This window comes from Streptomyces sp. NPDC006365, assembly GCF_042870755.1.
Taxonomy (GTDB): Bacteria; Actinomycetota; Actinomycetes; order Streptomycetales; family Streptomycetaceae; genus Streptomyces; species Streptomyces xiangluensis.
This window is the reverse complement of record NZ_JBIAHS010000005.1, coordinates 309,650-364,573: the sequence shown is the minus strand read 5'-3', so window position 1 is coordinate 364,573 and position 54,924 is coordinate 309,650. Positions and strand designations below refer to the sequence as shown.

Here is a 54,924-nt window from a genome sequence, read left to right as displayed (position 1 = left end):
CACGCGGCTCCGACCTGCGCATCCGTACCACCGTGCCCGTGATCCGCACCGCCACGGACGGCTCCTCGCGCAGGTAGCGGGCACCGGCCTCGCGCAGCGCGGGCAGGTCGCCGGGTGAGAACTCGACGGGCTCGGCGGGTGTCGCGCAGCCCTCGGGGACTCCGGCGGCGGGCGCCCACTCGACGGCGATCCGGGCGCCCTCGGTGCCCTTCACGAGGGCTACGAGAGCCTCCGTGAGCTCATGGCTGACGCCCGCCTCGACGGCGCCGTCGAAGGCGTCCATGCCGCCGGTGGCGCGTCGGTAGTCGATGGCCTCGCGGGCCGCGTACACCGCCTGGTGGAGCCGGACGGCGAGCGGCCGGCCGGTGGCGACGGGCAGTAGGGCGGTCAGTTGCCGGCCGCCGGGTGCGGCGGAGACGAGCACGTCCTCCAGGGACGCGGCGGCGGGCCTGCGGTGGCGGGCGCCGTAGTAGCCCGCACGCGCGCGTACGGCGAGGGCGCCCGCTAGGAGCATCTGGCGGGCTGCCTTGCGCAGTTGCTCCTCGACGGCCCAGGCCGTGGCGCCAACGGGCCCGGTGGGCACATCGCGCGACCAGTGAATCTCGTCGCTGGGCACGGCGAGGCCGACCAGGACGTCGCGCGCGGAGGGCAAGCCGCTGCGCGACAGCGCGACGAGGGCCTCGCCGAGGAGGTCCTCGCTGTCGGGGAAGGCCCGGCTCTCCGGCACGAGCAGGCTGGTGCCGGCGCCGCCGGGGCCGGGCGGGGTCCAGCGGCCGTACCGTCCGGCGGCTCCGCCGCGGCGCTGCCAGCCGTGCCGATGCAGCAGCGCGCTGAGGACGGCGGGGTCGACCTGGTCGGGCCTGGGCGGCCGGTCCCACTGGCCCGGCGGCTCCACCGGGTGGGGCCTGGCTGGTCGTGCCGGTTCGTCAGTCGGGCGGTGCGTCACGGTCTGCCTCCGGTTCCGACCCGCGTCATGATCTCGCAGAGCGCCCGGTCGTCGAAGATGCGCGAGGTCGGTATCCGCACGGTGGTCCTGCGCCGGCCGGTGATGCGATGTCCGGCGAGGTTGGTCCAGTAGCAGCAGTGCCGCAGATCGAGCCGGTCGTGGCTGGCGCGCAGCCAGTCGTCCTGGGATCTGGGTACGAGCATCACGACCAGGATCTTGTGCACCGAGACCGGGCTGCGGGCGAGCTTCTCCAGGTGGGCGTTGTCGAGCGTGAAGGAGAAGGCCGGGCCCGGAGGGTTCGGCGGGATCTGGTACGTGCACTTGAGCTGCACCTTGATGGTGACTTCGTCGTCGACCGTGTGCCCGGGGGCGCTGTGGCTGACGTGCCAGTCGATGCCGTTGTCCGGAAAGGGCTGGGACAGGGAGCAGCCCGCGGCTGCCGCGACTGCGTGCAGATAGCCGACCTGCAGTGTCTCCATGCAGGCAGTGGTGGCGAGTGTGCCGCGATGCGGTGGTGTCCGCTGAGGCAGCAGCCCGCCCTGTTCGGGCTGCGCGATGGCCATTTCCAACAGCCTTCCGAAACCGGTGAATTCCCGCGACGGGCCGCTGAACTGCAAAGACCCGTATCTCTGTTGTCTCCTTCCGGCGTACGGCGCAAACAGCGCGGGTATCACCGAATCGGGCAGAGGGCGGCGCGGACGGCGCGTCAACTGCTGAGGGCGAACGAGGAGTTGCGTGCGCATGACGTGCTGGTACGAAGGTCCACTGGCCGCGTTCGACACCGAGACGACGGGTGTGGACGTGGAGACCGACCGGATCGTGTCGGCCGCCGTCGTCGTCCAGGACGCTTCCGGAAGCCGGCCGCGGGTGAGCCGCTGGCTGGTCAATCCGGGCGTTCCGGTGCCCGAAGGGGCAACGGCGGTACACGGTCTGACGGAGGATCACCTGCAGCGCAACGGCCGATGGCCGTCGCCGGTGATGGACGAGATAGTCAGGGAGCTGGCCGAGCAGAGCGCGGCGGGACGCCCGCTCGTGGTGATGAACGCGCCGTTCGATCTGACGCTGCTCGACCGGGAGTTGCGCCGGCATCGGGCGTCTTCCCTGGACCACTGGTTCGAGACCGTGCCGCTGCGCGTGCTCGATCCGCGGGTCCTCGACAAACACCTGGACCGCTACCGCAAGGGCCGCCGCACGCTGACCGATCTGTGCGCGCACTACGGTGTGGAGCTGGCGGGCGCCCATGACGCGGCGGCCGACGCGCAGGCCGCGATGGATGTCGTACGCGCGGTGGGGCGGCGTTTCGCGGCCCGCCTGGAGCGGCTCTCGCCGGCCGAACTGCACACGTTGCAGGCGGTGTGGCACGCGGCACAGGCCCGCGGCCTGGAGGCGTGGTTCGCACGCAGCGGCACGGAGGAGGCGGTCGATCCGGCATGGCCTCTGCGTCCGGAGCTCCCGGCGGCGGCGTAAGACGTGGAGCAGGTCCCGCGACACAAGCCCTGACATGCGAAAAACCGGTCCGTCTGTGACGGACCGGCTGTCTCCGGGTGGGCGATACTGGGTTCGAACCAGTGACCTCTTCGGTGTGAACGAAGCGCTCTCCCACTGAGCTAATCGCCCGGGAACGCACTGAACCATACAGGTCGAGCGGGGTTCTCATCAAACCTGTTGATGGCTACCGCCCAGGTACGCGGCCAGCCCACGCCGCCCGGCCCGCATCATCAGCGCGTGGTTGGCGCGGAACGCCGGCCGTCCGGGCAAGGAGAGGCGCCGGAGCAGGGGCTTGGTCACGTGGACTTCCTGGTCGTAGCGGGCGCGCGTGCCCGGCCCCTCCGAGGTGAGCGTCCAGCGTGCCCAGCCGTTCAGGTCGCCCGTCATCGCGATCTCCAGGACTCCGGCCGCCCGGTCGCGGCGTACCTCCCGGGCGGTGAACACCAGGTCGTACGGGAGCAGTGAGCGGATACGGATGATCCCGCTGCGGTCGTCGATCCGCGTCACCTCACGCACCTGTGGCCACCACCGGGGGTAGTTCTCGGCGTCGGCCAGCACGTCGTAGACGTCGTCGGCCGATGCGCCGAGAACCCACAGGCTGCGGAAGCGGTAGTGCGTCCAGTCCATGGCCCGAGTCTGCCCACTGACCCGGTGGTTGCCTCCCGCACTCGCCGGTCGTTGCGCGCGGCGAGTGCGGGAGGAGCTGGGGAGGTTGCGTCAGGCGACCGTCATGACGGGATCTTGTCGCCGACCAGCGCCAGGTTCTGGATCGCCGCCAGCCCGTACAGCGCCGTCGCGTTGGTGGACACCCACGCCGCCTCGCTGCCGGGCACCAGGGCGGTCGGACCCTCGATCTTCTTCGTGGACCAGTCGGTGGACTCCTTGTAGTCCCAGGTGTCCCGGCTGTTGTAGAACTGCTGCCACGCCCGCGCGGCCAGCCTGTCGTCGCCCAACTGGACAGCGGCGTACGCGTCCTGCCGTGAGTGGCCCTGGAAGAGCAGCAGGGAGCCGAAGTCGGAGCCGTAACGGGCCTTCTGCTCGGCCTTCGTGGCGTTGAAGTAGCGGCAGTAGTCCAGCCACGCCTCCTTGAACTTCGGCATGTCGATCTGATCGATGAGCTCGGCGGTCAGCTCGACCAGGCCGAACATCGCCGACAGGTGCGAGACGCTGACCTTGGCTTCCTTGGCGACGGCGAACTTCCCGGTGTCCAGGTCGTACAGCGCGTTGCCCTGGACGAAGCCGTTGGGCTGGGCGGCGATGGTCTCCATCGTGGACAGGACGCGGGCCTTGGCCTTCTCCCACTTGGGGCCGCGCCGCTCCCACTCGGTCAGCCAAGCCGACACCAGCCCCGACCAGTCCGTGCCGAAACCGATCGACAGCGCGTTGCGGTCGGGCGTGTACGGCTCGGTGCGGATCTTGCGGATGGGGTCGAGGACGAGGAACGTCTCGTCGGAGTCGACATTGGCGTGCATGAGGTCGCCGACGCGTTCGTCCGCGGTGAGGAAGTAGTAGTAGCGACGGTAGGTGGTGTTGGCGATGCGCTGCTGCTTGGCGCTGTCGGCGTAGTGCTGGACGCCGTGGCGGGTGCCGAGGCCCGCCCACCTGCCGAGGTGGTAGACGTCTACCTCGCCGGTGTGCCGGGTCATCGCCTCGGCGAAGCGGAAGATGTCGGCGCGGCCGGAGCGCATGTACGCGAACCAGAGCCACAGGTCGGGCGAGAGCTCGGAGTTGTCCCAGGCGTAGCCTCCGACGTCGTAACACCACTGGTGACGGCTCGGGTCGTAGCTGTGCATGATGTCGCCGTAGTCCCAGAAGCCGTACCAACGGCGCATCTCCACCTGATCCTTGTAGTAGGTGAAGAGGAAGTCGAGATGATCCTCGATCTTCGCCTTGGCGCCGGTCGAGCGGTCCGGCTCGGCGAACAGCTTGCCGAAGACGCCCGCCTTGACGAGCTGCCCCGGCGGGGCGACAAGCTGCGGCGGAGTGCGTACGACCTCGACCTGCTGGGCCATCGCCTCGGCACTCGGTGTGGACTCGTGGGCCCAGAAGAGGAGTTCGCTGGTGCGGGCGATGCCGTAGGGCGTGCCGAAGCCGGGCTCGTAGTCCTCGTAGGTGATGTTGAGGCCCTCGAGCTGTTCGGGGTAAGTGTCCTGGCCCATGCCGTCGTGGTAGAAGCGCAGGTCCATGGGCTGTGCCTCGGGCGACCAGAGCCAGAGCGTGACCTCGGCCTCGTCGGTCTGGGCGTCGCGGATGTCGAGTTGGGCGGGGAACTTCTCCCAGAAGTCCCTGAGGCCGAAGGCGAATCCACCGCTCGCGCCGCCGACGTACCCGAAGCCGCTGGCCCGACGGCCGCCGCCTGCGGGGATCCAGCCGTGGCCCTTCTTGGTGCGCTTGCGGACACCGAAGCCGTCGGCCGAGAGCTGCGAGAGGGTGTAGTCGCCCCACTCGGGGATGTATTGCAGCCGGGTGGTCACCCGCTGGTCCCAGGTGGACGGGTCGGGCAGCTTCTTGCCCTCGAACTGGGCCGTCCGCACGGCCGCCCCCGGGTCGCGCCGCAGCCCGGTGATGCCCTTGACCGCCTCGCGCAGCAGACCGGTGCCCTCCCCGCCGATGCGAATGTGCCGGTCGTACGCGGCGTCCCGCATCGGCACCTTGAAGCGCACACCTATGCCGCGGATGAAGTCGCCGCTCGCCTTGCCGGGCTCCTGCTTCCCGTCGAACGTGATCGTGTGCACCATGCGGAACGACTCGGCGCCCGCGTAGAAGTAGAGCCGGATCGAGAACGGCATCCAACTCCGGCCGCCCTTACGGTGCTTGCCGTCGATACGGACCACGGCACGTACCGGCCCGTCCTGCTCGACCTCCACCTCGCCGATGACGCTCTCGAACCGCTCGTACTTCTCCGCGCCCTGGTCGCCGTCCTCGATCTCGGGCTGGCGCAGCAGCACGAGCCGGCCGTCCTTGGCGATCTCGGTGGAGCCGCGGGTGACGGACTTGATGAGCGTGGAGCCGTTTTTGCCGATCTTCGCGGTGATGACACCGGTCGATATGTCGATCGTGCCGCCGCTCTTGTCGACGGTGACCTTCTTCTCGGACGCGGCCGGCGCACCGGCGGCGAGCGTCAGCTTCCCGGCGCCGACTCCGGCGGCGACCGCGTGCGCGGTCCACTTCAGCGAGCCGTCGGGCCAGTAGCCGATGGGCCAGGACTGGACCGGCACCTCCTTGCCGTCGGCGTCCTTCAGCGCGAACGTCTGGTCCTTCTCGTACGCGCCCTTCGGCCAGGGCACGCCCACAGTGGAGCCGGGGGCGGCGCCCAGGCCGCCCTCCTCCAGCCAGTCCAGGGTCACCGGGTCGGCATCGCCCGGCTCGGCTCTGGGCGCGGCCTGCGCGCCCTGGGTGCCCAAGGCCCAGCTGAACTGGGCGGCGGCGCCGGCGACTGCGGCGGCCTTCAGGAGGGACCTGCGGGGGATGGGAGACATGGCCTTTCCTTTCCGTGCGGGGAAGTCAGGGGCATGACAGAGAGAGGTGCGACGCCGAGGGCGCCGACCTTGCTTGGGGCGCGACCGCTCAGCGGCGTCGGCCGCGCGCCTCCACGGCGAGAGCCGCCGCGGCGACGGCCCCCAGGACGGGGACCGCCAGTGGCACGACGAACCAGGCGGAGCAGGCCACCACGACCAGTCCGCCGACGAGCAGAAAGGACCCGGCGGGATCGAGGACCGTACGGCGCCCGGCGGCCCCGAGCAGCACGCGCCACGACGCATCGGGCTCCCAGACCGCCGCCGCACGCATTCCGGCGACGACCAGTCCGATCAGGGCGAACAGCCCGACGGCGCCGACGAGCGGCCCGCCGGGGATCCCGGCCCGTACGGCCTGCACATCCACCCAGACCGCGACGGCCGCGACCCAGCCGGCGACGCCGACGACCCACCCGCGGCGCGCGGCCGCCCGGAAGTCGGCGACGAACTCCCGCCAGCCGCCGCCCTGGTGCTCCGTACGCCGCCGCAGATGCCGCGCCCCCGCGGCGAACGCGGCAGGGTAGGTGACCAGGGGCAACGAGGCCAGTGCGATCCACACTCCGGTGAGCAGACACTCGGCGAAGAGGCCGAACCGCTCGGCGAACACGGACTCCCGCGGCGGACCGCTTGTCTTGACCGGTGCCTGGCTCATATGGCGCCTCAGCCCTTCAGACCCGATGTCGCCATGCCGTCGATCAAGTAGCGCTGGAAGGCCATGAAGAAGGCGAGCACCGGCAGCAGGGCGACCAGCGACATGGCGATCATGCCGCCGTAGTCGGCCAGTCCCTCCTGGTCGACGAACATCTTCAGGCCGAGTGAGACCGTGTACTTGTCGGGCTCGTTGAGGTAGATGAGCGGGCCCATGAAGTCGTTCCAGGAGTTGATGAAGGTGAAGATCGCGCTGGTGATCAGGGCCGGACGGCACAGCGGCAGAACGATCGACCAGTAGATGCGGAAGTGCCCGCAGCCGTCGATACGGGCCGCCTCGTCGAGTTCCTTGGGCAGGTTGCGCATGAACTGCACCATCAGGAAGACGAAGAACGCCTCGATGGCGAGGTACTTGCCGAGCAGGAGCGGGGTGTACGTGTTGATCATGTTCATGTTGCGGAACAGCACGTACTGCGGAATGAGCAGCACGTGGTACGGCAGCAGGAGCGTGCCGATCATCAGCGTGAACATGAGATTGCGGCCCGCGAACTTGATCTTCGCGAAGGCGTACGCGGTCAGCGAGCACGAGATCAAGATCCCGATCACCGAACCGACCGCGAGGAACAGCGAGTTGAAGAAGAACGTGGAGATCGAGATGTCCGCGATGCCCTCGGTCAGGCGCGTGTAGTTGGACGTGATCGGGTCGGTCGGGAAGAGGTCCAGGCTGCCGACGATGTCCTCGCTCTTCTTGAGCGAGCCGCCGATGACCCAGACCACCGGATAGAGGATGACCGCGAGGATCGCCAGGGACCCGATGTGCCAGGCGAGCGAACCGGGCAGCCTGCGCCGGAAGTTGCCCGCCTTCGTCGACTGGCCCTGTGTCGACGGACCTTGCGTCGGCGTGATCTCTGTGGCCTGCGCGCTCATCAGGCGCCCTCCTCGTAGTGCACCCAGCGCTTCTGGGACCAGAACAGCACCGCCGTCACCAGGGCGACCGCGACCAGCAGCATCCAGGCCATGGCGGAGGCCAGACCCATCCGGCTGTTCTCGAAGCCCTGGACGTAGAGGTAGCAGGTGTAAACCATCGAACCGTCCGCGGGGCCACAGGAGTTGCCTCCGGCGCCGCCGCCGACGATGTACGCGGAGCTGAAGATCTGGAAGGAGTGGATGGTCTCCAGGAGGACGTTGAAGAAGAGGACCGGGGAGATCATCGGCAGTGTGATGTTCCAGAACCGCCGCAGCTTGCCCGCTCCGTCGACCTCGGCCGCCTCGTACAACTCGCGCGGCACCTGCTTGAGGCCGGCGAGGAAGATGACCATGGGGGCGCCGAACTGCCAGACGGTGAGCGCCACCAGGCTGTAGATGATCATGTCCGGGTCGCCGGTCCAGCCGCCGACGTTCACGCCGAAGATCTTCTGCGTACGGTCGACGATCGCGTCGTCCGAGAAGATCGCCTTCCAGACGATGGCGATGGAGACGCTCGCCCCGATCAGCGACGGCGCATAGAAGGCGGCCCGGTAGAAGGCCTGTCCGCGCCGCTTCTGGGCCAGGAGCAGGGCCACACCGAGGGCGGCGAGCAGCTTGAGCGGCGTACCGACGATGACGTACCAGATCGTCACCTGCACCGAGTGACGCCAGCGCGGGTCGCCGAACATCTCGGAGAAGTTGTCGAGGCCGATCCACTTGGGCGAGTCGAACAGGTTGTAGTCGGTGAACGCGAAATAGAGCGAGGCGACCATCGGGCCCGCTGTGAGCAGCAGGAATCCGGCGATCCAGGGGGACATGAAGAGATAGCCGGCCAGGTTCTCCCGGCGGCCCCGCCGCTTGAGTTCAGCGGGGCGCGGGGATTTCACCGGACCGTGCCGCGGCTCGGAGTCCTTGGACAGGCCCTCCATCGCAGGGGCGTGTGTCACGGTGGTTCCCATCAGCTGCTGAGAGCCGTCTTCGACTCGGTGAAGAACTGCTTGACGGCCTCGTCCACCGACCGCTTGCCCAGGCCGAGTTCCTCACCGAGGCGCAGGAACGCCGCCTCACAGACGTCCGCGCCGCTCGGGTGTGGGGTGATGGGCTCCAGGACCCCCGCCTTGACCAGGGACTCCTCGTAGGCGGCTATCTCCATGTTGACCGGGTCGGTCGGCTTGAAGGCGTCGTACTGAGCCTGCGTCGCGGGCACACCTCGGTCGTAGCCCATGATCTTGGCGACCTCCGGGTCGTGCACCATGAAGTCGATGAACTGGGCGACTTCCTTGGGGTGCTGGGTGCGCTTGGAGGCGCTGAGCATGAGAGAGCCGAGGTACTGGCCGGTCTTCTTGCCGTCCGTGGTCGGGATGGGAGCCAGGCCGTACTCGCTCTTGCCCTCGGAGGTGTAGCGGACGGTGAAGTTGTCCCAGGTGAACTCACCACCGGAGAGTTCCGCGGCGACCGCCGACTTGGGCTTGATCTGGGCGACCTTCTTCTGGTCGGCGTAGACGCCTTCCTCGACGGCCTTCTTGGCCTTCGTCCACCATTCCTTCAGGTCCGCCTCGGTGAACCCGAGCCCGTCCTCGGTGAAGAACGCCTTGCCGTTCTGGCGGAGGTAAAGGTCGTAGAGGTACATGACGTTGTACGGGCCGGTGTCCCCGGCCCTCCCCGCCTTGTCGCGGATCTTCTTCATCGCCGCGTCGAAGTCGTCCCAAGTCCAGCCCTGCTCCGGATTCACGCCGGCCTTGGTGTAGACGGGTTTGTCGATGACCAGGGCCATCGAGTTGGAGCCGACCGGAACACCGAGCAGCTTGCCGTCGATCTCGCCGAACTTGTCCAGGCCTGCGCGGAAACCGTCCATGGAGAGGTTGCCCGCCTCGACCTGCTCGCTGAGATCGAGCAGCACATTCTTCGCGTCGTATTTACGCAGGAACCCGATGGCGTTCTGGAAGACATCGGGCGGATTGCCGCCGGAAGCCTGGGTATTGAATTTCTTCCAGAAGTCCGTGTAAACCTGGAAGTCCGTTTTCACCTTGATCTTCGGGTACTTCTTTTCGAAGAGCTTGACGGTCTCGTTGATCCGCTTGGCTCGGTCTTCAGCACCCCACCATGCGTAACGGATCGTCACCGTCCCGTCCCCGGCGCCACTGCCTCCCCCACACGCCGTCGCCGTGGTCCCCAGCCCCAGCGCGGCCAGTGAGGCTCCCCCCGCCTTGAGGATCGTTCGCCTCTCAACTTTTCTGTTCTGCTGCATGGTTGAGCCTCCCCGCGACGATGCGTCCGCCTCATGAATCGTTTCAAGTAAGCGCTTGCCGCCACAAGTTACGGAGGCCCTTCGGGCACGTCAATGACTCGGACAGGAATTGATGTGGACGGGGTCGTCGGCGCGACAGCGTGAACTGGGCCGGGCCGGCTGGGGCGTTGGACGACTGCGCAGGTGGAGCGCGTGGAGTCGACCGGTCGAACGGGGTGACGCCTTACGGAAGTTGGGGCGGATGGGGAGGGAGGTTCGCGGCTGGGGTGGAGAGTTGACGGAGAGTCGGGCAGGCATGCCGGGGCAGGCACGCGATGCACTGAGGGCTCGACCTGGAGCTTGCCGTCGCTTTCGCCGTCTCGGCCGACCTCAGGGGCGTACGACCTTGGCTGTGGCCGCTGGAAGGCCCCGGCCCATCCGAGAAGTAGCCCTTGAGGGCGTACGCAACTGCTGAGGCCCCCGCCGCACCCCGTGCGGCCTCACGGAAAGGACGAGGGTGGCGCGTGCTGGTGGGATGCCCCAGCAGCCGCCGGCCTCGACCCCCGGCGGACCCTCTGGTGCGCTATGCGCACGAGGGCGCTCACCCCGACGGGCACCGTGGGGGTGCGGGCGACCGAGCCCCGCCACACGCGGCGAAGCCGCGCAATAACGACGATGGCGACCCGGCCTGCGCTTTGCGCAGGCCGGGTCGCCATCGACATCGTGGGCGATACTGGGATCGAACCAGTGACCTCTTCGGTGTGAACGAAGCGCTCTCCCGCTGAGCTAATCGCCCGGACGTAGGAAAACATTACCCCATGTCAGGGCGTGCTTCCGACCGCCCGCCGAGCACGCGGAGCCCCGCTACTCCTTGATCTTCCACGGCATCACGAAGCCGAACCGATAGAGGTAGATCCCGGCCAGCACCCCGACGATCAGCAGACCGATCGTCGTCAGGATGATGTTGCGTCTGCGCACCTTGGGATCGAGCGCCCGCTGTGTCGCTTCGGTGACCTTGCGCTTCGTCCAGCGGAGCACCAGCTGCGCCCAGACGAACTCGGTGGCCCAGATCGCCATGCCGCCGAAGATCACCAGCCAGCCCGGCCCGGGCAATGGCAGCATGATCACGCCGGCCACCACGACCGCGAGGCCCACCACGAACACGCCCACCTGCCAGCTCAGGTGCAGCGCGCGTCGCGCCTTGATGAATTGCGGCGCACGGGACCCAAGCGCCGGCTCGCCCTTCGTCTCGTCGGCCGCCACGACGGCCTCCCCCGTTTCGTCACTCCCCGTATTCATACGGCCAAACCCTACCGGACAGAAACCAGTCACTGGAATGGTCGTAGTCGACGAACGCACACTCGGCCGGATGAGCTACCTAAAGACACGCAAAACACTCAGAGGGGTTTACAACGGCACCGTAGGTGGCATGTCGATTTCGCCGACGTGCGAATCCCCGAGCGCACACTGAGCGAAAGGCCCTGGCGCTTATGAACACCACGGTCAGCTGCGAGCTGCACCTGCGCCTCGTTGTGTCGAGCGAGTCCTCACTGCCTGTTCCCGCAGGACTGCGGTATGACACGGCCGATCCCTACGCCGTGCACGCCACCTTCCACACCGGAGCCGAGGAAACCGTCGAGTGGGTGTTCGCCCGAGATCTCCTCGCCGAGGGACTGCACCGGCCCACCGGCACGGGCGACGTCCGTGTCTGGCCGTCCCGCAGTCACGGTCAGGGCGTCGTGTGCATCGCCCTGAGCTCCCCCGAGGGCGAGGCTCTGCTCGAGGCCCCGGCGCGGGCCCTGGAGTCGTTCCTGAAGCGAACGGACGCCGCCGTACCCCCGGGCACGGAGCATCGCCATTTCGATCTCGACACGGAGCTCTCCCACATCCTGGCCGAGAGCTAGGCCGAGGCTCCGCACAAGCCGCCCGGCGCCGTCCACTCGGGGAGACGGCGCGGGCTCGGACCGTCCCCATACGGTATACACCGGCGCCGTCGCCGCGGATTCCGCGGAGGCGGCGTCTGCGCGCGTGCCCCGGGCATGGACAAACGCGTGCGCACCCGAACTGCGACCCAACGCCTACGTGCCCCCGGCCACGGCCGAACGTACGCTCGACACCAGGACGCGGACTGCTTTGCCCACCGACCGTTCGGCATGGATGGCGCCGAATCCCCCGATTCATGGAGCCGCTAGCATCGGCCAGCATCGGCGGGCGCCCGCCCGACCCCAGGCCAGGGAGCGAAACGTGCTGATCACCCACGACACCCGGTGCGCCCTCGACATCGTGGTCGATCTGGTGAACACCGCACCGGAGGACGACACGGCGGACGGGCTCGCGAGCGTCGCGGATCTGGACGAATTCGTACGCAAGCACGACATCAGCGAAGTCGGGTCACTGTCCGAGTTCGATCTCACGGCTGTACGGAAGATCCGCGGCCGGTTCTGCGGGATCTTCGCGGCACCCGATGCCCGGGCCGCCGCCGTGCTGATCAACGAGCTGGTCGCCGCGGCCGGCACCACGCCACGACTCACCGATCACGACGGCTACGACTGGCATGTGCACTACTTCGCACCTGGTGCGTCCGTCGCGGATCACCTCGCCGCCGACTGCGGGATGGCACTGGCGTTCTTCGTGGTGGCCGGCGAACAGGACCGGCTGCGACGCTGCGAGGCGCCCGACTGCCGGCACGCCTTCGTGGACCTCTCCCGCAACCGCTCCCGCCGCTACTGCGACAGCCGGACCTGCGGAAACCGTCTGCATGTGGCCGCCTACAGGGCGCGACGCAAGGAAGCGGCGGGCTGACGGAGTCCTCGGCGGGTGGCGCCAGGGACTCCGCGTACGGCTCAGAGCAGCAGCAGATCGTGCAGCGAAGCCATGAGCAGCAGACAGCCGATCACCGCAAGGAAGATCATCAGCGGTGGCTGGGAAAGTGCGAAGAGACAACCTCGCCGCTCCCCTTCGGACGCGGCGGTGTCGCTCTGTGTTGTGTCCAGCATCTCGCGGGCGATGATGACGCAGCTGAGACCCTCGACGCGATCAACACGCCCGAAAAATGGGGGAGTTAGCCGAAATCCGTGATGTGACGGTCCAGTATCTGGGATAGACCGCTTCGACGCGGATCCCGGCGTGCATCCCGGAGTGGCTTCCTCCGTGCACCGCACGGCTCACGGTCGGCTCACCGTGTCGTTTCGGAGCGGCTTATGCCGTGCTCACGGCGTCATATGCCGTGCTTCTTGAGGATGGCTTCGATGTCGCTGAAGTCGTCCCCGGACTCGGCGGCGCGGGGCTTGGCCTTGCTCTTGGACTCGGGGCGGGTCGCCGGGCTCGTCGACGGGCCCAGCGAGGGCGCCGAGGCCGAAGGAGCCACCGCGTCACGCTGCGCGGCACGGGCCGCCCTGCGCTCCTTGCGGGTCCCGCCGCCGCGCCGCTCGACGGCCCGCGTGGTCGTGAACAACAGCCACGAGGCGCCGAGCACGCCGAAGCCCGCCCAGGCCACCGGGCTGAAGGCGGTGTCGGCCGCCCATTCGACGGCCCCGGTCATCACCAGGCCGAGGGGCACCAACGAGTACGCCACGAGGCGAGCCGCCGCGAGGAAACGCTTGCGATACGCGGTGACCGCGGCGATACCCAGGCCTGCCGCGGAGACGGCGGAACAGACGGTCTCGGCAATCATCCGGTCCTCCAGGGCAGAACTCACTCGGGCAGAGTCACTTCGTCCCTTCCATCCTGCACCGCACCGTGCCCGGTATGCCATGGTCCGGGCAGACCTCAGGGACATCTCCGGGTCGGGTCCTCCTCAGGGTCCGGTCCCTCCGCACGCTGGACGGTCCCCCGCAGGGGTCGCCCGGCCACGGTTTGGGCCTCCTCGGCCACGGCTGGGAGACTGGTGCGCATGAGCGACTCCTCCCCCGCGCACCCCGCCGTCGCCGTCCTGGACGTCTGGTGCGAACTCCAGTGCGCCGACTGCCGTAGCGCCCTCGTTGACCTGCGCGCGCTGCGCGCCCGCTACGGCGACCGGCTGGAGCTGCGGCTGCGGCACTTCCCGCTGGAGAAGCACAAGCACGCGTTCGCGGCCGCGCAGGCCGCCGAGGAGGCCGCGGAACAGGGCCACGCCTGGCAGTACGTCGAGGCGGTACTGGGCCGGGTCGAGGAGCTGAACCGTAAGGGAGAACCCTTCCTGGTCGAGGTGGCCCGTGAACTCGGTCTGGACGCCGAAGAGTTCGACACCGCCCTGATCGACGGCCGGCACATCCTGATCGTTGACGCCGACCAGGCCGAGGGCAAGGCCATCGGCGTGACCGGCACGCCGACGTACGTCATCGACGGCGAGCGCCTCGACGGCGGCAAGAGCCAGGAGGGGCTGCGCGAGCGCATCGAGGAGATCGTGGACCGGCTGCTGGCCGGACAGCGGGCCTGAGGCCCCACGGCAGGTTCCTGTACGGGTCTCTACAGCAGGTCCTTGCTGAGGAGGTAGGTGATCGTCTCGTAGCCGAGTGATTCAGAGAGCCGCTCGGCCGGGGTGTTCCCCGCGGGGACGTTCATGCGGATCCCGGTCCGTCCGGCGGCGATCGTCTGCGCCTCCGCCAGCAGCATCAACGTACGGCCGTGTCCTCGGCGCCGGTACCGCTCGCCGGTCTCCACGTCGAGGACGAACGCCATCCCATCCCGTACCCCCAGACACAGTGTGCCCACCGGTGTCCCCTCGTGTTCCAGGACACTGAACGCCATGCCCTCGGGGGCGAGCCCAGCCGCCAGCGAAGTGGCATGATCCTGCCCGTACTTGGCGCGTGCCTCGGCCTCTGTCATCGGCCGGCCCCGGCTGCCTGCGGGCAGTACGGGAGAAGTGCCGCCGAGCCGCTTCTCCATGGTGCGGTCACGCGGCACGTAACCGAGCGCCGTGGCCAGCCGCAGCGCGGGCTCGGCGGCACCCGGCACCGGCACCTCGATCCGCCGGCAGCCCCAGCCGCGCGCCACCTCTTCGGCAGCGAGCGCGGCCACTGTGCCGCGCCCCCGTCGGCGGTCCGGCTCGTCGATCCCCAGCTCCCGGATCTGCGCGACCGACGGCCCGGAGAGGGGGTGGGTCGCAAGGTGTATCGCACCGACGGGCCGGCTGTTCACGCAGACCTTGTAGTGGCGTGACAGCGCCCCGTCGGCTTCGCGCTGAAGCGGCTCGGTCGGCCGCAGGGTGGTGGTCATCAGGGATGTTGTACCCACGTTGATTACCGGCGTCAGCCCAATTGTGCTCGGCTGTGAGCGGCATTCACGGATCGAGGTCGTCTCCCGACCGCTCGTCGAAGATCCGCATGGCCTTGGCGGTCACCGGCCCGGGCGTGCCCGGGAGTTCGCGTGCGTCGACCCGGTGCACGGCCTGTACATCGCGCAGGGTCGAGGTCAGGAAGATCTCCTGCGCCCGCTCCAGAACGTCCAGCGGCAGGTCGGTCTCCTTGGCGCCGGTCCACTCGACGGTGAGCGCGCGTGTGATGCCCGCGAGGCAGCCGGAGGGGATCGGCGGGGTGTGGATCTCGCCGTCGAGGACCACGAAGACATTGGACCCGGTGCCCTCGCACAGCTGCCCCACGGTGTTCGCGAACAGCGCCTCGCTCGCGCCCTGTTCGCGAGCGCGGGCGAGGGCGACGACGTTCTCGGCGTACGACGTGGTCTTGAGGCCGGTGAGCGCGCCGCGTTCGTTGCGGGTCCACGGCACGGTGATCGCGGCGGTGGAGTCGGCGCGCCGGCTGGTCTCGCCCAAGGCGACGACGAGGGTCGGACCGTGCTCGCCGCGGTCTGAACCGAGCGGTGAGAGGCCACCGGTGTACGTGATCCGCAGGCGGCCCAGCGGCATCGGGTTGGCGTCCAGGACGGCCGCGCAGGCCCGGCGCACCTCATCCAGGTCGGGCTCGGGCAGCCCGAGGCCGTGCGCCGAGCGGGCCAGCCGCTTGAGATGGCGGGTGAGCGCGAACGGCCGGCCGTCGATCGCCTTGACGGTCTCGAAGATGCCGTCGCCCACGGTCAGTCCGTGGTCGAGGACGGAGACACGGGCCGACTCGATGTCCAGCAGCCCACCGTCGAGCCAGAGCTTCACGTGAGTGTCCCTCCACTTGAGTCGTACGCCCCTGACGCTACAGCCAGCAGTAGGGCGGCTTTCAGCTCGGTCTCCCGCCACTCGAGCTCGGGGTCGGACCCCCAGGTGATACCCGCGCCGGAGCCGAAGCGCAGCACTGCTGCGGCCCTTCCGTCCTTGGCGGACCGGACCACCCAGAACGTACGGATACCGACGGCCAGTTCTCCGGTCCCGCGGTCGGCGTCCACCCAGCCGATGCCGCCGCAGTACGGGCCTCGGGGCGCGGTCTCCAGGGCGTCGATGATCCGCAGGGCGCTGGATTTGGGGGCGCCGGTGACGGAGCCGGGCGGAAACGTCGCCTCCAGCAGCTCCGGCCAGCCCGCGTCATCGCGCAGTTCGCCGGACACGGTCGAGACGAGGTGGACGAGGCCCGGGTGCTTCTCGACGACACACAGGTCGGGCACGGTCACCGAGCCGGTGGCGCAGACGCGCCCCAAGTCGTTGCGGACCAGGTCCACGATCATCACGTTCTCGGCGTGGTCCTTCTCCAGAAGGTCGGCCTCGGTGCGTCCGGTGCCCTTGATCGGGCCCGACTCGACGAACCGTCCGTCGCGGCGCAGAAAGAGCTCGGGGGACGCTGTGGCCAGTTCGACGCCGTGGTCACGGAGGCGGATCGTTCCGGCATACGGTGCCGGGTTGCCGCGGGCGAGCAGCGCGGTGAGCGCGTCCACGTCGGCGTCCGGATCAACCGGTGCGGACAGGACCCGGCAGAGGTTCGCCTGGTAGACCTCGCCGGCCGCTATGTGCTCGCGGATGCGGCGCACACCCGCCGTGTACGCGGCGCGGTCGAGCGACGACGTCCAGTCATCGATCGCGGGCCCCCGCCACTCCCCCGGCACCGGCGCGGGCACCGGCTGATGGCGTACGTCACGGAAACGGGCGCACACCAGACGCCCCTCGAAGTCCGCCGTGACGGCCCAGAAGCCACTCGATTCCAGGGCCGCGGGGTCACTAGTGACATCAAGGAGGCCGGTCGCGACGAGAGGGCCGAAGCGGGCCAGAGCTGGGAGGTCGTGCACACGTGCGAGTCTATGGCGGGCGCCGCGCGCGTGCGCCGGCCGTGTCGCTCACCGGGCGCACCGCAGCACGCTGCACAAACGCGTTTTTGTACTGGCCCCGGAATCCGCTAGAGTTCAACACGTCACCGACCCGCACGAGCGAGGCGGAAAAGACAAGCGGACGTAGCTCAGTTGGTAGAGCGCAACCTTGCCAAGGTTGAGGTCGCCAGTTCGAACCTGGTCGTCCGCTCGCAGGAAGTGGGGGATCTTCCCGAACCCCGCTCCCCTGGTGGAGTGGCCGAGAGGCGAGGCAACGGCCTGCAAAGCCGTCTACACGGGTTCAAATCCCGTCTCCACCTCCAAGGACGATTAGCTCAGCGGGAGAGCGCTTCCCTGACACGGAAGAGGTCACTGGTTCAATCCCAGTATCGTCCACACAGGCCAGAGGCCGTTTCCCGATACGGGAGACGGCCTCTGGCTCGTGACGAGTGACAATCTGCGTGACTACCGATCCTCGCCACCCTCAAAGATGCGGTCCATGGTCACCGCTCCTGTCTGGATCACCGGGCGGATCTGCTTCCGGTAGACCTTCTCTGTGACCGCCGTACTGGAGTGCCCCACGAGCCGGGAGATCTCCTCCAGCGGAACGCCGTTGTCGGAGAGCAAGGACACGAAACTGTGCCGGAGCTCCCGAGGCGTCCAGTCCGCAGGGTCGAGACCATCCACCGCAGCAAGGACACGTCGATAGGCCCGCCGGACATTGGCCGCATCGAGCTCTGTGCCGACTGCGGACGTGAAGACGAGACCCTTCTCCTTCCACTGCTCCCCCGCCTTCTCACGCTGCCGATCCTGCGCTTTCCGCTGCTCGGCCAGCGCCTCCACACAGCGAGCAGGCAGCGCGAGCGTGCGCCTCGACTTCCGCGTCTTGGTGTCCCCACTGGCACGGACCGAACGCCAGACGGCGATGTGCGGCGGGATCGGGGGATCCTCGTCCGGCGCCTCTTCAAGGTCCACGTGATCCCACGTGAGCGGGCGCAGCTCCTCCGTCCGACCTCCGGTGAGGAGAGACAGCACGATGTAGGCGTGCAGCGGCGTGTCAGCGGCAGCGTCCAGCACCGCCTCAGCCTGTGCGAGGGTGAGCGCTTTGGACGGACGCCCCTCCTGGCCGGTCGGGACGGAGCACAGCTCAACGACGTTGCGCTTCACCTTGTCCCGCACCATGGCTCGCTTGACCGCTCGGTTCAGGCACGACCGGATCACTTGCAGCGTGCTCGTACTGAGCGCCTTGGCCTTGTCAGCCAGCCACTTGTCCACCTCGTCGGCGGTCAAGGCCCGCGCACAGCGCGGGCGCGCGCCGCCTTGTTGGCGGGGCCGCCGCTCTGTCTTCGCCAGCGGCGGCCCCGCCAGGCGGCGCGCTACGTGCAGTGGGCGGACGGGGGAAAACCCACTTGGGCTGGGGCGGTCGGCTCCACGACTTTAGGCAGCCACCATGGGGCGAGCCTCGAAGATCATGGCCCCAACGTCGTGCTTTAACGGGCAGGTCCACAGACGGTCCACAGACTGCCCGACTCGCCGGAAGCTTACGGGCCGTGATCACTCGCCCCATGGCAGCTCCCGCCCAAAGTCGTTCCGCCGACCGCGTGGGCAAGTGGTGGCGTCGTCCCACGATCACAAGAGCTGTAGAGATATAGCCATGTGGCCTGATCGCACTCATCATGAGCAACATGCAGAGTGTCCAAGCGGGAGCAAGAACCGGCAAGACACGTGGATCGCTTGGTTGGTTCTCGATCTCCCTCTTCACGCAGGGGAGCCTTTTCGCGGGAATTTACGTTGCCGAGTTCATCACGGACGGGGACCGCTGGGTCGCCATGCTCGAGTGCGCTTTTGGCATGCTGTTCGCAAGCTGGATTGCCGGAGCCGTGCACCTTCGCCGGATCAGGAAGGCGGAGACGTAGGGGTCACAGGCGTCCGATTCCTGATCGGTACAGCAGCGAAGTACAGCAACCCCGCCGACCGACGCCAACCGCACATCCCCCCAATAGCCCGTTTGACCAGCCCACCAGACCTCAACGACCTCTGCGACCTCCGTGCCCGTAGTCCGCATGAGGAGCGCGAGCAGCAGGGTGCGACTCCGCCGACCTCAGCCCCCGGAGTGAGTGACCAACCGCGCGGACTGAGTGACCAACTGCGTGACAACCGGCACGCACAGCGGCGAACGTCCACGGACGTCAAAGGATTTGCGATGCAGGCCAGCGGCGTGTCAGTATCTGTCCACCGGCCGGACAGGCCGCCCGCGCGATTAGCTCAGCGGGAGAGCGCTTCCCTGACACGGAAGAGGTCACTGGTTCAATCCCAGTATCGCGCACCAGCCGAAGCCCCCGGCCGTCTCGTACGGCCGGGGGCTTCGTCGTGCGCTCTCCTCGAACCTGTCAGGAGGAAAAGAGCATGCGGCCGAAGCTCTTCTGGCGCTTGTGGCCGTAGTGACCGCCATGGCCGCCGTGCGGGGCGCCCCAGGCGGGTGCGGGAGCGGCCGGGTAGGCCTGGGGGGCCGCCGGAGCGGCCGGGGGCGGCGGCGCGGGCTGCTGCCACTGGGACTCCAGGCGGGTCAGTGACTCCAGCTCCCCGTAGTCGAGAAAGATCCCGCGGCAGCCGCTGCACTGCTCGATCTGGACGCCATTGCGGTTGTACGTGTGCATCGGCGCACGGCACTTCGGACACTGCATGGTCGGCTCAACTCCTCGCCGGTCGGTACTGCTTCGCCATGACAGACACTGCCCGGCTTCGGTCGGTTGCACCCTACGTCGGGAAACCCGGAGCCAACTCCGGCGGGTGAGCTGCCATTCGGTCACAGGCGTCGATCACGGCCACCTCCACCTCGTCGAGCGCACGGCCGGCTGCCATCGCCTTCACAATCGCCAGAGCTCCCGTCTGGACGGTGAGGGCGCGGGCCGGGACGTCCAGGGCGGGCCAGGGGTCGGTGTCCGCAGGGAGCGCGGAGCCCTCGGCCTTCTGGTACGCCGCCAGGAAGCGGGTCCATTCGTCGGGCGGGAGGAGTCCACAGGCGAACCAGGCGGCTGGGCGGGCCAGATCCCACGCCGGCTCGCCCAGTCCAAGGTCGTCGATGTCGATCAGCAGCCAGGCGCCGCCCGGGTCGCGGACGAGCTGGCCCAGGTGGAGGTCACCGTGGCACAGCGTGGCCGCGTTCACCATCGGGGCCTCGTTCTTCGCCCAGGCCGGGAGGACGGACCAGGCGCGCAGAACCGGCCCGGCGGCGGGGTGCGGGCCCGCCGCCCGGAGCCGCTCGACGGCTCGGGCCGCCTTCGCCGGACCGCGCATCGGTGGGAGCCCGGACGGGAGCGCGGCTCGGGACGTCCGGTGGAGGCGAGCGAGGAGGGTGGCAGCGTCCTCCCAGGGGGCGGCTTCGGGGGTTTCGGGGTCCACGGGGGTGCCGTACGGCCAGAACGTGACCAGGCGGCCGTGCATTTCGGCAGCGCTCGCAGCGAGCGGCGCCAGCAGAACACCGTCGAGGGCCGGGTGGGCGGCGACGGCCATACGCGCCGCGAGCTCGCCGGTGTCGGTGCCGGAGGCGTGCGCCTTGGCCACGGTGTCCGCATGCCGCACGACGGTGCCATCGGGCCGATCGGCCAGCACGGACGTGTCCGTACCGCAGGCACAGACACTCGCGCCCGGGTGCACCGCGGCGCGCACTTTCGCGGTGAGGGCGGGCAGCACGTCTGCGGTCACTCGGATCCCCCGGGGTCGTACATCGCCGGCTCAACCCGGTGGGCCCGGGTCGACCCCGTGAGCGTACGCAGGCAGCCACGGACCCGGAACCGCAACCATCCACGACGGCCCTCAAACCGCAACCATCAATTGAGCAACCACAACGGCGAGCGTTGGTACGCGAGGCCGGCGCCGGTCCAGGCGCAAAAAAGGCGCCCGCGCAGCTCCCCAGCTGCGCGGGCGTCTGTGCCGTCCGCCGCACCCCCGTCCCCACGGGGTTTCATGGCCGGATGTCCCCGCCCGGACCGCTCTTCCGGGCCTGGGGCGCCGCTCAGCGCCCCAGCATCACGCCCACGGACGACGCTTGTGTGACCACTGCTTCCCAGCCGCCGAAGACGACCACGAGCAGGGTCGCCAGGGGGAGGACCATGGCCGTCGCCACCAAGGGGTGGCGCTGGCCGGACCGGCGGGTACCGAACGCGGCGCTGTTCGCCCTGCGTCCCCGCGTGCGGATCATCGTCCGCGATGCCGTGTCCGCCATGGTCCCTCTCCTGACCTTCTGTTGATGAAGCTCTTGTTGCTGATTGATCTCCTGCTGTCTGACAGCGGCGGGTGGCTGACCTCGGGGGACGAGTGCTGCACCCGCCGCTTGACTTCAAATCTAGGTGGGCGGGGCCCGTGGGGCGTCATGCCGTCGTATCGATTGCCGGGCCTCCCGGAGGATGAGCGATGACCTGCGAAGTACTCCCCTGGGTGGAGACGAGGTCCTAGGTCTCGGGGTCTTCCCGGAGGGGACGTCCGGTCTGCCCCGTCTGTTCCGAGCTGTCCTCCCTGGGCACGGGCTGTTCGACCAGGGCCAGCACCCTGTTCGCCATGAAGCGGGCCGTGCGGACCACCCCTCCGCTGCGGGTGACTTCGCTCACTTCCACGACTCCCCTGCGGACCGCCGTCTCCACTCGGCGCCCCGCGCGGCTCGCCACCACCTCATATGTGCGTGTCGTGTCCCCGGCGTCCACGACTATCTCCACTCGATCACCCTTCACGGGCCCAATCCCCCTTCTGCGACAGATGGTTGGGGATCCCGGCAGCCCAAAGCCGCTGAATTCGCCCGTCCCCTGACCACCTTTCAAGTTTCGCACCCGGCACTGACAATCGGCCGGGCCACGAGGGCGCGGCCTCTGCGCGCGCCCGGCCACGGAAACGTAAGCTGTGCCACGTCAAACGGACCGGGCAGCGGGGATGGACATGGCGATGATGCGCCTGAGGCGCGAGGACCCGCGTGTCGTCGGCTCATTCAAGATCCATCGACGGCTCGGCGCGGGTGGGATGGGCGTTGTCTATCTGGGCTCCGACCGGCGTGGCCAACGAGTCGCACTGAAGGTGATCCGGCCGGATCTGGCGGAGGACCAGGAGTTCCGGTCCCGGTTCGCACGCGAGGTGTCGGCGGCGCGGCGGATCCGGGGCGGGTGTACGGCCCGTCTCGTCGCCGCGGATCTGGAAGCGGACCGTCCGTGGTTCGCGACGCAGTACGTCCCCGGGCCCTCGCTGCACGACAAGGTCGCCGAGGAGGGGCCGCTCACCGCGGCCGAGATCGCGGCCGTCGGCGCCGCCCTCTCCGAGGGGCTCGTCGCCGTGCACGAGGCCGGTGTCGTGCACCGGGATCTCAAGCCTTCGAACATCCTGCTGTCCCCGAAGGGGCCACGCATCATCGACTTCGGCATCGCCTGGGCGACGGGGGCGAGCACGCTCACGCACGTCGGTACGGCGGTGGGGTCTCCCGGCTTCCTCGCGCCCGAGCAGGTGCGGGGTGCCGCCGTCACGCCGGCCACGGACGTGTTCGCGCTTGGGGCCACGCTGGCGTATGCGGCGACCACCGACTCGCCCTTCGGGCACGGCAGTTCCGAAGTGATGCTCTACAGGGTGGTGCACGAGGAGGCGCAGCTGAAGGGCGTGCCGGATGCGCTGGCCCCTCTCGTACGGGCGTGTCTGGCGAAGGATCCGGAGGAGCGGCCCAGCACGCTGCAACTGTCGTTGCGGCTCAAGGAGATCGCGGCCCGCGAGGCACAGGGGCTGAGTGCCGCCCGCCCGCCCACGCCGCGTGGGAGCGGGGCCGAGCGGCCGACGGGGCGGCTCACCGAGAACCACCCGGACCAGCGCACCCAGCGGCGTACGCAGGGCAGTCCCCCGCCGCCGCGGAACGGTACGCCGCCGCGGTCCGGGGCGCGGCCGGTGCCGTCGCGGGGCAACTCGACGCGCTCCGGCTCCGGCGGTCGGCCCGCGGCGCCGCGCAGTGGCTCCGGGCGTCCGGGGCCGCGGACCACCGGGGCAGGGCGGCGGCCCGCCAATCCACGGTTGCTGCGGCAGCGGCTGTTCGTGTTCGTCGTGGTGACCTTGCTGGTGGCCCTCGGGATCGCGGCGGCGCAAGGTTGCCAGGGCCCGGAGCGCGGGCTCGGCGGTGAGCAGCGGCAACTCGAGCCCGTACAGCCGGAGTTCAAAACGCAGGACCTGCCGCCGCTGATGTCCGAGCGGTACGGGTCGACGATCGAGACGCAGCCTCAGGGCTGAGGGCGCCCCGTCGCGACCGCGTAGAACGCGACCGCGGCGGCGGCCCCCACATTCAGCGAATCCACTCCATGTGCCATCGGGATGCGGACCCATTCGTCCGCCGCCACCAGGGCCTGGGTGGACAGGCCGTCGCCCTCCGCGCCCAGCATCAGGGCGACCCGGTCCATCCGATGCGGGGCAACCTCGTCGAGGCTCTTGGCCTTCTCGTCCGGAGTGAGCGCGAGGAGGGCGAAACCCGCCTCGCGGACCGTCTCCAGGCCCTTGGGCCAGGTGTCGAGACGCGCGTACGGGACGGAGAAGACCGCGCCCATGGAGACCTTCACGCTGCGGCGGTAGAGCGGGTCCGCGCAGTCCGGCGAGAGGAGGACCGCGTCCATGCCCAGGGCGGCGGCGGAGCGGAAGATCGCGCCGATGTTGGTGTGGTCGTTGACCGACTCCATGACGACCACCCTGCCGGCCGTCTGAAGCAGATCGTCGGGGGTCGGCAGTGGCTTGCGCTGCATGGAGGCGAGGGCGCCGCGGTGCACGTGGTAGCCGGTGACCTGCTCGGCGAGTTCGGGGCTCACCGCGTACACCGGGGCGGGGAGTTCGTCGATGACGTCGCGCATGACGTCGACCCACTTGGCGGAGAGCAGCATCGAGCGCATCTCGTAACCGGCGTCCTTGGCCCGTCTGATGACCTTCTCGCCCTCGGCGATGAACAGGCCCTCGGCGGGCTCGCGCTTGCGGCGCAGCTCGACGTCGGTCAGGCCCGTGTAGTCGCGCAGGCGCGGGTCGTCGGGTTCCTCAACGGTGATGAGATCTGCCACAGGGTGATACTGCCTTGTCCTGGGTGCGGTGCCAACGGCTCGGACAGGGTTGAGTTACCCCGGGTTACGCGGAGGTCTCCGGGCCCACGTTCACCACGTCGCCGATGACGATGACCGCCGGCGGTTTCACGTCCTGGGCGCGTACGGTCTCTGCCACCGTTTCGAGGGTCGCGTCGACGCGGCGCTGGGCGGCCGTCGTGCCCTCCTGGACGAGGGCCACGGAGGTGTCGGCCGGCTTGCCGTTGTCGATCAGCGTGCGTGCGATGGCGCCGATCTTGTCGACGCCCATCAGGACGACCAGGGTGCCGCGGAGCTTGGCCACAGCCGGCCAGTCGACCAGGGAGCGCTCGTCGTCGGGGGCGACGTGCCCGCTGACGACCGTGAACTCGTGGGCCACCCCTCGGTGCGTGACCGGGATGCCCGCGGCGCCCGGGACCGAGATCGAGCTGGAGATGCCGGGGACGACCGTGCAGGCGATGCCCGCCTCGGCGAGCGCCTGGGCCTCCTCCATGCCACGGCCGAAGACGAAGGGGTCGCCGCCCTTGAGACGGACCACGGACTTGCCCTGCTTCGCGTGCTCGATGAGCGCGTTGTTGATCGCTTCCTGGGCCATGAAACGGCCGTACGGGATCTTCGCCGCGTCGATCACCTCGACGTGCGGCGGGAGTTCGGCGAGCAGGTCGCGGGGGCCCAGGCGGTCCGCGATGACGACGTCCGCCTCGGCGAGAAGGCGACGCCCGCGGACCGTGATCAGGTCCGGGTCGCCGGGGCCGCCGCCGACCAGGGCGACGCCCGGGGTGCGGGTGCGGTGGTGCGGGGCTACGAGGGTGCCGTCGCGGAGGCCTTCGACCACCGCGTCGCGGATGGCGGCGGTGTGGCGGGGGTCTCGGCCTCGGGCGTTCGTCGTGAGTACGGCCACCGTGACGCCTTCGCTGTGGCCTGTCGCGGGGGTCCAGGCTGTGGCTGCGTCGGCGTCGTCGGAGCGTACGCACCAGACGCGGTGGGCTTCTGCCTCGGCCGAGGCCCTTGTGTTCGCTTCCGTGTCGCTGGTGGCGATGAGGGCGTACCAGGCCTGGGCCAGGTCGCCCTCCTCGTAGGGGCGCCTCTCCCAGGTGAGTTCGCCTGCGTCTGCCATTGCCTCTACGGAGGGGGTGGCTGTCGGGGATACGAGGTGGATGTCCGCGCCTGCTGCGATCAGGGCCGGGAGGCGGCGCTGGGCCACCTGGCCGCCGCCGAGGACTACTACTCGGCGGCCGGTGAGGCGGAGGCCTACGGGGTAGGCGGGGTGTTCGGCCATGGAGGTGCAGCTCCTCATGCGGCGGTGCGGGGGCGGGGCCCTGCGGCTCTGGAGTGCCCCTGACATGCGGATTTTAAGGTGCGGGGTGGTGGGCGGCTGGGGTGGGTGGGTTTTCTTTCCCCAAGCCCGCCCCTTCCCGAAACCGGGAGTTCCGCCCCCGGGACCCCGGGTGGGGGCGGGTGGGCAGCGCTCTTGGTGCGGGCCGTCGTCGGTCTGTGGCCACTCGTTCCGCCATGCGGAACGCCTGCCCACAGACCGGCGGCGGCTACTTCTCCGTTACCCCTGCTGAGTCGAACGTTGCTACCTCGTGCATTGCTCTTGCTGCGCTTTGGACCATGGGGAGGGCCAGTAGGGCGCCTGTGCCCTCGCCCAGGCGGAGGTCCAGGTCCACCAGGGGGCGGAGGCCCAGTTTGTTGAGGGCGGCTACGTGGCCCGGCTCGGCGCTGCGGTGGCCTGCGATGCAGGCTGCCAGGACCTCGGGGGCGATGGCGCGGGCTACCAGGGCGGCGGCGCCGGCGCTTACGCCGTCCAGGATCACCGGCGTACGCAGGGATGCGCCGCCCAGCAACAGGCCGACCATCGCGGCGTGTTCGAGGCCGCCGACCGCGGCGAGGACGCCAATGGGGTCGGCGGGATCCGGCTGGTGGAGTTGGATGGCGCGGCGTACGACCTCGGTCTTGCGGGCCAGCGTCTCGTCGTTGATGCCGGTGCCGCGGCCGGTGACCTCGGAGGGGTCGGTGTCCGTGAAGACCGCGATCAGGGCGGCGGACGCGGTGGTGTTCGCGATGCCCATCTCGCCCGTGACCAGGGCCTTGTTGCCCGCGGCCACCAGGTCGCGGGCCGTGTCGATGCCCACCTCGATTGCCTGCTTGACCTCCTCGCGGGTCAGCGCGGGGCCGGTCGTCATGTCGGCGGTGCCGGCCCGGACCTTGCGCGGCAGGAGGCCGGGGGTCGCGGGCAGGTCGGAGGCGACTCCCACGTCGACGACGCAGACCTCGGTGCCGACCTGGCTGGCGAAGGCGTTGACGACCGCTCCCCCGCCCAGGATGTTGGCCACCATCTGACCGGTGACCTCCTGCGGCCACGGGGTGACGCCCTGGGCGTGCACGCCGTGGTCGCCCGCGAAGATCGCGACGGCGGCCGGTTCCGGGATCGGAGGCGGGCACATCCGGGACAGACCGCTCAGCTGTGCGGAGATGATCTCCAGCATGCCGAGGGCGCCCGCGGGCTTCGTCATGCGCTTCTGGCGCTCCCACGCCTCGCCGAGCGCCTTCGCGTCGAGCGGGCGAATGTTGGAGACGGTCTCGGCGAGCAGGTCGTGCGGCTCCTCGCCGGGCAGGGCGCGGCGGCCGTACGTCTCCTCGTGGACGACCCAGGACAGGGGCCGGCGCTTGGACCAGCCGGCCTGCAGCAGCTCGGGCTCCTCCGGGAATTCGTCCACGTAGCCCACACAGAGGTACGCCACGACCTCCAGGTGCTCGGGCAGGCCGAGGGTCCGGACCATCTCGCGCTCGTCGAAGAAGCTGACCCAGCCGACGCCGAGGCCCTCGGCGCGGGCGGCCAGCCACAGGTTCTCGACCGCGAGAGCGGAGGAGTACGGGGCCATCTGCGGCTGTGTGTGGCGACCCAGGGTGTGACGGCCGCCGCGGGTCGGGTCGGCGGTGACGACGATGTTCACCGGGGTGTCGAGGATCGCCTCGATCTTCAGTTCCTTGAACTGCTTCGCGCGGCCCTTGGGCAGCGACTTCGCGTACGCGTCGCGCTGCCTCATGGCCAGTTCGTGCATCGTGCGCCGGGTGTCGGCGGAGCGGATGACGACGAAGTCCCAGGGCTGGGAGTGGCCTACGGACGGCGCGGTGTGCGCCGCCTCCAGTACGCGGAGCAGTACCTCGTGCGGGATGGGGTCACCGCGGAAGCCGTTGCGGATGTCACGGCGCTCGCGCATGACGCGCAGGACGGCCTCGCGCTCGGCGTCGTCGTAGCCGGGCGCGGCGGGGCCGGGGGACTCGCGTACATCCGCTACGGCGGCCGGGCTCTCCTCCTGCTCGCGCTGCTCTTCCTGCTCAGCCTCATCGTCCTGGTCGGCGGCGGCCAGGGTGTCCAGGTCCTCCGCCTGCTGAGCTGCTACGGGCTGCTGCTCCGGGGCCTCAGCATGCTCGGCGTCCTCAAAGGAGGGTTCGGGCACGGGAGTTGCCTCCGGTCCGGCGACGGCAGGTTCAGCCTGGTCGGCCTGTTCGGCCTCGCGGGGAGCCGGGAGCGTGACCACGGGGTTCTCGGGAGCCGGGGGTTCGGCGGTCTCCGCGGCGGCGGGTGCGGGCGCCTCCTCGGCGGCCGGTGCCGGTTCCGCCTGAGCGGGGTGTTCCGCCTCCGGGAGGGGCGGGACGGTCATGGCGTGCGGGGGTGTCGGGGCGAGGTGGGGCGTCGTCGGGATGGTGCCTTCGACGGGCACGAACTGGCCGACGCGCTGCCCCGGTTGGGCTTGCTCAGGGGCCTGCGCGGGTACGGCGGCGTCCGCGGGCGTGACCAGCTGCGGCTCGGCGGGATCCGGGGTCGGCGCGTCGGGCAGCGCCGGCGCCTCCGCAGGATCCGTGAACTGCGCGGCTTCCTCGGTGACCACGGGCTGTGCCACCTCGTCCGCGCCGGTGACCGGGGCCTGCGGCTCGGCTTTTGCGAACTGCTCGGCGTACTCCGGGAATTGCGGTTCGGCGGCGTGCGCGGGCAGGTGGGGCTCGGGCGCCGGCGGGAAGTGCGAGACCGCCGGTGCGGGCTGGAAGTGCGCGGCTTCGGCGTGGTCGGCCGCGTGCGGCGCCTGCGCGGGAGCCGCAAGGTGTTCGGGTTCCTCGTACTGCGCGGGCTCCTCGTACTGCGCGGGCTCCTCGTACTGCGCGGGCTCCTCGTACTGCGCGGGTTCCGATGCCCGGATCGCGTCATCCGGGACCTGAGTAGCCTCCGGAGCCGGCTCCTGCGGGAACTGCTCGGCCTCCGGGCTCTGCGCAGCCGCAAGCACGAACTCCTCCGCGGTGTCCGGGACTCCGGCCAGGCCCGTGACCTCGGAAGCTTGTACGGACTCCGTCACCGGCACGTCGGCGGAAGCCTGCGCGCCTTCGGAACTCTGGGCGGCATCGGCACCAGCAGCCGCCTCACCAGGCGCCTCCTCAACGGCCTGCGGAGCGGCAACCTCCTGGCCCACCCCAGCCTGAGGAACCTCACCGACCCCCACGCCTTCGGAGCCCTGCCCCGCTCCGTCGGCCTCCTCAGTACCCCGGACGACCGTTTCTGCAACACCCGCCTCAGGGCCCGCCTGGGCCTGGACTCCCCAAGGCGTCGCCCCAGCCGGACCGCGGTCGGCCAGCGAGCGCACCGGGCTCCCGGCGCTGTCCGGTGTCGGCGGACCGAGGTGCAGCGGACGACGGGCTGCGACCGGCTGCGGCGCGGGCTCAGGAGCGGACGCAGGGGCGCGCTCGGGCTCCGGCAGCCGGACCCCTCCCAAGTCGACCGATCCGCTGTCCCGGCCCGACATCTCGTGCGGCCCGGGCTCGTGCACAACCTCGGGGACGGGATCCGGTGGTGGCGGAGGGACCTCGTTGCCCCAGGCGCCCTGGGCGCCCGGCAGCAGCAACAGGTCTTCGTGGTCCTCGGCGGGGGTCTCGGAGAGGTAGGGGTACGCACCCGGCGCCTGGGCGCCCGGCTGCTCCACCACGCCTGCGCTCTCCGGCAGTCCTTCGCCCGGGACCTGGCCGGTGTCGGTCATGCGTACCCCTCGCCCATCGGTTTGTGCTCTACGACCTGCTCGTCCGGAGCGGTGCGTCGACCGCCCGCAGTGAAGAACGAGCATGCGTGCCGGGCGGCACGAACGGCCAGTCGACAAAGCCATTAACAGGCATTGTCGCGGTCGGCCGGTCACCATGGCAGTGTGATCCGCCATGGCCCGCTGTGGACTGCGCCACGTTGCGCGCCCTCCGGTCCGCCGTACCACACGCATCCCAAATCGGGCCCGTTTTCCGGACATTGACCGACGAAATTTCGGACAAGCCGACGCAGTACAACGGTCGGCCAGCCTACCGCGAGCGGTACGACAACAGGATCACGGGGCGCGATCGGGCATCCCGCCCGTCGCCCGACCACCACCCCTCAACGAGGCTCCCCCCGTGCTCAACGCCCGGGGGTATCCCCATCGCGCCGCACCTGCTTGCCTGTAAGCAGGAAAGCAACGCTGCGTTCCTTCTCCGTCCAGGCGCGGGTGTCCAGTTCGACGGACTGCAGAAGCGCGCACTCGACCTGATAACCGTGCTCCGTCAGGTCCCTGCCGATGAGTTCGGCCTCGTCGCGTGTCGCGGCGTGCGTGACGATCCGCTGGGGGCGCCGGTCGGCGACGGCGGAGACCACCGCGGCCCCCCCGCCCCCGACGCGTACGACATCGGGTTCGGGCAGGTTCTCCAGGATGTGCGGCGCGGTGCCCTGCACGATCTGGAGCTGTACGCCGAAGCGGCGGGCGGCGTCCATGGTGCGGGCGCAGGCGTCCCGGTCGCGGTCCACGGCGATGACCCCGGCGCCGCAGCGCGCGGCCTCCGTGGCGAAGGCACCGCTGCCGGAGCCGATGTCCCATACGAGGTCGCCCACGCGCGGCCCCAGATGGGCGAGTTGAGCGGCCCGCAGCGGCTCGTTCTCGCCCTCGCCGACCGCGCCGCCGTACGCCTCGGCGGGCAGGGCCCAGCCGCGCGGTCCTGCGCCCGGGTCGCGTCCGGCGATCCAGCCGCCGCGTTCGGCCGGGGCGACGGGTCCGCCCATGACGATGACCACGTTCGGGTCGCGCCAGGTGTGATCGGCGGCCTTGTCGGAGGTGAGGATCGTGACCTGTTCGCGGTCGGTGCCGAGTTCCTCGCAGATGACGAAGGTGCGGTGGACTCCCTCGAGAAGCAGTCCGAGTTCGGCCGGTCCTGCGCCGGGCGAGGTGAGGACGGCGACCTTGGTGTGGGCGCGGCAGACGTTCACGGCGCGTCGCAGGGTGCGGCGGTGGGCGACGACCACCTGGGCATCGTCCCAGGGCATTCCGGCACGGGCGAAGGCGGTGGCGACCGAGGAGACGGCGGGCACCACTTCGACCTCGAGGCCGAACTCGGGGGCGCGCAGGGTGCGTACGACTCCGAAGAAGCCCGGGTCGCCGTCGGCGAGGACCACGGCGCTGCCGCGGTGTCCGGCGATACGGCGGGCGGCGAGGCCGACGCTGCCGAGCCGGATGCGTTCGGCGGCCAGGGGCACTTCGGGCAGCGCCAGGTGATGGGCCGCGCCGGCCACCAGTGTGGCGGCGCCGAGTGCGGAGCGCGCCGCGTCGGTCAGTGGCGAGCCGTCCCAGCCGATCACCGTGACCCGGTCGGCCATCGTCGTCAGTCTCCCGAAGTCTTCGCAGGTCGTGTGGTGATGGGGGTCTCCCGCTCATGGGGTCCCCCGCTCGAGCGAAGTCGAGAGTGGGGGGAGAAGCCCGGAGTGGGGAAGTGTGGAGCCCCGTGAGCGTACCTGGTGACTTGTGGTGATGTGGGTGGGGGTCGCGGCGGCCGCCCCTCCGTTTGGTTCCGGTCAGTTCCAGTCGGAGTACGTGAAACCGCCGGAGTCGGCGGACTCCTCGCCGACGCCGTCGAGGTCTTCGGGGAGCAGGCTCCACACTATGTAGTCCGTACGCAGGTCGGCCCAGCCGCCGTCCTCCGTGCGGGTCCTGGCTATACAGGCACCGCGCAGGACGCCCTCGCTGATACAGCCGATCTTCTGGGCGACCTGCTGGGAGGCGGTGTTGTCGGCCGCCGTACGCAGCTCCAGGCGCTCGAACTTCTGGTCGCGCAGCAGCCATTGGGCGGTGGCGAGTGCGGCCTCGGAGGCGTAGCCCTCGCCGCGTGCCCAGGGCGCGATGATGTACGACATCTCGGTGGCGCGTACATGCCAGTTGGCCTTGCTCAGCTGGATGACGCCGACCAGACGCTGGGTGAGGAACTCGGTGACGGCGAGGGCGATACCCCGGCCTTCGGTGCGCTCGACGGGTGCCTCGTCGGTGACCCAGGTACGGGCCGCGCCCTCGGTGAAGGGCTGGGGCACCGGCGTCCAGGCGACGACCAGCTCGTCGTTCATCATCTCGGTGAGGGCGGGAACATCGTCGTCCTCGAGAGGGCGCAGCACCAACCGCTCCGTGCTGAGGGAGATGTCGGGGAAGGTGTTCGTCATGCGCCGCTCCGTAACCTTCAGGGACCGTCGGGCCTGCTGAACTGCCCAGCATGCAGCATCAGAGCACCGAACTGCACCACGGGGCGGTCAGGAGCGCGGGCAGGGGCGCGGGCGCCGCCTCTTTTGGCCCGTAATAGGGTCTGAGCATGCTTGATGCCCTGACGTGGACGACCGCCGTCGCCGCGCTCGTGCTCGCCGCGTGGTGCGGCTGGGCCGCCTATCGCGACCAGCCGACGAAGGATTGGCACTTCATCGGTATGGCGGTGGTGTCACTGCTCGCCCTGGTCCAGATGGTGGTCGGGATCGTCCATCTGGCGCGCGGTGAGAAGCCGGAGCAGGGCACGACGATCTTCGTGGCGTATCTGATCGGCGCGTTCGCCTGTATCCCGGCGGCGGGCTTCATGTCGCTTGCGGAGCGCACCCGTTGGGGCTCGGTGACGGTCGCGGCCGGTGGTGTGGTGCTCGCCGTGCTTCAGGTGCGGCTCTATGACATCTGGGGAGGCTGAGGGCCTGTGACCGAGGAGAAGCCCGCGCGGACGCGGCTCATCAGCGGTCCGGGCATGCTGCTGGTCTGGCTGTACGGCGTGATGGTCGTCGGCGCAGTCTCGCGCTCCGTCGTGCAGATCGCGACGGAGTTCGACAAGGCGCCGCTCGCCTACTCGCTGTCCGCGGTCGCCGGCCTCGTGTACGGCTTCATCACGTACTCCCTGGTCCGCGGCGGCGAAACGGCCCGCAAGGCGGCGCTGGTGTGCTGCGCCGCCGAGCTCGCGGGCGTACTGACCGTGGGCACCTGGACCCTCGCGGACCCCTCCGCCTTCCCGGACGCCACGGTGTGGTCGGACTACGGCATGGGGTACTTGTTCATCCCCGTACTGCTCCCGGTCACGGCGATGTTCTGGCTGCGCAAGGCGCGTACCAGGGCGCCTGCCGCGGAGCGGAGCTAGGCACTCGCGACGAACGCGCCCGCCTCCACCGGCTTGGCCAGCGTCACCAGCGTGAGGCGCTCGTGGATGCGCCGCCTGGCCACGGCCTCGTAGCCGTGCCTCCGGTAGAGCTGGAGATTGTGCTCGCTACGGTGCCCGGTGAACAGCTGGAAGCTCTTGACCGCGCCGCCCTCGGAGAGCTTCGCCTCGATGGCCTGGAGCAGTCGTCCGCCCAGGCCGTGCCGCTGCATGCGGGGGTGAACGATCAGCTTGTCGATGCGCGCCGTCCCGTCCGCGTCCACGGAGCCGCGCACCGAGGCCACCACCTCGTCGCCGAGCCGGGCCACCAGGACCGTGCCGCTCGCCAGTTCCGCCTTGAGGGAGGCGAGGCTCTGGGTGAGGGGCTCGATGCTGTAGTCGCCGTACAGCTCGGCCTCCCTCTGGTAGCAGAGGAACTGCAGTTTGAGGATCTGTTCGGCGTCCTGCTCGGTCGCCCCCGAGATGGTCACGCTCATGCCCATGTGTGCATGCCTCCCGCTCACCTGTTCCGCCGGTTGTCCCTCACTCCTATCCCCGCGGTTCGTCGGCCGCAACCTCCGCGGCGAGCATTCGACGCAGACATCCCAGGCATCTGGAACGTTCCGGGCCAAGACTGCCCTGTGAGATACCCAACTCCCCTGCGATCTCCCGGTATGTCAGGTCTTGCGGGGACAAGAGCGCAGCCATCAGACGCGGGCAGCGGCCAGGGAGCCGGCGCACGGCGGAGTGCAGGGCGCGACGCCGGGCCGCGGTGAGCGCGAGCTGCTCCGGGTCCGGGCCGCTGTCGTCGGCGGGCTCGGTGGCGTACGGCAGCTCGATGCCGGCGGCGTGACGGGTGCGGCGGGCCTCGGTGCGGACGGCGATGCGCAGCCAGTCGGCAGGATCGGACGGCGGACCGTCCCCGTCGAGGCGTTCCAGGAGCCGCAGCCAGACGGCCTGTTCGAGGTCGCCGGGCTCGACCCCGGAGGCATGCGCCTCCGCGGAGGCCTCGGCGGCGAGCAGCGGGCTCAGCGCGCCGACCATGCCCATGGCGGAAACATACGTGGCTGCCATATCCGTGGCAGACATGTCATACGTCATATGCGGCACGACGCGGTCGCCCCGGGAGAGGTTGCCCGGAGCGACCGTTTTTCACCCCAACCGCTGCATCGGGGCTCAGCCGTTGACCTCGGCAGTTGACCTCAGCCGTTGACGAAGTCCTCGCGGGCGAGGAGACCGGTGTCCGGATTGTCGGTGAAGATGCCGTCGATGCCGGTCTCGAAGTACACCTGGAAGGCACCGAACACGTCGCCGTAGGCGTTCGGATCGGTGCCCTTCCTGAAGTTCGCGGGCAGGAAGGAGTTCTCGTTGCGCATCGTGTACGGGTGCAGGATCAGGCCCGCGTCGTGCGCGTCGTCGACGAGTGTGGTCGGCGTGGTGAGGTTGCCGCTCGCGTCCTTCGGGATGATCAGGTCGAGCAGGGGGCCGATGCCCTGCGCGTACGAGGCGATCCACTCAAGGCCTTCGGGCTTGACCAGGTCGGCGACGGTGCGTGGGTCGCCCACCTCGATGAAGTCGTACGGCCGGTCGTCGGGCGTCCACAGCAGCACCACCCTGGGCGTGCCGACCAGCCGACTCATCCTCTGCATGCTGGTCGGCTCGAACGACTGCAGGAAGACAGGCGAGTCCTGCCTGTGCCGACCGTACTTGCGCAGCAGCTTCGCGAGCGGCTCCTCCAGGCCGAGTCCCAGCTTGCGGAAATACGTGGGGTGCTTGGTCTCGACATGCAGCCAGACCTGCTTGCCGCGGCGCTTCGTCTCATGGTCGGCCCAGCGCAGCACCTCTTCGAAGGAGGGGATCGCCCAGCGGCCGTCGTAGAGCGTGTTGTGCGGGCGCGTGCCCGGGATACGCTCCTTGGCACGCAGCGTCTTCAGCTCGGCCAGCGTGAAGTCCTCGGTGAACCAGCCGGTGAGGGAGGTGCCGTCGACGACTTTCGTGGCCTTGCGGTCGGCGAACTCCGGGTGCGCGGCGACGTCGGTCGTGCCCGTGATGTCGTTCTCGTGGCGGCACACGAGGTGGCCGTCCTTGGTGGGGACGAGGTCCTGCTCGATGACGTGCGCGCCCATGTCGAGGGCCAGTTGGTACGCGCCGAGCGTGTGCTCCGGTCGGTAGCCGCTGGCCCCACGGTGCCCGATGATCGTCGGCACGGGCAGGCTCTTGTAGCCCCTGCCGCCGCGCTGCTCGGCGGCTCTTGCCGCGCCCGGCAGCCCGAGGGCCGCTCCGCCCACGCCCAGCACGGCGGCCCCGAGCAGTGCTCGCCGTCCCGTGCCCCGACCCTGCTCGTCCAACCCCTGCGTCCCCATGAGCGCTCCTCCGGTTGCTGCCCTGCACCTGCCAAATCCGGACGATCGTAGGTGCCCTTGGGTGACAGGCGGGAGACCTGGGACGGAATACGCGGATGATGCTGAGTGTCGTATGAGGTGCGGGAGTTGAGGGAACCCGGGCTTGATGGATGCGGCATTTGTCACACATCTCGTCCAGGTGTCGGGCGTGCAACAGCGCGCCACCCCAGGTAAACAAGTAGCGACACTGCGTATCCACTGCGTGAACCCGGTGTGCAATACCCCGGGTGCCACGAGTATCGTCCTCACCTGCAGAGACTCTTCTCTTTCCCTTGACACCGGAGGGCCCGTTGTCCCGCTTCGCGCTCATCAAGGCAGTGCTCGGACCGATCATGCGCCTGATGTTCCGCCCACGAGTGGAAGGCGCGGAGCACATCCCTGGCTCCGGACCGGTCATCCTGGCCGGCAACCACCTCACGTTCATCGACTCGATCGTGCTGCCGCTGGTCTGCGACCGTCAGGTCTTCTTCATCGGCAAGGACGAGTACGTCACCGGGAAGGGCCTCAAGGGCCGCCTGATGGCCTGGTTCTTCACCGGTGTCGGCATGATCCCGGTGGACCGGGACGGTGCGAACGGCGGGGTCGCGGCGCTGATGACCGGCCGCCGGATCCTGGAGGAGGGCCGGATCTTCGGCATCTACCCGGAGGGCACCCGCTCCCCCGACGGCCGCCTCTACCGCGGTCGTACGGGCATCGCTCGCCTGACCCTCATGACCGGCGCGCCGGTCGTTCCGTTCGCGATGATCGGCACCGACAAGCTCCAGCCGGGCGGCGCGGGCATGCCGCGTCCCGGGCGCGTCACGGTTCGCTTCGGTGAGGCGATGGAGTTCTCGCGGTACGAGGGCATGGATCGCGACCGGTACGTACTGCGTGCCGTCACCGACTCGGTGATGGCGGAGGTCATGCGTTTGTCGGGGCAGGAGTACGTCGACATGTACGCCACGAAGGCCAAAGCGGCGTAAGCGCTCCGCCGGGTTGAGCAGGGGCGACCAAGCACCGGGCACTACAAGGTGTTTGTCGGCTGCGGGTTCGTGGTGGCTGGTCGCGCAGTTCCCCGCGCCCCTAAAGGGGCGCGGGCCTTTCTTCTGGTGGCCCGCCGTCCACGTGCTCGGCACCCGGTGCGGGGAACCACAGGACGAACGTCGAGCCCTCTCCCATCCGGGAGAACAGGCGGACCTGGCCGCCGTGGGACTCCACGATCTGGCGGACTATGGCGAGGCCCAGGCCCGCGTGGCGGTCGCGGCCACCGCCGTTGCCCTTCGCTCGCCAGAAGCGGTCGAAGACTCGTACCTGGTCGTCGTCGAGGATGCCGGGGCCCTCGTCCTGCACCGACGTCCACAGCCAGCCCTCCGAGCGGCCTGCCGTGACGATGATTCGGGTGCCGGGCGGAGCGAGTCGTACGGCGTTGGAGAGCAGGTTGCCCATTGCCCGGCGCAGCGCGTCGTGGTCGCCGATGACCGTCAGGCCCGTGGCGAGGTGGCGGTGCAGGACGAGACCGCGCTCGGCGGCGAGCGGCGCGAACTCCTCGCAGGCCTCGCCGGCCGCCGCCGCCAGGTCCACGTCGGCGTCGGCGAGCGCGGGCGCGGTACGGCGGGCCGTCGCCAGCAGGTCCTCGACCAGACGGGTCATACGCGTCGTCGCACGGTCCACGCTGCGGGCGGCTGCCCTGCGTTCCGCCTCGTCGGACTCCTCGGTGGTCAGGACCGCGTCCAGGTTGGCGCGGATGATGGCGAGCGGGCTGCGCAGTTCGTGCGAGGCGTCGTCGATGAGCTGGCGCTGGGCGCGGAAGGCCTCGTCCAGCCGGTCGAGCATGGAGTCGATGGTGTCGGCGAGGTCGCGCAGCTCGTCCTTCGGCCCGTCGAGCCGGATGCGCTGCGAGAGGTCGGTGGCCTGGATGTCGGCTGCCGTACGGGAGATGGCCCGTACGGGACGCAGTACCCGGCCGGAGAGGATCCAGCCGATGGCGAGGCTGGTGACGCCGAGGCCGCCGAGTACGAAGAAGGAGGAGCGGCGGAGGTTGTCCAGGGTGGAGTAGTTGACGGCGGCCTCGACCTCCTTGAGCTTCACGGCGTCGAACTCACCCATGTAGACGCCGTTGATGTACTTCTTCGCCGGGAACGAATTGCTGACGGGGTGCGCCTCGCCGCTGCGCTCGACCGCGATGTAGGTCGCGCCGAGGACGAGGGCGGTGAGGACGAACAGCAGGCCGGAGTAGAGGACGGTGAGACGGAAGCGGATGGTGTGGGTGAAGGCGGGCAGACGCAGCTTCGCCCGCACGAGCCGGAGTGCGGCGATCAGCCGGCCCCGGCGGCGGTGGCCGTTCATCCCGTGTCCTCCCTGAGCCCGTGGTCCTCCTTGAGCCGGTAGCCCTGCCGGATCACCGTCTCGATGAGGGGCTCCTCGTCTCCGGTGATCTTCCGGCGCAGTGAGCCGACCGTGACCCGCACGGTGTTGGTGAACGGGTCGGCGTTCTCGTCCCAGACGTGTTCGAGCAGTTCCTCGGCCGGTACGACGCGGCCGGGGCGGGTCATCAGGTAGTGCAGGACGCCGAACTCCTTGGGGGTGAGGTGGAGTGGGCGGTCCCCGCGGAAGGCCTCGAAGCGGGCAGTGTCCAGGCGGAGTTCGCCGACCTCGACGACCGAAGTGCCGCCGTCCTCGCGGCGCAGCAGGGCGCGGATACGGGCGAGGAGTTCGGGCAGCATGAAGGGTTTCACCAGGTAATCGTCGGCGCCCTCGTCCAGGCCGCGGACCCGGTCGGCGAGCCGGTCTCGGGCGGTGAGCATCAGGATGCGAGGTCCGCCCGGCGTCGCTCGTGCCGCCCGGCACACCGAGAACCCGTCGCCGTCCGGCAGATTGAGGTCGAGCAGGACGAGGTCGTAGTCGTTCACGGCCAGCTTCTCCGTGGCCGTGTCGACGTCCGGGGCGACGTCGACGGCGTACCCGGCCCTGACGAGGCCGACCTTGAGCGCGACAACCAGGTCTTCTTCGTCCTCGACCACCAGGAGCCTCATGGCTGCTCCACCCCCTGCCGCTAACTTCCGTCGATGATCGCCTGAGCGGCTTCCCTGGCGTCGGCCACCGGGATGGCGAACCCGATGCCTATGGAACCACCGCGTTGCTGGTCCAACGTCGCGATGGCCGTATTGATGCCGATGACGCGCCCCCTTGCGTCCACCAGGGGTCCGCCGGAGTTCCCCGGGTTGATCGACGCGTCCGTCTGCAGGGCGGGGCGCCGCTCGCCGCCCTCGCCGAGCCGTACGGAGCGGTCGAGGGCGCTGACGATGCCGGAGGTGACGGTTCCGCTCAGGCCCAGCGGGGAGCCGATGGCGAGGACGGTGTCGCCCACGCCGGGCCGGGCGCCGGTGGCCAGATCGGCGGCGCGCAGACCGCGTGCCGTCTCGGGTTCGAGGACGGCCACGTCGTTGGCGCGATCATCGCCGAGCACGTCCGCACGAAGCCGCCGGCCATCCTGCAGCTCGATCGACACCTGTGAACTGCCCGCCACCACATGGGCGTTGGTGAGGATCCGGCCGCGCTCGTCGAACACGAACCCCGAGCCCTGCCCGTCGTCCGTCTGGATCGACACCACGCTGGGCAGCACCCGCGCGGCGACGGCTTCGAGCCCACCGACGTCCTGCGCGGCGGCGGGCGCGTCGGAGTCCGACTCGCCGAAGCCCCCGGCCGCGTACCCCGCGGCCCCACCCGCGAGCACGGCGGCGATCACCGCCGCGACGACCGGCCGCGGCTTACGGGGAGCCCGCTGGGCCGGTGCCTGCGGGGTGGCGTACGGGGACGCATACGCCTCCGGTGTCCGGTCCGCCTGCGGCAGCGGCCCGAAGGCCGGCGGCGGCCGGCCCGGCACGAACGCGGGCCCGCGGGGCTCTCCGAGGCCGACATGCGGGGGGTCGGCAGGCCCACCCGAGGATGGGCCGCCGGCCTGGGCGCCCGGCTTCGCACCGGCATCCGGCTCATGTGACGGCGCGACCGCGCCCGCGCCGCCGAAGGCGCCGCCGCGCGCCGCGGCCAGACCGGGGTACCTGTCGCCGGCCTCCGGCCTCGACCAGCCATCGTCCGCACGTCCGGCGTCACCGTACGGATGGTCGCGACCGTCGGGCCCGGGGCCCGGAGGGGCCGCGGGTCCCGGGTGGCCGGTGTATCGGTTGTCGGACACGAAAGCTCCTCCTTGGTCACGGAAGTGGAACTGGTCGGGGCCGCGGCCGTGGCAAGCGGACTTTCCGAAGTCCGGTGCGGTACCGCGCCCCTCGAAGGGGCGCGGGGCTGTGACATATACGGCTCCGCCGCGATGGGGGCCCCGGGTTCGAGCGAAGCCGAGAACTTGGGGGAGCGACCAGCCCCGACGGACCCGCAGTGCCGAACCGCCCTTCCAGCGGAGCGCGTCGCAGCCGTCACGGCAACCTCGAGAACCAGAGCAGGGACATCGCTGCGGCAGCCAGTGCCGCAAGCAGCCCCGCAGCCACGAACCACTGCCAGATCTCGCGTTCCTCCGTGCGATGCCCCACGGAGCTGCCGATGTCCTCGTACACCGCCTGGAGTTCTTCTCCTGTCGCGGCTTCGTGGAAGTCGCCGCCCGTGCTGGCAGCGAGGTTCTCCAGAGCGGGGCCGTCCACAGGAACGGGGACGCTGTCGCCCGAGGGCAGCTCGATGGTGCCCCCTTCCGTGCCGTACGCGATGGTCGAGACCGGGATCCGGTCGCCGGCCGCCTCCTGGGCCGCCTCTTCGATGGAGCGGCCCGTGGTGTTGGAGCCGTCCGACAGGAGCACGATGTGCGCGGGGGGCGGGCGCCGCTCGGCCTCCCGGTCGAGCATGCGGACGGCGTCGCGCGAGGCCACGACGGCCTCGCCGATCGCCGTGCCCTCGCCGGTGGTGAGCCGCTCGATGGCGGTGCGCAGCGCGGCCCGGTCGGTGGTCGGCGGCACCGCCACGTTCGCGGTGCCGCTGAAGGGGACGAGCCCGGCGTTGAAGCGTTCGGGCAGCCGGTCGACGAAGGCGAGGGCCGCCTGCTGGGCCGCCTCGAAGCGGGTCGGCTCGACATCGGTGGCCTCCATGGAGGCCGAGACGTCGAAGGCGACGACGATCGTGGCCCGTTCGCGCGGTACCTGAACTTCGGTGGTGGGCCGGGAGAAGCCGACGATCAGCAGGCAGAGCATGGCGCAGAAGGCGGCCGCGGGGACATGCCGGCGCCAGCCGGGCTGCTTGGGCGCGACCTTGTCCAGCAGATCGAGGTTGGTGAACCGGACGGCGTACCGGCCGCGTCGGCGCTGCACCACCAGATACACGGCGATCAGCGCGAGCAGCGGCACCAGGAGCAGCAGCCAGCCGGGGGAACGCAGACTCATGACAGCTCCCGGATGACGGATGCGGACGGCGGTGATGTGTCGCTCACCTGCGCGGGCCGGGCGTTCACGCGGCACCGCCTCCGGTCCTGCGCCGCTGGGCCGCGACATGGCGTACGACATCACGCACCCAGTCGCGGTCCGTGCGCAGCCGCAGATGGGCCGCGCCCGCCCGGCGTATGGAGGCCTTGATCAACGCCCGCTGTTCCAGCGCCGCCGCGGCGTACCGCTCGCGCAACCGCCGTGCGTTGGTGGGTATTTCGCGCTTGCGGCCGGTCTCGGGGTCGACGACGGTGAGCAACCCGACGTCGGGCAGCTCCAGTTCGCGGGGGTCGACCGTCTCGACCGCGAGCAGCTGGTGGCGGTGGGCGATGGTGCGCAGTGGCTGCTCCCAGCCGGTCTCCAGGAAGTCGGAGACGACGGCGACGAGGCCGCGGCCGGGCAGGGTGCGCAGCGCGTACAGGGCGTCGGCGAGGCTCTGACCGGCGGCGGCCGGGCCGGGTGCCACACGGGGACGGTCCAGGGCGGCGCGCAGGACTCTGAGGAGATGGGCGCGGCCGGTGCGCGGCGGGATCCGCCGGATACCGTCGGGTCCGGTGATCTGGGCGCCGATCCGGTTCCCGGCCCGTTCGGTGAGGAAGGCGACCGCCGCGGCGGCGCCGACGGCCAGATCCCGTTTCTCCATGTCGGCGGTGCCGAAGTCCATGCTCGCGGAGGCGTCGAGCACGATCCAGGTGGTCAGTTCACGGTCGGCGAGGGTGAGCCGCACGTGGGGGACGGTGGTGCGCGCGGTGGCGCTCCAGTCCATCCGGCGCACGTCGTCCCCGATGACGTACGGACGGGTCTCGGACACCTCGCTGCCGGGACCGGGCACCAGCCCTGTGTGATCGCCCTGGAGGAGGCCGTCGGGGCGGCGGGTGAAGAGCAACTCCAAGTGTTTCAGGGCTTGTTCGGGGGTGAGTTCGCGCAGGCTCGGGGTGCTGCCGCTCATGCCGCATTCCCCTCCGGGTCGGGCCCGAGGTCGTGGCGCGGACTGACCCGTGGCTGCTCCACCGCGGCCAGCACCTCGTCGACGATCTCGGCTCCGGTGACGCCGTCGGCGAGCGCGTCGAAGGACAGCACGAGCCGGTGCGCGATGACCTCGTGGGCCAGATCGTGTACGTCCCCGGGAAGGACGTAGCCCCGGCCGCGCAGCAGAGCGAGCGCGCGGGCGGCGGCGACCAGGCCGAGGGTGGCGCGAGGTCCCGCACCGTGCGCCAGCCGGCCGTCGCGGCTCGCGAGTTCACGGGTCGAGACGATCAGCCGTACCGCGTACTCGGCGATCGCGTGGTGCACGAACACCTCGTCGGCGGTGCGCTGGAGCGCGATGAGCCGCTCCGGCGTGAGGACGGGGCGCGCCCGCGGCGGGTCGACGCTCATCCGGTAGAGGATCGCGAGTTCTTCGGACTCGCTCGGGGCGGCGATCTCCACTTTGAGCAGGAAGCGGTCGCGCTGGGCTTCGGGGAGTTGGTAGACGCCCTCGGACTCGATGGGGTTCTGGGTGGCGAGTACGAGGAACGGCTCGGGGACGGGGATGGTGGTGCCGCCGATGGAGACCTGGTGCTCGCCCATCACTTCGAGGAGCGCGGACTGCACCTTGGCGGGGGCGCGGTTGATCTCGTCGGCGAGGACGAAGTTCGCGACGACCGGGCCGGGTTCGACGGTGAAGGTCTCACTGGACTGCCGGTAGATCCGGGTGCCGGAGATGTCGGACGGTACGAGGTCCGGAGTGAACTGGAGCCTCGCGAACCTTCCGCCCGCGACCTCGGCCAGGGTCTTCGCGGCGAGCGTCTTGGCGACACCCGGCACGCCCTGCAACAGGCAGTGCCCGCGGGCCAGGACCGCGGTGAACATCCGCTCCACCATGCGGTCCTGGCCGACGATCACCCGCTTGACCTCGAAGAGCGCCTCCTCGAGAAGCTTGTCCTCCCGGCCGTCGAAGCTCTCACGGCCGTCAAGGCTCTCGCGGCCTCCAGGAGACGGGACTGCGGCGGTCACAGCGCTTCGGCGGGATCGCCTGTGGACTCGGACGGGCTGCTGCCGCCGGTCCCGTTCTTCTCGGGGCAGTCCTCTCGGTCGTAGAGGCTGGTTCCGCTCTTCGACGTGCCTTCCTCGACGACGAACTCGACCTTGTCGCGCGGCGGTTCGTCACCGTCGGCGGCGATGGCGACGCCGCCTCCGGCCAGACCCGCGGCGGCCAGCATGGTGGCGGCGACGAAAACTGTCTTACGGGTACGACGTGTCATGGTCGGTGGCTCCTTCAGCCGTGTGGGACGACATCGGGTACGCGACCAAGACCATCAGGTGAAGGCGAAAGCGAGCTTAAAGGACCCCCTGACCACGTGCTTTGAGCTGTGTGCGGGCACGGCGGCTACGGGTGCTCCGCCCCGCCCTCCAGCCGCTGACCCCGCAGCAGGAACCACGCCGCCACCGCCGCGCCGAGCAGCACCACCGCGCCGGCACCCGCCGCGAGCGTGAGCCCGTCGACGAAGGCAGCGCGGGCGGCATCCAGCAGCGCCTCCGCGTTCGGCAGGCCCGCCGTCGCCTCCACCGCACCGCCCAGGGACTCGTGTGCCGCGGCGGCCACCTCCGGGGGCGTACCTGCCGGAGCCGTGAAGCCGGCGTAAACACTGGTGACGATGGAGCCGAGGAGCGCGATACCGAGGGCGGCGCCGAGTTCGTACGCCGTCTCGGAGACCGCGGACGCGGCGCCCGCCTGCTCCTTGGGCACGCTGGAGAGGATCACGTCGGCGGTCACGGTGAACGAGAAGCCCGCGCCGACGCCCACGAACAGCAGCGCGCTGCCGAGCAGCGGGTAGCCGGTGGACTGGCCCAGCAGTGTGAGCGTGGCCAGCGCGAGGCCGATCGCGGCGAGCCCGCCCGCGACGACGGCACGGACCGAGTACCGGCGCGCTACCGTGCCCGCGATCAGACCGGCCGCCACCGCGCCCACCGCGGCGGGCAGTTCGGCAAGACCCGCCATCAACGGCCGCATCCCCTGAACGAGTTGCAGATACTGCGAGAGGAAGAAGACCAGCCCGGACAGACCGAGAATGGTCAGCAGATCGGCGAGCACGGCCGCCGAGAAGCCACGGTTACGGAACAGTCGCATGTCCAGCAGCGGTGAATCCAGGGCGAGTTGACGGCGTACGAAGCCGAAGAGCGCGAGGCCGCCGAGCAGACCCGCCGCAGCCGCCTGCCCGCTCACCCCGTGCGCGGCGGCCTCCTTGACCCCGTACACGATGCCGACCATGCCGACGAGGGACAGGGCGACGCTGCTGAGGTCCCACGGGCCGGGCTCGGGATTGCGGGACTCGGGCAGCAGCTTCATGCCGACGAGAACGAGGACCGCCATCACGGGGAGGTTGATGAGGAAGACGGAGCCCCACCAGAAGTGCTCCAGCAGGAATCCGCCGCCGATCGGGCCGACCGCCACTCCCGCGGAGGAGGTCGCGCCCCAGATGCCGATGGCGAGGCTGCGTTCACGCGGATCGTGGAAGAGGTGACGGATGAGCGCGAGCGTGGCGGGCATCAGGGTCGCGCCCGCGACGCCGAGCAGCGCCCGCGCCACGATCATCAACTCCGCAGTGCTCGCATAGGCGTTGAGCAAGGAGATCAGACCGAACGCGACCGAGCCGATGAGCAGCAGCTTCTTACGGCCGATACGGTCACCGAGGCTGCCCATCGAGACAAGCAGGCCGGCGATCACGAACGAGTAGACGTCACCGATCCACAGCAACTGCGTGCCGGACGGCTTCAGATCCTCGCTGATGTACGGGGTGGCGAGCCCCAGCACGGTCGCGTCGACGGCCACCAACAGCACGGCGAGGACGAGCACGGCCAGCGCGAGCCAGCGCCCGGGGCGCTTCTCCACCTCCGTCGCCGCCGTCCACTGCTGTGTGCTGGTCATGATTCCCTCCGGAGTGCGCCACCGAGCAACAGCTCGACGATCATGTGGTGAAAGTCCTTTGCGGCGACCTTGCCGCTCAGGACGACCCAGGCACCGGACGCGATCAGCCCGAACAACGCCTCGGTGAGCCAGGCCGGGGTGAGGTCGATACGGAATTCGCCGCTCTCCTGGCCACGTCGGAACAGGGCGGCGATCTGGGCGTCGAGCCGCTCCCAGCCCTCGTTCTGCTGCTCGCCCTCGAAGAGTTGGTTCTCCGTGTAGAGGAAGGAGAGCAGTCCAGCGACGGGCTCGATCTCGCGCACCAGCCGACGTACGGCCTCGCTCGCGGGCCCCTCGGCGGGGCGCGCCGCGTCCAGCGCGGCCTCGCACTCCTCGATGCCGAGGGCTTCGAGGGCCCGGACGAGCGCGTCCCGCCCGGCGAACTGGCGGTGCAGCGTGGCCCGGCTGATCCCGGCCGCCTTGGCGACCTCGTCCATGGTGGCCGTGGACTTACGGGTGAGGAGCGCGGCGGCGCTGCGGAGTACATGTGCGCGATCAACAGCCATGAGACGACGATAACCCATGTGAGACATTGATGTCCCATTCAAGGCGTACGCGACTCATCCATGCGTACCTGGTGATGCACTCCGGGGTCAGTGGGTGCTCAGCGCCACGAGTGGGCGCTCAGCGCCACGAGTGGGCGCTCAGCGCCACGAGCGGATGTTCAGTGCCAGGGCAGCTGCCCGCGTCGCTCCCAGTACGCGCCCGGCTCCTCGACGAGTGCGGTCAGCCGGGCCACCTGTTCGTCGTCGAGGTCGACGACGGCGGCGTGCAGGTTCGAGACGAGCTGGTTGACGGTGGCTGCGCCGGAGAGGACGACGCCGGCCCAGGGCTGCCGGAGGATCAGGGCGAGGGCGATCGCGTCGGCGCCGAGTTCCGCCGCCTCGGCGATGGCGCGTACCGCTTCGGGGGCTTGCGGACCGGCGAGGCGGCCGTTGGCCATGGCCTCCTTGACGATCACGGTGAGCCCGGCGTCGTGGGCCTCGGCGAGTGCGGGCGCGGCGGACGTTTCCAGGGCGTTGTAGGTGGCCTGGACGGTACGGAAGAGGGGCTCGCCGTCGACGGTCACGGCGAGCGCGGCCCGGATGGCGTCGGCCTGGGCCGGTCCGCTGGTGGAGAAGCCGATCGTGAGCCCCTGGGCGGCGGCTTCCGCCAGCTCGGCGTGGAGTTCCTTGTCGGTGAGGGCCGGGCTGTCCGGGGTCACGGAGTGGATCTGGTAGAGGTCGAGGCGGTCGCCGAGCAGGTCGGCGGTCTCGGCGCGCTGGCGCTCGTACGTGGTGACGCTGTGGTCCTTGACCTCGTGTTCCTCTGCGTCCGTGCGCCAGTCGGCGGTGTAGGTGTAGCCCCATTTGCTGCCGATGACCACGTCGTCGATGTCGGGGCGGGTGCGCAGCCAGTCGGCCAGGAATTCCTCGGCACGGCCGTATGAGCGGGCTGCGTCGAAGTAGCGGACGCCTTGGGCATAGGCGGCGTCCAGGAGTTCGTGGGTGCGTTCTCGTAGGGCGTCGACGCTACGTGCCTCCGGCAGGTCACGATCGCGGCCCAGGTTGATGTAGCCCGGGCGGCCCACGGCGGCCAGGCCAAGGCCGATGTGGCAGGTGGGCGTCGTGGCGGTCGCGAGACGTGCGAAGGGCATCGCGGGCTCCGTTCGGTCGGCTCCGGTACGGGTGCTCGACCAACGTAACTCGCGGCGGGTTCGCCACAGGTGTTTCTCGCCCCGCCGCCCTGCCCTCCCCCATCATCCGGAGGGTCTGCGCCCCTGGACCCCCGCATGAGAGCTCGGATGGTCGGGGCGGATTCGGCGGGTGCGAGTTCGTCGTGGTTTGTCGCTCCCCCAAGTTCTCGGATTCGCTCGAACCCGGGGGGACCCCCATCGCGGCGGAGCCGCACATCGACACAGCCCCGCACGCTGGAAGGGCACTCCTCTACGGCTTCTCCTTTGCCGTTGCCCACTCGTGTTGTGCCGCCACGTCCGCCTTCACCTCTGCCAGCTGCACCGCCACCGCGCTGGGGGCCGTGCCGCCTCGGGCGTTGCGGGAGGCCAGGGCGCCGGGGACGTTCAGTACCGAGCGGACCTCGGGGGTCAGGTGTGCGGAGATCTTTGCGAACTGGTCGTCGGTCAGCTGGTCCAGTTCCTTGTTCTCGGACTCGGCCACCTTTACGCACTCGCCCGCTACCTCGTGCGCTACGCGGAACGGGACGCCCTGCTTGACCAGCCACTCGGCGATGTCTGTGGCGAGTGAGAAACCGGCGGGAGCCAGTTCCTCCATACGTTCGCGGTTGACGGTCAGGGTCGCCATCATGCCGGTGAACGCGGGGAGCAGGACCTCCAGTTGGTCGCAGGAGTCGAAGACCGGCTCCTTGTCCTCCTGGAGGTCGCGGTTGTACGCGAGCGGGAGGGCCTTCAGCGTCGCCATCAGGCCGGTCAGGTTGCCGATGAGGCGGCCCGACTTGCCGCGCGCCAGCTCCGCGATGTCCGGGTTCTTCTTCTGCGGCATGATCGACGAGCCGGTGGAGAAGGCGTCGTGGAGGGTGACGAAGGAGAACTCCTTCGTGTTCCAGAGGATGATTTCCTCGGCGATCCGGGAGAGGTTGACGCCGATCATCGCGGTGATGAAGGCGAACTCGGCGGCGAAGTCACGGGAAGCCGTGCCGTCGATGGAGTTGCCCGAGCTGCCGTGCTCGAAGCCCAGGTCCTTCGCGACCGCCTCCGGGTCCAGGCCGAGGCTGCTGCCGGCCAGGGCCCCCGAGCCGTACGGCGACACCGCCGTCCGCTCGTCCCACTGACGCAGGCGCTCGGCGTCCCGGGAAAGGGCCTGCGCGTGGGCCAGTACGTGATGGGCGAACAGCACCGGCTGAGCGTGCTGAAGGTGCGTACGGCCCGGCATGGCGACGTCCGGGTGGGCCTCGGCCAGGCCGATCAGGGCGTCCTGGAGGTCGGCGATCAGGCCGCCGATGATGCGGGCGTGGTCGCGCAGGTACATCCGGAAGAGCGTGGCGACCTGGTCGTTGCGCGACCGGCCCGCGCGCAGCTTGCCGCCGAGGTCGGGGCCGAGCCGCTCCAACAGGCCCCGCTCCAGGGCGGTGTGGACGTCCTCGTCGGCGATGGTGCCGACGAGCGAGCCTTCGGCGACATCGGTTTCGAGCTGATCGAGGCCCGCGAGCATACGCTCCAGCTCATCGGCCGTGAGGAGGTTCGCCTTGTGCAGCACGCGCGCGTGGGCCCGCGAACCGGCGATGTCGTAGGGCGCGAGCCGCCAGTCGAAGTGGACGGACGCGGACAGCCTCGCCAGGGCCTCGGCGGGACCGTCGGCGAAACGGCCGCCCCAGAGCCGTACGTCACCGCTGTTGCTGCTCACTTGCTCTACTCCTCGGAGAATGGTGAATGTGCGACCGCCTCCCCACCCTTGCAGGTGAGGAGGCGGCTGTCAGGTCAGTACGGGCGAGGCCTACGCCAGGTCTCCGTCAGGCTACGCCTGCAGATCACGCCGTGCCGCGATCTTCGACGACAGGCTGTAGATGTCGATGAAGCCCTTCGCCGCCGACTGGTCGAAGGAGTCGCCCGTGTCGTACGTCGCGAGGTTGAAGTCGTACAGCGACGACTCGGAGCGGCGGCCGGTGACGACGGCGCGACCGCCGTGCAGGGTCATCCGGATGTCGCCGGAGACGTGCTGGTTGGCCTCGTTGATGAAGCCGTCCAGGGCGCGCTTGAGCGGGGAGAACCACAGGCCGTCGTAGACCAGCTCGCCCCAGCGCTGCTCGACCTGCCGCTTGTAGCGGGCGAGTTCGCGCTCGACGGTGACGTTCTCCAGCTCCTGGTGGGCCGTGATCAGCGCGATGGCGCCGGGAGCCTCGTACACCTCACGGGACTTGATGCCCACGAGGCGGTCCTCGACCATGTCGATCCGGCCGATGCCCTGGGCGCCGGCACGCTCGTTGAGCTGCTGGATGGCCTGCAGGACGGTGACGGGCTTGCCGTCGATGGCGACCGGGACGCCCGCCTTGAAGGTGATGACGACCTCGTCGGGCTCACGCGGCAGCGCGGGGTTCTGCGTGTACTCGTAGACGTCCTCGATCGGGGCGTTCCAGATGTCCTCCAGGAAGCCGGTCTCGACGGCGCGCCCGAAGACGTTCTGGTCGATGGAGTACGGCGACTTCTTGGTGGTGGCGATCGGCAGGCCCTTGTCCTCGCAGAAGGCGATCGCCTTGTCCCGGGTCATCGCGTAGTCGCGGACCGGGGCGATGCACTTGAGGTCGGGGGCGAGGGCGACGATGCCGGCCTCGAAGCGGACCTGGTCGTTGCCCTTGCCGGTGCAGCCGTGGGCGACCGTGGTGGCGCCGTGCTTCTGGGCGGCGGCTACGAGGTGCTTGACGATCGTCGGCCGGGAAAGAGCGGAGACCAGCGGGTAGCGGTCCATGTAGAGGGCGTTGGCCTTGATCGCCGGGAGGCAGTACTCCTCGGCGAACTCATCCCTGGCGTCCGCGACCTCGGCCTCTACGGCACCGCAGGAGAGCGCGCGCTTGCGGATGACGTCCAGGTCCTCGCCGCCCTGGCCGACGTCCACGGCAACGGCGATGACCTCGGCGCCCGTCTCCTCGGCGATCCAGCCGATGGCGACGGAGGTGTCCAGGCCGCCCGAGTAGGCGAGTACGACGCGCTCGGTCACGGGTTTCTCCTCACAGTGCATTCGCTGACATGCATGAGTATGCAGGAGTCCGCATGATTCGTCAATCACGGGGTCCGCCGGAGAAGGTCGCGAACAAATCTCAGGGTTTCGCTGAACGGGCGAAATCGCTTTCCCGTATCTCCCGCTGAACGCAGGCGCCGCGTTTGTAAACGACAGCTGGAGTACGCCGTCCGATCGACCCCGGGCGGCCCAACCCCCGACCAGAGCGAGGCTTCCGCATGTCCAGGGCTCTCCCGAAGTACCACAAGCGCCGCGTGGCGATGATCGGCGGCGCCGCCGCGGTGGTGTTGTCCGGTGCCGTGATCGCCGGATCGGCATTGGCCGGAGAGACGTCGAACAACGGCGACCAGGCCGCTACGAACGCGTCGCCCGGCACGGTGAACTGTCCGGCCGTGGAGGGCAGTCTCCCGGAGATCCCGGCCTCCGCGCAGGCCGAGGTGGAGCGCAACCTCACGCTCCTCGACACCCAGATCTCCGAGGCCAACCGGAGACTGGTCGACACGGTCGGCCAGGGCGGCCCCAACTTCGTCCAGAACGCCATCCTCGGCCCGCTCGAGGACAAGCGCATCGCCACGCTGAACCGCATCGAGACCGCGATCGGCCGCGCAGCCGAGAAGCCCGAGGGCCTCGAAGCCCTCGCGGCCTGTGACCTCAATGCGGGTGGCGCGGCTGACGCGGGCGGCGAGGCCGAGGAGGAGCCGACCGAGGCGGCGACCGGCGCGGCCGACGAGAACGCGGGCGGTGCCGGAGCCGGGGACGCCGGAAACGCGGAGAACGACGAGAACGGGGCCGGAGCCGAGGATGCGGGCAACGCCGGCGCCGCGGGCACGATCAGCTGCCCCGACGTCGAGCCGAGCCTCCCCGCCGAGATCCCCGCTTCGGCACAGGCCGAGGTGGACAGCAACCTCGCCCAGCTCGACACCCAGATCTCCGAGGCCAACCAGCGCCTCGTGGACACCGTCGGCCAGGGCGGCCCCAACTTCGTCCAGAACGCGATCCTCGGCCCGCTCGAGGACAAGCGAGTCGCCGCTCTGAACCGCATCGAGACGGCGATCGGCCGCGCAGCCGAGAAGCCCGAGGGCCTCGAAGCCCTCGCGGCCTGCGAGCTCAACCAGTAACCGACGCACCAGGCCCTCCGTGGCCGCCCCGAGCGCTGGGCCGGGGCGGCCACGGAGCCCGTTTTTCCCCAGAGCGCGCAATTCCTTAGACAGCCAAAGGAGTTGCGCCAATAATCGTTAGGCATGGGAAAGACCTACGAGCACATAGACGGCCGGCTCCGTACGTTCATCGAGGAGCAGCCCCTCTTCTTCACCGCGACCGCCCCCCTGTCCGGGGACGGCACGGTCAACCTCTCCCCCAAGGGCCTCAAGGGCTCGTTCGCGGTCCTCGACGAACTCACCGTCGCCTACCTGGACTTCGCCGGAAGCAACGCCGAAACGATCGCCCACCTGCGGGAGAACGGCCGGATCACCCTCATGTGGTGCGCCTTCCAGGGTCCGCCGAACATCGTCCGCGTACACGGCCGCGGCGAGCCGGTCTTCCGCGACGACCCGCGCTTCAAGGACCTCCTCACCCACTTCCCGGACATCGACCCGACCCCGCACGGCCTGCGCGCGATCATCGTGGTGACCGCCGAACTCATCCGGGACTCCTGCGGCTATTCGGTGCCCTTCATGGCCTACGACGAGGACCGCGACGTGCACGCCAAGCGCTTCGCACGCGAGGACGACACCTCACTGAGCGAGTACTTCGGGAAGAAGGAGCACATAGCGACGAGCCTGGACGGCCTGCCCGGGCTACCCCTGCCACTGCCTCCCACTCCAGCCTGAGCTCGTACGCCTTGAGAACCTTGCGCCATTCCGTGCCGCCATGCACGGATGCGCGTGGTTTGCGGATCTTCTTGGCACACAAGGCTGTTGGGCCATTTGACGGAATTCTCCCCTCCGCCGTTCGCAGCGCCTACGCTCGGCGCCAGCGCGCTCAAGGCGCCACCAGGGGACGTCCGGAGAAGTCGCACCCGTCCGGACCGGGGCTTGAGCCCACAAGGAACACAGGGACAGCACGACATCAGGAACAGATGGGGGATCCATGTTCCGACCCGCACGCGAACCTCAGACCAAACGCCATGTCCGCAACTCCTACTACGTACTCGGTGAGGGCATCTTCAACGATCCGGGCACGAGCAGCGACGCCCCGGTCGAACCGTCGACGCCGTCGACCATCGCCTCGCTGCGCAAGTTCCGCTTCTCCCGTCTGAGCCCCGGGCCCCGGACCACGGTGACGAGCAGGACAGTGCGCGAGGCGCTCGCCAAGGCGATGACACCCGACCCCGCCGGCCCTGCCGGAGAGTCGCCGGACTCCTCCCGCCCCGCCATTCCGGCGGGATTCACCTACCTGGGGCAGTTCGTCGACCACGATCTGACGCTCGACGCCACCATCCGGGACCTGGAGCAGGACGTCACCGTCGAGGAACTCATCCAGGGCCGCTCTCCGGCCCTGGACCTCGACAGCCTGTACGGGCGGGGGCCGCAGAAGCCGCAGGACCGGAAGTTCTACGGGCCCGACGGAATCCGGTTGCGCACCGGCAGGACCCAGCCGGTGGGAGGAAGGCCGGACGGCGTCAACGATGTCCCGCAGCGGGAACTGGACGGGTTCGACCTGCCCCGCGTCGGCATCGGTTCGTCGATCGGGGAGCGGCGGGCAGCGCTGATCCCCGATCCCCGCAACGACGAGAACCTCGCCGTCGCCCAGATCCACTGCGCCTTCATCCGCTTCCACAACAAGGTCGTCAGCGACCTGGCCGCAAAGGGGACGGACAGCGCGGTGCTCTTCGACACCGCGCGCGAACTGGTCGTCAAGCACTACCAGTGGATGCTGCGCACGGACTACCTGATCCAGATCGTCGACGACCAGATCGTGGACGACGTCTTCGCCCACGGTCGCAGGTACTTCGACGTGGCGCCCGACATCAGGTACGACGACGGCGCTGTCGAAGACGACATGTACCGAACCCTTCAGCCCGGCGACGCGCCCACCATGCCCATCGAGTTCTCGGTGGCGGCCTTCCGCCTGGGCCACAGCATGGTCCGCGCCGAGTACGAGTGGAACCGGGTGTTCAACAGCGGACAAGGCCCCGGTGTCATCACTCCCGCGACGCTGCGGCTGCTCTTCGTCTTCTCCGCGACCAGCGGCAATTTTCTGCCCTTCCCGCCCAGCCAGGACGACGACCCGGACGCGGGCACCGCGGAGCGTCTGCCGACCAACTGGGTCGCCGATCTCCCCCGGCTCTTCGACTTCAGCGAGACCGGCCGCAAGGAGCTCATGAGGACCGCGGACCAGTTCAATCTGGCGAAGCGGATCGACACCCTGCTGGTCGACGTGCTCAAGCAGCTCCCGCTCGGGTCGTTCGGCGCCCGGGGGTCCACGGTCCCGGAGATCGAGCGCAATCTCGCCTTCCGGAACCTCACCCGGGCCAACATGCTCAAGCTCGCGACCGGCCAGGAGATGGCGGAGTTCTTCAAGCTCGACGAGGACGAGCGGCTCACCGGGGACGAGATCGAGCGGGGCAGCGGCGACGGTGCGTCGCTGGGGGAACTGAGCCCAGAAGAGCTGGAGTTGGTCAGGACCAAGACCCCCCTGTGGTTCTACATCCTCAGGGAGGCCGAAGTGAAGGGCGGCGGCCGGCTGACCGGGGTCGGCGGCCGTATCGTCGCCGAGGTCTTCCACCGGGCCATGGAGGGCAGCAAGCACTCCATCGTCCGTGATCCCGAGTGGCGTCCCACCCTCGCTGTGGACCAGAGCACCTTCCGGATGAGCGATCTGCTGCTCTACGCGTTCGAGGGCAAGGCCGAACTGCTCAACCCGCTGGGTCCCCCGCCGGGTCTGTGAGCGCGGCCCCCGTGGACACCGTGGGTTCCGGGCGCCCTGGCAGGCCGCCCGGAACCCACGGGAATACCGGTGAGACACCAACGGACGGCGCCCGTGCGGCCCACCCGGGCTGCCCCTGCCGCTGCCGCTGCCGCCCGTTCGGCCCACCCAGGCTGCCCCTGCCGCCGCCTCCCCGTAGCGTCCGATTCATGCGTCTCGGAGCCGCCGTCTTCCTCGTGTCCGCGTCCCTCCTCACCCTGGCCCCGAGTGGCCCGCCCGCCCTTCCCGAGCGGATGGCGGACACCGGCGGCGGCACCCAGCTCATCACCGCGCAGGCCTCGCGCACGTCTTCGACGACCGGGACCCTCACGTGGTGGGACCGACGCGACGGGCGCTGGGTGAAGACCGGTTCGTCAGCCGCGCGCTTCGGCGCCAAGGGGCTGGTCGAGGGCGGCTCGCGCCGACAGGGGACGAACACGACACCCACCGGGCTCTACGACCTTCCGTACGCGTTCGGGATCAAGGCCGCGCCCAGGGGGACCAAAGCCCCGTACCGCCGCGTTCACCAGAATTCGTGGTGGTGCCAGGACAACGACTCCCGCGCATACAACCGGTGGACCGAGCCCCGGGCCGCCGATTGTCGCGCCGCCGAGTCCGAGCACCTGATCTCGTACGGAACGCGGTACGCGTACGCGCTCGTCATCGGCTTCAACTACGAGCGGCCCGTGCGCGGGCGCGGCGCCGGGATCTTCCTTCATGTCAACGGGCGTGGGGCGACGGCCGGTTGTGTGTCCGTACCGCGGGACGCCATGCAGCGGATCCTGGACTGGGCGGATCCGGCGCGCAGGCCGCACATCGCAATCGGGACGGCGAGCGGTCCGACCTCGATCGTCCGCTACTGAGGTCGGCCACGCCCTTTGCGCAGGCCCTTCGTGCCGCCACCGGGTTACCGGCAGTCGCAGCAGTTCACCCCTTGTTCCCTGGTCCATTGAACAAGCTGCCGTCCCGGGACGTACCTCTGGGCCAAGGGCCACTCCCCCTCTCGCCAGTCCCACGGAGGAACCGTGAGTACGATCGCCGGCGGTCGCGCTGCGCGGCGCCAGACGTTGCGCCGTATCCGCCCTCGCCGCAATCCCGCAGTCCCGCTGCTGCTCGCTGTCTGGGCGGGTGCGGTGGGGGTGGTCTGGCTGTGGTGGAGCAACACTCCGGCCATCGCCAACAACACGGACCGGATACTCAACGCCGGCCGGATCACCGGTCTGCTGGCCGGCTATCTGATGGCCCTCGTGGTGTTGCAGATGGCCCGGGTGCCCGCGCTGGAGCGCCGCGTCGGCTCGGACCGAGTCGCCCGCTGGCACGCGATGAGCGGGCGTTACACGCTCTGTCTGGTCCTCGCGCACCTCATCCTGACCATGTATGGCTACGCGCTGCAGGCCGGGCTCGGATTCTCCGGGATCGTCCAGCAGACCATCGACTCGGTGAACACGCTGCCGGACATGGGCAAGGCCGCGATCGGCACGAGCCTGCTGCTGTTCATCGGCCTGATCTCCATCGGCGGCATCCGGCGCAGGATCCCGTACGACACCTGGTACCACGTCCATCTGCTCACATACGCAGCCGTGTACCTGTCCTTCTGGCACCAGCTGTCCACGGGCAACGACTTCGCCGTCCAGCCCGCCGCGACCACGGCCTGGTACGCGCTGTACGGGACCGTGACCGCGCTCGCGCTCTGGTACCGGGTGCTCGTGCCGATCCGCCTCAACATGCGGCACCGTATGCGGGTCGCCGACGTGGTCGAGGAGGCACCCGGGGTCGTCTCGGTGCTGATCTCGGGACGGCGGCTGCACCGCATCGGCGCCGAGGCCGGGCAGTTCTTCCGGTGGCGGTTCCTGTCACCGGGCATGCGGCTCAGCTCGCACCCGTACTCCCTGTCGGCGGCGCCCCGCCCCAACATGCTGCGCATCACGGTGAAGGCGATCGGCGACCACAGCTCCCGGCTGCGCGAACTGGAGCCCGGTACCCGCGTATGGGCCGAGGGCCCGTACGGCGCGATGACCGCATCCCGGCGCCGAAGCGGCAAGGTGCTGCTGATCGCCGGCGGTGTCGGAATCACCCCGATGCGGGCACTGTTCGAGACTCTGCCCGGCTCGCCCGGCGATCTGACGCTGCTG

The 54,924-nt window shown here is 69.8% G+C and carries 52 protein-coding genes, 6 tRNA genes and 1 pseudogene (2 of these 59 only partly in view); 18 read left to right on the top strand and 41 right to left on the bottom strand.

All coding sequences use genetic code 11. From position 1 onward, the window contains the following. Nucleotides 1–946, bottom strand: partial view of a hypothetical protein gene (locus ACFYO0_RS17720; protein ID WP_388676254.1) — the 5' portion only. It extends 287 nt beyond the left edge of the window; 946 of the gene's 1,233 nt are visible here — the first part of the coding sequence; it begins with the start codon at nt 944–946; its stop codon lies off the left edge, out of view. Further along, nucleotides 943–1,509: a DUF4365 domain-containing protein gene (locus ACFYO0_RS17715; RefSeq protein WP_344388040.1), complete on the bottom strand. Its 567-nt coding sequence runs from the start codon at nt 1,507–1,509 to the stop codon at nt 943–945. Before ACFYO0_RS17715 ends, ACFYO0_RS17720 begins: the two co-directional genes overlap by 4 nt. A 178-nt stretch (nt 1,510–1,687) precedes the next feature. Between ACFYO0_RS17715 and ACFYO0_RS17710 the strand changes: the two genes are divergently transcribed. After that, entirely contained in the window at nt 1,688–2,413 is a 726-nt protein-coding gene (locus tag ACFYO0_RS17710; protein ID WP_386346958.1) for a 3'-5' exonuclease, read from the top strand. 78 nt (nt 2,414–2,491) lie between these two features. On the opposite strand, the gene ACFYO0_RS17705 is transcribed toward ACFYO0_RS17710, so the two are convergent. From ACFYO0_RS17705 to ACFYO0_RS17665, 9 genes are all read right to left on the bottom strand, one after another. After that, nucleotides 2,492–2,563, bottom strand: a tRNA-Val gene (locus ACFYO0_RS17705). A gap of 39 nt (nt 2,564–2,602) precedes the next feature. Next, nucleotides 2,603–3,061 (bottom strand): SRPBCC family protein, encoded by a 459-nt coding sequence (locus ACFYO0_RS17700; protein WP_388676251.1) that lies wholly within the window; start codon nt 3,059–3,061, stop codon nt 2,603–2,605. 101 nt (nt 3,062–3,162) lie between these two features. Beyond that, nucleotides 3,163–5,913 carry a Tat pathway signal sequence domain protein gene (locus ACFYO0_RS17695; protein ID WP_388676249.1) on the bottom strand — a complete coding sequence of 917 codons (2,751 nt, stop codon included), beginning with the start codon at nt 5,911–5,913 and terminating at the stop codon, nt 3,163–3,165. Between the two features lie 88 nt (nt 5,914–6,001). Next, nucleotides 6,002–6,601 (bottom strand): hypothetical protein, encoded by a 600-nt coding sequence (locus ACFYO0_RS17690; RefSeq protein ID WP_388676246.1) that lies wholly within the window; start codon nt 6,599–6,601, stop codon nt 6,002–6,004. Nucleotides 6,602–6,609: 8 nt separating this feature from the next. Further along, nucleotides 6,610–7,524, bottom strand: a complete 915-nt coding sequence (locus ACFYO0_RS17685; protein ID WP_388676243.1) for a carbohydrate ABC transporter permease — start codon at nt 7,522–7,524, stop codon at nt 6,610–6,612. After that, nucleotides 7,524–8,522, bottom strand: a complete 999-nt coding sequence (locus ACFYO0_RS17680; protein WP_388676240.1) for a carbohydrate ABC transporter permease — start codon at nt 8,520–8,522, stop codon at nt 7,524–7,526. The genes ACFYO0_RS17685 and ACFYO0_RS17680 overlap by 1 nt, the downstream gene beginning before the upstream one ends. After that, complete coding sequence (locus ACFYO0_RS17675; RefSeq protein ID WP_388676237.1) at nt 8,522–9,811, bottom strand: ABC transporter substrate-binding protein; 1,290 nt, start codon at nt 9,809–9,811, stop codon at nt 8,522–8,524. Before ACFYO0_RS17675 ends, ACFYO0_RS17680 begins: the two co-directional genes overlap by 1 nt. 703 nt (nt 9,812–10,514) lie before the next feature. Then, nucleotides 10,515–10,586: transfer RNA gene (locus tag ACFYO0_RS17670), tRNA-Val, on the bottom strand. Between the two features lie 68 nt (nt 10,587–10,654). Next, the gene (locus ACFYO0_RS17665) at nt 10,655–11,089 is read right to left on the bottom strand and encodes a TIGR02611 family protein (RefSeq protein WP_388676594.1); all 435 of its coding nucleotides are present in this window, start codon (nt 11,087–11,089) and stop codon (nt 10,655–10,657) included. A gap of 191 nt (nt 11,090–11,280) precedes the next feature. Between ACFYO0_RS17665 and ACFYO0_RS17660 the strand changes: the two genes are divergently transcribed. After that, nucleotides 11,281–11,694: an SsgA family sporulation/cell division regulator gene (locus ACFYO0_RS17660; RefSeq protein WP_003959770.1), complete on the top strand. Its 414-nt coding sequence runs from the start codon at nt 11,281–11,283 to the stop codon at nt 11,692–11,694. A gap of 340 nt (nt 11,695–12,034) precedes the next feature. Continuing rightward, nucleotides 12,035–12,592, top strand: coding sequence for a CGNR zinc finger domain-containing protein (locus ACFYO0_RS17655; RefSeq protein ID WP_388676234.1), 558 nt, complete (start codon nt 12,035–12,037; stop codon nt 12,590–12,592). Between the two features lie 41 nt (nt 12,593–12,633). Here the strand turns inward: ACFYO0_RS17655 and ACFYO0_RS17650 are convergent, their stop codons facing one another. Together ACFYO0_RS17650 and ACFYO0_RS17645 are read right to left on the bottom strand one after the other, a co-directional pair. After that, nucleotides 12,634–12,786 carry a hypothetical protein gene (locus ACFYO0_RS17650; RefSeq protein WP_388676232.1) on the bottom strand — a complete coding sequence of 51 codons (153 nt, stop codon included), beginning with the start codon at nt 12,784–12,786 and terminating at the stop codon, nt 12,634–12,636. A gap of 221 nt (nt 12,787–13,007) precedes the next feature. After that, nucleotides 13,008–13,463: a hypothetical protein gene (locus tag ACFYO0_RS17645; protein ID WP_388676592.1), complete on the bottom strand. Its 456-nt coding sequence runs from the start codon at nt 13,461–13,463 to the stop codon at nt 13,008–13,010. Nucleotides 13,464–13,682: 219 nt separating this feature from the next. Between ACFYO0_RS17645 and ACFYO0_RS17640 the strand changes: the two genes are divergently transcribed. Further along, complete coding sequence (locus ACFYO0_RS17640; protein WP_388676230.1) at nt 13,683–14,207, top strand: DsbA family protein; 525 nt, start codon at nt 13,683–13,685, stop codon at nt 14,205–14,207. Between the two features lie 29 nt (nt 14,208–14,236). On the opposite strand, the gene ACFYO0_RS17635 is transcribed toward ACFYO0_RS17640, so the two are convergent. The 3 genes from ACFYO0_RS17635 to ACFYO0_RS17625 all read right to left on the bottom strand — a co-directional run bounded on the left by ACFYO0_RS17635 (nt 14,237) and on the right by ACFYO0_RS17625 (nt 16,930). After that, nucleotides 14,237–14,986 carry a GNAT family N-acetyltransferase gene (locus tag ACFYO0_RS17635; protein ID WP_388676227.1) on the bottom strand — a complete coding sequence of 250 codons (750 nt, stop codon included), beginning with the start codon at nt 14,984–14,986 and terminating at the stop codon, nt 14,237–14,239. Nucleotides 14,987–15,050: 64 nt separating this feature from the next. Further along, nucleotides 15,051–15,872: an aminotransferase class IV gene (locus ACFYO0_RS17630; RefSeq protein WP_388676224.1), complete on the bottom strand. Its 822-nt coding sequence runs from the start codon at nt 15,870–15,872 to the stop codon at nt 15,051–15,053. Continuing rightward, nucleotides 15,869–16,930: a chorismate-binding protein gene (locus ACFYO0_RS17625; protein ID WP_388676222.1), complete on the bottom strand. Its 1,062-nt coding sequence runs from the start codon at nt 16,928–16,930 to the stop codon at nt 15,869–15,871. Before ACFYO0_RS17625 ends, ACFYO0_RS17630 begins: the two co-directional genes overlap by 4 nt. Nucleotides 16,931–17,086: 156 nt before the next feature. On the opposite strand from ACFYO0_RS17625, the gene ACFYO0_RS17620 reads away from it, so the two are divergent. The 3 genes from ACFYO0_RS17620 to ACFYO0_RS17610 all read left to right on the top strand — a co-directional run bounded on the left by ACFYO0_RS17620 (nt 17,087) and on the right by ACFYO0_RS17610 (nt 17,344). Beyond that, nucleotides 17,087–17,159 (top strand) — tRNA-Gly (locus ACFYO0_RS17620). A gap of 38 nt (nt 17,160–17,197) precedes the next feature. Beyond that, a tRNA-Cys gene (locus tag ACFYO0_RS17615) sits at nt 17,198–17,271 on the top strand. Nucleotide 17,272: 1 nt separating this feature from the next. Then, nucleotides 17,273–17,344: transfer RNA gene (locus ACFYO0_RS17610), tRNA-Val, on the top strand. Between the two features lie 69 nt (nt 17,345–17,413). Here the strand turns inward: ACFYO0_RS17610 and xerC are convergent. Beyond that, a pseudogene (gene xerC, locus ACFYO0_RS17605) lies at nt 17,414–18,253 on the bottom strand (tyrosine recombinase XerC); the annotation flags it as partial. 371 nt (nt 18,254–18,624) lie between these two features. Here xerC and ACFYO0_RS17600 point away from each other — a divergent pair. Beyond that, nucleotides 18,625–18,864: a hypothetical protein gene (locus ACFYO0_RS17600; RefSeq protein WP_388676219.1), complete on the top strand. Its 240-nt coding sequence runs from the start codon at nt 18,625–18,627 to the stop codon at nt 18,862–18,864. 338 nt (nt 18,865–19,202) lie between these two features. Beyond that, nucleotides 19,203–19,277, top strand: a tRNA-Val gene (locus ACFYO0_RS17595). Between the two features lie 61 nt (nt 19,278–19,338). On the opposite strand, the gene ACFYO0_RS17590 is transcribed toward ACFYO0_RS17595, so the two are convergent. The 4 genes from ACFYO0_RS17590 to ACFYO0_RS17575 form a co-directional block, all read right to left on the bottom strand. Next, the gene (locus ACFYO0_RS17590; protein WP_388676217.1) at nt 19,339–19,632 is read right to left on the bottom strand and encodes a zf-TFIIB domain-containing protein; all 294 of its coding nucleotides are present in this window, start codon (nt 19,630–19,632) and stop codon (nt 19,339–19,341) included. 73 nt (nt 19,633–19,705) lie between these two features. Beyond that, on the bottom strand, nt 19,706–20,653 hold the full coding sequence (locus ACFYO0_RS17585; RefSeq protein ID WP_388676214.1) for an aminoglycoside phosphotransferase family protein: 948 nt from the start codon (nt 20,651–20,653) through the stop codon (nt 19,706–19,708). Nucleotides 20,654–20,963: 310 nt separating this feature from the next. Next, a complete protein-coding gene (locus ACFYO0_RS17580; RefSeq protein ID WP_388676211.1) occupies nt 20,964–21,173 on the bottom strand; it encodes a hypothetical protein in 210 nt (69 codons plus the stop codon). Between the two features lie 226 nt (nt 21,174–21,399). Continuing rightward, complete coding sequence (locus tag ACFYO0_RS17575) at nt 21,400–21,675, bottom strand: hypothetical protein (protein WP_033324869.1); 276 nt, start codon at nt 21,673–21,675, stop codon at nt 21,400–21,402. Nucleotides 21,676–21,871: 196 nt separating this feature from the next. On the opposite strand from ACFYO0_RS17575, the gene ACFYO0_RS17570 reads away from it, so the two are divergent. Next, on the top strand, nt 21,872–23,197 hold the full coding sequence (locus ACFYO0_RS17570) for a serine/threonine-protein kinase (RefSeq protein ID WP_388676589.1): 1,326 nt from the start codon (nt 21,872–21,874) through the stop codon (nt 23,195–23,197). Here the strand turns inward: ACFYO0_RS17570 and ACFYO0_RS17565 are convergent. From ACFYO0_RS17565 to ACFYO0_RS17545, 5 genes are all read right to left on the bottom strand, one after another. Then, on the bottom strand, nt 23,188–24,006 hold the full coding sequence (locus ACFYO0_RS17565; protein WP_388676208.1) for a TrmH family RNA methyltransferase: 819 nt from the start codon (nt 24,004–24,006) through the stop codon (nt 23,188–23,190). The two genes, ACFYO0_RS17570 and ACFYO0_RS17565, sit on opposite strands and share 10 nt — an antisense overlap. 64 nt (nt 24,007–24,070) lie before the next feature. Continuing rightward, nucleotides 24,071–25,303 (bottom strand): uroporphyrinogen-III C-methyltransferase, encoded by a 1,233-nt coding sequence (cobA, locus tag ACFYO0_RS17560; RefSeq protein ID WP_388676205.1) that lies wholly within the window; start codon nt 25,301–25,303, stop codon nt 24,071–24,073. A 265-nt stretch (nt 25,304–25,568) separates the two neighbouring features. Then, nucleotides 25,569–29,054 carry a nicotinate-nucleotide--dimethylbenzimidazole phosphoribosyltransferase gene (gene cobT, locus ACFYO0_RS17555; protein ID WP_388676202.1) on the bottom strand — a complete coding sequence of 1,162 codons (3,486 nt, stop codon included), beginning with the start codon at nt 29,052–29,054 and terminating at the stop codon, nt 25,569–25,571. Between the two features lie 401 nt (nt 29,055–29,455). Then, a complete protein-coding gene (gene cbiE, locus ACFYO0_RS17550; protein WP_388676199.1) occupies nt 29,456–30,682 on the bottom strand; it encodes a precorrin-6y C5,15-methyltransferase (decarboxylating) subunit CbiE in 1,227 nt (408 codons plus the stop codon). Nucleotides 30,683–30,877: 195 nt separating this feature from the next. Beyond that, nucleotides 30,878–31,513 (bottom strand): GNAT family N-acetyltransferase, encoded by a 636-nt coding sequence (locus ACFYO0_RS17545; protein WP_386344644.1) that lies wholly within the window; start codon nt 31,511–31,513, stop codon nt 30,878–30,880. A gap of 146 nt (nt 31,514–31,659) precedes the next feature. Here ACFYO0_RS17545 and ACFYO0_RS17540 point away from each other — a divergent pair, with 146 nt between their 5' ends. Then, a complete protein-coding gene (locus tag ACFYO0_RS17540) occupies nt 31,660–32,019 on the top strand; it encodes a hypothetical protein (protein WP_388676195.1) in 360 nt (119 codons plus the stop codon). Between the two features lie 54 nt (nt 32,020–32,073). Further along, nucleotides 32,074–32,457 (top strand): hypothetical protein, encoded by a 384-nt coding sequence (locus tag ACFYO0_RS17535; RefSeq protein ID WP_386344706.1) that lies wholly within the window; start codon nt 32,074–32,076, stop codon nt 32,455–32,457. On the opposite strand, the gene ACFYO0_RS17530 is transcribed toward ACFYO0_RS17535, so the two are convergent. The 3 genes from ACFYO0_RS17530 to ACFYO0_RS17520 all read right to left on the bottom strand — a co-directional run bounded on the left by ACFYO0_RS17530 (nt 32,454) and on the right by ACFYO0_RS17520 (nt 34,817). Next, nucleotides 32,454–32,957, bottom strand: coding sequence for a GNAT family N-acetyltransferase (locus tag ACFYO0_RS17530; protein ID WP_388676192.1), 504 nt, complete (start codon nt 32,955–32,957; stop codon nt 32,454–32,456). The genes ACFYO0_RS17535 and ACFYO0_RS17530 overlap by 4 nt on opposite strands. Before the next feature lie 46 nt (nt 32,958–33,003). Next, a complete protein-coding gene (locus ACFYO0_RS17525) occupies nt 33,004–33,543 on the bottom strand; it encodes an RNA polymerase sigma factor (protein WP_388676189.1) in 540 nt (179 codons plus the stop codon). A 113-nt stretch (nt 33,544–33,656) separates the two neighbouring features. Next, a complete protein-coding gene (locus tag ACFYO0_RS17520) occupies nt 33,657–34,817 on the bottom strand; it encodes a glycerophosphodiester phosphodiesterase (protein ID WP_388676186.1) in 1,161 nt (386 codons plus the stop codon). A 329-nt stretch (nt 34,818–35,146) separates the two neighbouring features. Between ACFYO0_RS17520 and ACFYO0_RS17515 the strand changes: the two genes are divergently transcribed. Further along, entirely contained in the window at nt 35,147–35,818 is a 672-nt protein-coding gene (locus ACFYO0_RS17515) for a lysophospholipid acyltransferase family protein (RefSeq protein ID WP_388676183.1), read from the top strand. 100 nt (nt 35,819–35,918) lie between these two features. On the opposite strand, the gene ACFYO0_RS17510 is transcribed toward ACFYO0_RS17515, so the two are convergent. From ACFYO0_RS17510 to ACFYO0_RS17455, 12 genes are all read right to left on the bottom strand, one after another. Beyond that, complete coding sequence (locus ACFYO0_RS17510; protein WP_388676181.1) at nt 35,919–37,181, bottom strand: sensor histidine kinase; 1,263 nt, start codon at nt 37,179–37,181, stop codon at nt 35,919–35,921. Further along, a complete protein-coding gene (locus tag ACFYO0_RS17505) occupies nt 37,178–37,867 on the bottom strand; it encodes a response regulator transcription factor (RefSeq protein ID WP_388676178.1) in 690 nt (229 codons plus the stop codon). The genes ACFYO0_RS17510 and ACFYO0_RS17505 overlap by 4 nt, the downstream gene beginning before the upstream one ends. A 20-nt stretch (nt 37,868–37,887) precedes the next feature. Next, nucleotides 37,888–39,027, bottom strand: coding sequence for a trypsin-like peptidase domain-containing protein (locus ACFYO0_RS17500; RefSeq protein ID WP_388676174.1), 1,140 nt, complete (start codon nt 39,025–39,027; stop codon nt 37,888–37,890). A gap of 235 nt (nt 39,028–39,262) precedes the next feature. Beyond that, complete coding sequence (locus ACFYO0_RS17495; RefSeq protein ID WP_388676171.1) at nt 39,263–40,213, bottom strand: VWA domain-containing protein; 951 nt, start codon at nt 40,211–40,213, stop codon at nt 39,263–39,265. 64 nt (nt 40,214–40,277) lie between these two features. Beyond that, a complete protein-coding gene (locus ACFYO0_RS17490; protein WP_388676168.1) occupies nt 40,278–41,201 on the bottom strand; it encodes a DUF58 domain-containing protein in 924 nt (307 codons plus the stop codon). Continuing rightward, nucleotides 41,198–42,247 carry an AAA family ATPase gene (locus tag ACFYO0_RS17485; RefSeq protein ID WP_388676166.1) on the bottom strand — a complete coding sequence of 350 codons (1,050 nt, stop codon included), beginning with the start codon at nt 42,245–42,247 and terminating at the stop codon, nt 41,198–41,200. The genes ACFYO0_RS17490 and ACFYO0_RS17485 overlap by 4 nt, the downstream gene beginning before the upstream one ends. Continuing rightward, nucleotides 42,244–42,495: a hypothetical protein gene (locus ACFYO0_RS17480; RefSeq protein WP_388676163.1), complete on the bottom strand. Its 252-nt coding sequence runs from the start codon at nt 42,493–42,495 to the stop codon at nt 42,244–42,246. The genes ACFYO0_RS17485 and ACFYO0_RS17480 overlap by 4 nt, the downstream gene beginning before the upstream one ends. A gap of 125 nt (nt 42,496–42,620) precedes the next feature. Then, nucleotides 42,621–44,159, bottom strand: coding sequence for an MFS transporter (locus ACFYO0_RS17475; protein ID WP_388676160.1), 1,539 nt, complete (start codon nt 44,157–44,159; stop codon nt 42,621–42,623). Beyond that, nucleotides 44,156–44,704, bottom strand: a complete 549-nt coding sequence (locus ACFYO0_RS17470; RefSeq protein WP_388676157.1) for a TetR/AcrR family transcriptional regulator — start codon at nt 44,702–44,704, stop codon at nt 44,156–44,158. The genes ACFYO0_RS17475 and ACFYO0_RS17470 overlap by 4 nt, the downstream gene beginning before the upstream one ends. Before the next feature lie 158 nt (nt 44,705–44,862). Further along, on the bottom strand, nt 44,863–45,834 hold the full coding sequence (locus ACFYO0_RS17465) for an aldo/keto reductase (protein ID WP_388676154.1): 972 nt from the start codon (nt 45,832–45,834) through the stop codon (nt 44,863–44,865). Nucleotides 45,835–46,123: 289 nt separating this feature from the next. Further along, the gene (gene argH, locus ACFYO0_RS17460) at nt 46,124–47,557 is read right to left on the bottom strand and encodes an argininosuccinate lyase (RefSeq protein WP_388676151.1); all 1,434 of its coding nucleotides are present in this window, start codon (nt 47,555–47,557) and stop codon (nt 46,124–46,126) included. Between the two features lie 111 nt (nt 47,558–47,668). Then, nucleotides 47,669–48,865, bottom strand: a complete 1,197-nt coding sequence (locus ACFYO0_RS17455; RefSeq protein WP_388676148.1) for an argininosuccinate synthase — start codon at nt 48,863–48,865, stop codon at nt 47,669–47,671. 239 nt (nt 48,866–49,104) lie between these two features. On the opposite strand from ACFYO0_RS17455, the gene ACFYO0_RS17450 reads away from it, so the two are divergent. From ACFYO0_RS17450 to ACFYO0_RS17430, 5 genes are all read left to right on the top strand, one after another. Next, nucleotides 49,105–50,004, top strand: a complete 900-nt coding sequence (locus ACFYO0_RS17450; protein WP_388676145.1) for a hypothetical protein — start codon at nt 49,105–49,107, stop codon at nt 50,002–50,004. A gap of 123 nt (nt 50,005–50,127) precedes the next feature. Next, nucleotides 50,128–50,715: a pyridoxamine 5'-phosphate oxidase family protein gene (locus tag ACFYO0_RS17445; RefSeq protein ID WP_388676143.1), complete on the top strand. Its 588-nt coding sequence runs from the start codon at nt 50,128–50,130 to the stop codon at nt 50,713–50,715. Between the two features lie 259 nt (nt 50,716–50,974). Continuing rightward, nucleotides 50,975–52,774 carry a heme peroxidase family protein gene (locus ACFYO0_RS17440; protein WP_388676140.1) on the top strand — a complete coding sequence of 600 codons (1,800 nt, stop codon included), beginning with the start codon at nt 50,975–50,977 and terminating at the stop codon, nt 52,772–52,774. A 188-nt stretch (nt 52,775–52,962) separates the two neighbouring features. Further along, entirely contained in the window at nt 52,963–53,655 is a 693-nt protein-coding gene (locus ACFYO0_RS17435; protein WP_388676137.1) for a L,D-transpeptidase, read from the top strand. Nucleotides 53,656–53,817: 162 nt separating this feature from the next. Then, a protein-coding gene (locus ACFYO0_RS17430) for a ferric reductase-like transmembrane domain-containing protein (protein WP_386344677.1) crosses the window boundary here: on the top strand, nt 53,818–54,924 show its 5' portion. 273 nt of this gene lie beyond the right edge of the window; 1,107 of the gene's 1,380 nt are visible here — the first part of the coding sequence; it begins with the start codon at nt 53,818–53,820; its stop codon lies beyond the right edge, outside the window.

Coding starts and splice junctions, on each gene's coding strand:
- ACFYO0_RS17635 (WP_388676227.1), bottom strand. CDS start 14,986: ATGACCACCACCCTGCGGCCGACCGAGCCGCTTCAGCGCGAAGCCGAC.
- ACFYO0_RS17525 (WP_388676189.1), bottom strand. CDS start 33,543: ATGTCTGCCACGGATATGGCAGCCACGTATGTTTCCGCCATGGGCATG.
- ACFYO0_RS17715 (WP_344388040.1), bottom strand. CDS start 1,509: ATGGCCATCGCGCAGCCCGAACAGGGCGGGCTGCTGCCTCAGCGGACA.
- ACFYO0_RS17690 (WP_388676246.1), bottom strand. CDS start 6,601: ATGAGCCAGGCACCGGTCAAGACAAGCGGTCCGCCGCGGGAGTCCGTG.
- ACFYO0_RS17435 (WP_388676137.1), top strand. CDS start 52,963: ATGCGTCTCGGAGCCGCCGTCTTCCTCGTGTCCGCGTCCCTCCTCACC.
- cobT (WP_388676202.1), bottom strand. CDS start 29,054: ATGACCGACACCGGCCAGGTCCCGGGCGAAGGACTGCCGGAGAGCGCA.
- ACFYO0_RS17520 (WP_388676186.1), bottom strand. CDS start 34,817: ATGGGGACGCAGGGGTTGGACGAGCAGGGTCGGGGCACGGGACGGCGA.
- ACFYO0_RS17480 (WP_388676163.1), bottom strand. CDS start 42,495: ATGACACGTCGTACCCGTAAGACAGTTTTCGTCGCCGCCACCATGCTG.
- ACFYO0_RS17440 (WP_388676140.1), top strand. CDS start 50,975: ATGTTCCGACCCGCACGCGAACCTCAGACCAAACGCCATGTCCGCAAC.
- ACFYO0_RS17700 (WP_388676251.1), bottom strand. CDS start 3,061: ATGGACTGGACGCACTACCGCTTCCGCAGCCTGTGGGTTCTCGGCGCA.
- ACFYO0_RS17475 (WP_388676160.1), bottom strand. CDS start 44,159: ATGACCAGCACACAGCAGTGGACGGCGGCGACGGAGGTGGAGAAGCGC.
- ACFYO0_RS17495 (WP_388676171.1), bottom strand. CDS start 40,213: ATGAGTCTGCGTTCCCCCGGCTGGCTGCTGCTCCTGGTGCCGCTGCTC.
- ACFYO0_RS17665 (WP_388676594.1), bottom strand. CDS start 11,089: ATGAATACGGGGAGTGACGAAACGGGGGAGGCCGTCGTGGCGGCCGAC.
- ACFYO0_RS17465 (WP_388676154.1), bottom strand. CDS start 45,834: ATGCCCTTCGCACGTCTCGCGACCGCCACGACGCCCACCTGCCACATC.
- cbiE (WP_388676199.1), bottom strand. CDS start 30,682: ATGGCCGACCGGGTCACGGTGATCGGCTGGGACGGCTCGCCACTGACC.
- ACFYO0_RS17545 (WP_386344644.1), bottom strand. CDS start 31,513: ATGACGAACACCTTCCCCGACATCTCCCTCAGCACGGAGCGGTTGGTG.
- ACFYO0_RS17505 (WP_388676178.1), bottom strand. CDS start 37,867: ATGAGGCTCCTGGTGGTCGAGGACGAAGAAGACCTGGTTGTCGCGCTC.
- ACFYO0_RS17450 (WP_388676145.1), top strand. CDS start 49,105: ATGTCCAGGGCTCTCCCGAAGTACCACAAGCGCCGCGTGGCGATGATC.
- ACFYO0_RS17695 (WP_388676249.1), bottom strand. CDS start 5,913: ATGTCTCCCATCCCCCGCAGGTCCCTCCTGAAGGCCGCCGCAGTCGCC.
- cobA (WP_388676205.1), bottom strand. CDS start 25,303: ATGGCCGAACACCCCGCCTACCCCGTAGGCCTCCGCCTCACCGGCCGC.
- ACFYO0_RS17510 (WP_388676181.1), bottom strand. CDS start 37,181: ATGAACGGCCACCGCCGCCGGGGCCGGCTGATCGCCGCACTCCGGCTC.
- ACFYO0_RS17490 (WP_388676168.1), bottom strand. CDS start 41,201: ATGAGCGGCAGCACCCCGAGCCTGCGCGAACTCACCCCCGAACAAGCC.
- ACFYO0_RS17660 (WP_003959770.1), top strand. CDS start 11,281: ATGAACACCACGGTCAGCTGCGAGCTGCACCTGCGCCTCGTTGTGTCG.
- ACFYO0_RS17675 (WP_388676237.1), bottom strand. CDS start 9,811: ATGCAGCAGAACAGAAAAGTTGAGAGGCGAACGATCCTCAAGGCGGGG.
- ACFYO0_RS17710 (WP_386346958.1), top strand. CDS start 1,688: ATGACGTGCTGGTACGAAGGTCCACTGGCCGCGTTCGACACCGAGACG.
- ACFYO0_RS17685 (WP_388676243.1), bottom strand. CDS start 7,524: ATGAGCGCGCAGGCCACAGAGATCACGCCGACGCAAGGTCCGTCGACA.
- ACFYO0_RS17640 (WP_388676230.1), top strand. CDS start 13,683: ATGAGCGACTCCTCCCCCGCGCACCCCGCCGTCGCCGTCCTGGACGTC.
- ACFYO0_RS17540 (WP_388676195.1), top strand. CDS start 31,660: ATGCTTGATGCCCTGACGTGGACGACCGCCGTCGCCGCGCTCGTGCTC.
- ACFYO0_RS17590 (WP_388676217.1), bottom strand. CDS start 19,632: ATGCAGTGTCCGAAGTGCCGTGCGCCGATGCACACGTACAACCGCAAT.
- ACFYO0_RS17535 (WP_386344706.1), top strand. CDS start 32,074: ATGCTGCTGGTCTGGCTGTACGGCGTGATGGTCGTCGGCGCAGTCTCG.
- ACFYO0_RS17680 (WP_388676240.1), bottom strand. CDS start 8,522: ATGGGAACCACCGTGACACACGCCCCTGCGATGGAGGGCCTGTCCAAG.
- ACFYO0_RS17645 (WP_388676592.1), bottom strand. CDS start 13,463: ATGATTGCCGAGACCGTCTGTTCCGCCGTCTCCGCGGCAGGCCTGGGT.
- ACFYO0_RS17570 (WP_388676589.1), top strand. CDS start 21,872: ATGGACATGGCGATGATGCGCCTGAGGCGCGAGGACCCGCGTGTCGTC.
- ACFYO0_RS17530 (WP_388676192.1), bottom strand. CDS start 32,957: ATGGGCATGAGCGTGACCATCTCGGGGGCGACCGAGCAGGACGCCGAA.
- ACFYO0_RS17470 (WP_388676157.1), bottom strand. CDS start 44,704: ATGGCTGTTGATCGCGCACATGTACTCCGCAGCGCCGCCGCGCTCCTC.
- ACFYO0_RS17650 (WP_388676232.1), bottom strand. CDS start 12,786: ATGCTGGACACAACACAGAGCGACACCGCCGCGTCCGAAGGGGAGCGG.
- ACFYO0_RS17600 (WP_388676219.1), top strand. CDS start 18,625: ATGAGCAACATGCAGAGTGTCCAAGCGGGAGCAAGAACCGGCAAGACA.
- ACFYO0_RS17445 (WP_388676143.1), top strand. CDS start 50,128: ATGGGAAAGACCTACGAGCACATAGACGGCCGGCTCCGTACGTTCATC.
- ACFYO0_RS17580 (WP_388676211.1), bottom strand. CDS start 21,173: ATGGCGGACACGGCATCGCGGACGATGATCCGCACGCGGGGACGCAGG.